The following is a 56,364-nucleotide window of genomic DNA, read 5'->3' on the forward strand; positions in this document are numbered from 1 at the left end:
GGGTCGTACGTCCAGCTCGCCGAGTGCGGCTCGCCCACCACCCGGTAGACCAGCAGCACCTCCCACGTGCCGTCGTCACGGCGCCAGGAGTCCCACTGCACCGAGTCCTTGTCGGCCCCGCGCAGCGTGAGCCGCTCCTGCACGGCCTCGCCGAGCTGCGGCCCGGTGTTCTCCCCGGGGCGGCGCACGGGGGTCTTGCGGGCCCGCTCGGCCATGAAGGCGCGCTCGGCCAGGACGGGACCCTCGAAGCGGCGGACCCGGTCGACCGGGATGCCGGCGAGCTGCGCGACCTCCTCAGCGGAGGCACCGGCCCGTATGCGGGCCTGGATGTCACGGGGGCGGAGGTGGCTCTCCACCTCGATCTCGATCTGGTTCAGGCGCGCGCGGTCATTGCGCACGGCAGCCCGCAGCCGCTCATCGATCGGAAGCGTGTACTCCGTGCTGTCCGCAGCCTTGAGCACCAGTCGTGTTCCGTCATTCGAGACGGCCACGACACGCAGTTCGGGCATGGGGACCTCCCGGGTGGTGCCTGCCGACGTCACGTGCGTCGCTGCTTCCGCTAGTCGAGTGTGGCCTGCCCGGGTGCAGCCTGCCACAACCTTGCCGAGTTAAACCGGCGTGTCGGGCATGCGCCCTTGATCGACGTTATGGCACGGTTACCTGTTGGGCACGCACAGTGACCGAGTGGTTACTGTGCGCAGCAGGAGCCCGTGCGATACCGCGGCATCACCGGTCTTGAGTGCCGCTTCTCCGTCAGCCGGCCCCCTCTCCCGGGTCCGGACATCCGAAAGGAAGGACGGCCCCAGGGCTCGCCACAGTACTCCATTCGGGCCACCTGGGTGGACCGCCGCGCCGCCGAAGTTGTCCCGGGCGGCGGGAGTTGGCCTGCCCGGAATCGGGTCCGGATGGCGGTCCACCTGCGTACGCGGCCGTTTCGGGGTGTCCTGCTTCACAGAATCCGCAGAAACGGAACTTCTCGTTTCGCTCAGGTGTCGGTAACTGCTGGAAGAGGAGAAGCGCAAGGGGCAGGACGCACAAGGGGTGACGATGGGTCGGAAGACGGTGGGGGAAGGCGTGCCGGGCGGCCGTGAGGACGAGGCGCAGGGCCCGGAGCACAAGAAGCTCGACCTGAGCGTGGCCCAGGTCGCGGGCAGTTCGCTCGCCACGGTCGCGGCCGCCCTGCTCGCCTCCCGGCTCGGTGTCTACGGGACCATCCTGGGCGCCGGCGTGGTCAGCGTGGTGGCCACCGCCGGCGGGCCGGTCATCCAGCACGCCTTCCGCCGCACCGGCGACCGGCTGCGCGAGGGCGCCCGCCCCAGGGGCCGTCAGGTCCCCGCGTCCGCCGGGCGGGAGGGGCCCGCGGGCCCGCCGCCGGGCGAGTTCGGCGAGGCCACGGTGCACGGCACCCGCATGCGGGGCCGGAAACGCACGGCGGTGGCCTCCGGAGCGGCCTTCGTGCTCGCCGTCGGCGGCCTCGGGACGTACGAGGCCTTCGCGGGCACCTCGGTCAGCAGCGGCGGCGGCACCCTCCTGTCGGGCGGCTTCCGCACGGCCCCCGACCACCGTTCCTCCGGGCAGGAGGACGGGCAGGACTCCGGGGACCGGAGCCGGCGGGGCGAACAGGGCGGGAAGAACGGCAAGGACGGCAAGGACGGGACAGGGGAGGGGGCGAAGAACGGGACGGACGGGCGCGGCACCGGCCCGGGCGGCACCCCGAGCCCCTCCGCCCCGCACGGCGGGCGCGGCCCGGACCCGACGCCCGCGCCCACCCCCTCCGGCTCGGCCCGCCCGGACCCGTCCCCGACGCCCTCCCGGCAGACCCCCGGCCCGGACCCCACCCCGGGCCCCGGCGGCGGCGCGCCGGGCGGGAGCGGTGCCTCCGGCCGGGAGTGAGCGGGCGTCAGTCCCCGAGCACCCGCCGCAGGTAGTCGTTGCCGAACACCCGGTCCGGGTCCAGCCGGTCGCGCAGCGCCGTGAACTCCCCGAAGCGCGGGTAGGCCGCGGCCAGGTACTCGGCGTCCCGGGTGTGCACCTTGCCCCAGTGGGGGCGTCCGCCGTGGGCGGTGAAGATGCGCTCGGCCGCCGTGAAGTAGGCCTGGTAGGGGGTGCCCCGGTACATGTGCACCGCGATGTAGGCGGTGTCCCGGCCCGAGGCCGTCGACAGGGGGATGTCGTCCGCCGGGGCCGTCCGCACCTCCACCGGGAAGCTGATCCGCAGGTCGGAACGGTCGACCATGGCCTTGAGCTCCCGCAGGGCCTCGACGGCCCGCTCGCGCGGGAGGGCGTACTCCATCTCCACGAACCGCACCCGGCGCGGACTGGTGAACACCTTGTACGGGATGTCCGTGTAGGTGCGCGCCGACAGGGCGCGGCTGGCGATCCGGGCGATGGAGGGGATGGCCGCCGGGACCGCGCGGCCCAGCGAGTTGACGGCCTGGAAGAGGCCGTTGGACAGCAACTCGTCCTCGATCCATGCGCCGACCGCGCCGGGCGGGGCGGCCGGGCCCTGGCTGCGGTTGTTGCGCTTGGTGTTGCAGTTGCCGGTGTGCGGGAACCAGTAGAACTCGAAGTGCTCGTTCTCCGCGACGTGCCGGTCGAACTCGGCGGTCACCCGGTCGAAGCGCATGGGCTCCTCACGGGCGGTCAGGAGGAACAGCGGCTCCACCGCGAAGGTGAGCGAGGTGACGACGCCCAGCGCCCCGATCCCGAGCCGGGCGGCCGCGAAGACCTCCGGGTTCTCCTTCTCGGAGCAGGCGAGCAGCCGTCCGTCCGCGGTGACCAGCTCCAGCGCGCGGATCTGCGCGGCGATGGAGGCCGAGTCGCGGCCGGTGCCGTGGGTGCCCGTGCTGGTGGCGCCGGAAACCGTCTGCTCCATGATGTCGCCCATGTTGGTGAGCGACAGGCCCTGGGCGGCCAAGGCGCGGTTGAGGTCCTTCAGGGCCGTGCCGGCCGCCACGGTGACCGTGCCGGCGGTCCGGTCCACCGACAGGATCCCGGTGAGCGCCTGCGGGCGGACGAGCACCCCGTCGGTGGCGGCGGCCGCGGTGAAGGAGTGGCCGGTGCCGACCGCCTTCACCCGCAGGCCCTGCGCGGCCGCCCGGCGGACCTCCTCCCGGAGCTCGTCGACCGAGCCCGGCGTCACCACCCGTGCGGGCGTGGCGCGGACGTTGCCCGCCCAGTTACGCCACGCGGTCCGCCCGCTCGCCGCTGCTTTCCCCGATGTCGCCGTCACGCGAGGGCTCCTCCCCTTGCGCCGGCCTCGTCAGCCGGCGGTAACCCGCGAACGCCACCGCCGCCGCGGCGGCCCCCGACGAGATCGAGACGACGTACCCGCGCTGGGCCCCGGCCGCGTCGATGACCAGACCGGTCACGGAGGAACCGATCGCGACACCGACCGCCAGGCCGGTGCTGATCCACGTCATGCCCTCGGTGAGCTTCGCGCGTGGTACGTGCGCTTCGATCAGGGCCATCGTGGTGATCATCGTGGGAGCGATGGCGAGGCCCGAGACGAAGAGCGCCACGGCCAGAAACGGAAGGTTCCCGGCCAGTAGGAGGGGGATCATACTCACGGCCATCGCACAGATGCCCAGTACCCAACGGCGTTCCATCCGGCCCTTGAGATGGAGCAGGCCGAAGACGATGCCCGCCAGACAGGATCCGGCCGCCCAGATGGCCAGGATGAAGCTGGCGGCGGACTTGTGGCCCTGCTCCTCGGCGAAGGCGAGGGTGGAGACGTCGATGGAGCCGAAGATGGCGCCGGTCGCCACGAAGGTGGCCGTCAGCACCTGGAGGCCGGGGGAGCGCAGGGCGGAGGAGCGGTCGCCGTCCAGGCTGCGCGGATGGGGCGGCGGCTCGGTCGCGCGCTGCGCGGTGAGCAGCCAGACGCCGACCAGCAGGCAGCCGGCGGCGATCACCGGACCGGCCTCCGGGAACCAGGTGGTGGACAGGCCGATGGCCAGGATCGGGCCGAAGATGAAGCAGACCTCGTCGATCACGGACTCGAAGGAGTACGCCGTGTGCAGATCGCGGGGCGCGTCCCGGTAGAGCTCGGTCCAGCGGGCGCGGACCATCGAGCCGACGCTCGGCACGCAGCCCGCGACCGCCGCGAAGACGAACAGGGTCCAGTCGGGCAGCCCGTTGGCGGCGGCCACCACCAGGGCGGTGACGGAGGCGACGGAGACCAGGGTCGCGGGCCGCAGCACCCGCCGCTGCCCGTACTGGTCCACCAGCCGCGAGACCTGGGGGCCCATCACCGCGGCCGCCAGGGCCAGGGTCCCGGTGAGGGCGCTCGCCATCGCGTAGCGGCCGGTGATCTCCGAGATCATCGTGAGGATGCCGACGCCGACCATCGAGATGGGCAGGCGGCCTATGAGCCCGGCGGCGCTGAAGGCCTTGGTGCCGGGAGCCGCGAATATCGCGCGGTAGGGACTGGGCAAGGTCTCTCCGTAAGGGACGTCTTCGGCCCACACAGGTTACGGCCGCCGAGGGGGCACCCGCACGGGGAATATGGCGACACCGACATTTCAGGCGGTGGAACTTAGGGTCACCTTACCTGGGATGTGTCCCGTCATGCGGACCGGCCGGTTCTCCGGCGCGCACCCCGGGTGGCAGGATTCGAGGCATGTCAGACCAGCTCCGTGCCCCCGACGCGCCCGCGGCCGAAGGCCTCGCGGCCCCCTACGACGCCCTCCTGCTGCTGTCCTTCGGCGGCCCCGAGGGACCCGACGACGTCGTGCCGTTCCTGGAGAACGTCACCCGCGGCCGAGGGATCCCGCGCGAGCGCCTCAAGGAGGTCGGGCAGCACTACTTCGGCTTCGGCGGGGTCAGCCCGATCAACGGACAGAACCGCGAGCTGCTGGCCGCCCTGCGCAAGGACCTCGCCGACGCCGGGCTGGACCTGCCCGTCTACTGGGGCAACCGGAACTGGGCCCCGTACCTGACCGACGTGATGCGCGAGATGGTCCGCGACGGGCGCCGCCGCATCGCCGTCCTCGCCACCAGCGCGTACGCCTCGTACTCGGGCTGCCGCCAGTACCGCGAGAACCTCGCCGACGCGCTGGCCACCCTGGCCGGGGAGGGCCTGGAGCTCCCCCGGGTGGACAAGCTGCGGCACTACTTCAACCACCCCGGCTTCGTGCGGCCCATGACGGACGGGGTGCTGGCCTCGCTCGCCGCCCTCCCCGAGGACGTACGGGACGGCGCCCACCTCGCCTTCACCACGCACTCCATCCCGACCGCCGCGGCCGACGCCTCCGGCCCGGTCGAGGGCCACACGACGGGCGGCGAGGGCGGGGCCTACGTCCGCCAGCACCTCGACGTGGCCCGGGTGATCGCCGACGCCGTCGCGGCCGAGACCGGCACCGCCCGCCCGTGGAAGCTCGTCTACCAGTCGCGCAGCGGCGCCCCGCACGTCCCGTGGCTGGAGCCGGACATCTGCGACCACCTGGAGGCCCTGCACGAGGAGGGCGCGCCGGCCGTCGTCATGGTCCCCATCGGCTTCGTCTCCGACCACATGGAGGTCCTCTACGACCTCGACACCGAGGCCACGGCCAAGGCCGCCGCACTGGGCCTGCCCGTCGTGCGCTCCGCGACCGTCGGCGCCGACCCGCGCTTCGCCGCCGCCGTCCGGGAGTTGGTCCTGGAACGCGCCGCCCGCGAGCGCGGCGAGCGGCCCGCCGAGTGCTGGGTCGGCACCCTCGGCCAGAGCCACGACCTGTGCGCGGTGGGCTGCTGCCCGTCGCGCGCGCCCCGCCCGGCGGCCGCCGGCGCGGACAGCCCGTACGCGTAGGGGGAAAGCGTGATCTCCGAAGAGCTGAAGGCCGGACTGCTGGCGGTGGGCCTGGAGGCCGCCCGCCGGGCCGGGGAGCTGCTGCGCGACGGCCGTCCGGCCGACCTGGCGGTGGCCGCCACCAAGTCCAGCCCGATCGACGTCGTCACCGAGATGGACCTCGCGGCGGAGAAGCTGATCACCGGCATCCTCGCGGAGCGCCGGCCCGAGGACGGGATGCTCGGCGAGGAGGGCGCGGACGTGCCCGGCAGCAGCGGGATCCGATGGGTCGTCGACCCGCTCGACGGCACCGTGAACTACCTCTACGGGCTCCCCGGCTGGGGCGTGTCCATCGCCGCCGAGTACCGGGGCGAGACCGTGGTCGGCGTGGTGGAGGCACCGATGCGCGGGGAGACGTACCACGCGGTGCTCGGCGGCGGGGCCTGGTCGGGCACCGCCCGGCTGGCCTGCCGCGCCGCGGCCCCGCTGGACCAGGCGCTGGTCGCCACCGGGTTCGGGTACCTCCAGGCGCGGCGGGAGCACCAGGCCGAGGTGGCCCGGCGGATCATCCCCCGCGTCCGGGACATCCGGCGCGCCGGCTCGGCGGCGCTCGACCTGTGCGACGTCGCGGCCGGCCGCCTCGACGGCTACTACGAGCGCGGGCTCAACCCCTGGGACTACGCGGCGGGCGAGCTGATCGCCCGCGAGGCGGGCGCCCTGACCGGGGGCCGGCCCTCCGAGCCGGCCTCGGGCGAGCTGACGGTCGCGGCCACCCCGGCGGTGTTCGCCTCGCTCCAGCCGCTCCTGGAGGAAGCCGGGGCCTGGCACGACTGAGGGCCGGGCCCGGACGCGAACGGACCCCCCGCCGCGGGTGCGGCAGGGGGTCCGTCGCCGTTCGGGGCGCCGTACCGGAGCGGGGGCTCCGGCGGCGCCGTCGCTCGGGCCGAGGCGGCCGGTGGCAGACCGGGGCGGTGCCCCGGTCAGGCCGCCGTGACCGCCACGCCGTGCTCCGCGGCGAGCCGCTGGAGGTCTTCCAACGCGGCCTGTTCCACGTCCGCGAGGTAGTCGTCGCCCGTCTCGCGGGCCTTGCTCAGGTCCGACTGCGTGGCGCTGATGCGCTGCAGGAGACCCGCGGTGAATGCGTCCATGCTGGGTGCGCCCCCTCTTCGTGGGTCGCGGCGTGCCTGCGCGGGGCAGTCCGCCGTCAGGAGTGGATGGGGTGTGCAGTCGTCCTCCCCGGCACGCTGGGCCCAGAAACCTCGCAAGGCGAGGGAATCCTCACTTCCGAGCCCTCAGGGGCCCCGAGAAGGGGCTCAGGGGCGCCTTACAGCCGGTTTACGGCCGAAACCGGCAGGATGGAGGCGCAATACAGGTGTGCCCTCAGGAGTGCCCTCAGGGCTCGAAGGAAGGAAACGACGTGCGCGTACTCGTCGTCGAGGACGAGCAGCTGCTCGCCGATGCGGTGGCCACCGGCCTGCGCCGGGAGGCCATGGCCGTGGACGTCGTGTACGACGGCGCCGCGGCCCTGGAGCGCGTCGGGGTGAACGACTACGACGTGGTCGTGCTCGACCGGGACCTTCCGCTGGTGCACGGCGACGACGTCTGCCGGAAGATCATCGAACTCGGCATGGCCACCCGCGTCCTCATGCTCACCGCCTCCGGCGACGTCAGCGACCGCGTGGAGGGCCTGGAGCTGGGGGCCGACGACTACCTGCCCAAGCCCTTCGCCTTCAGCGAGCTGACCGCCCGCGTCCGCGCCCTGGGGCGGCGGACGACCGTGGCGCTGCCGCCGGTGCTGGAGCGGGCCGGGATCAAACTCGACCCCAACCGGCGCGAGGTCTTCCGCGAGGGCCGGGAGGTCCAGCTGGCGCCCAAGGAGTTCGCGGTGCTGGAGGTGCTCATGCGCAGCGAGGGGACCGTGGTCTCCGCCGAGCAGCTGCTGGAGAAGGCCTGGGACGAGAACACCGACCCGTTCACCAACGTGGTCCGCGTGACCGTGATGACGCTGCGCCGCAAGCTGGGCGAGCCGCCCGTCATCGTGACCGTGCCCGGTTCCGGCTACCGGATCTGATCCGATGGCCGCGACCCCCTCGCCGCCACCGGCGCCACCGAAACCCACCTGGGACCCCGGCCAGCCCGAGGGTCCCTTCCCTTGGCTGCGGCCGACCATCCGCATACGGCTCACGCTGCTCTACGGCGGCATGTTCCTGATCGCCGGGATCCTGCTGCTGTCGATCATCTACCTGCTGGCCGCGCAGGCCCTGCGGGAGGGCAACGCGCTCCCGTTCAAGATCGTGGGCGGCCAGAAGGTCGAGGTCTCCAGCAGCACCTGCCCGGGCGTCGGCATCGACCAGTCGATCGAGCAGTTCAACGCCGCGATCGGGCAGTGCATCCTCGACCAGCGCAAGCACGCCCTGGACGACCTGCTGAGCCGCTCGCTGATGGCCCTCCTGGGCCTCAGCGTGATCGCCTTCGCCTTCGGCTACGCGATGGCCGGCCGGGTGCTCTCGCCGCTGGGCAAGATCACCCGGACCGCCCGCCGGGTGGTCGGCTCCGACCTGACCCGGCGGATCGAGCTGGACGGGCCGGACGACGAGCTGAAGGAGCTCGCCGACACCTTCGACGAGATGCTCGACCGCCTGGAACGGGCCTTCACCGCCCAGCAGCGCTTCGTGGCCAACGCCTCGCACGAGCTGCGGACCCCGCTGGCCATCAACCGGACCCTGCTGGAGGTGCACCTGTCGGATCCCGGCGCGCCGGTGGAGCTCCAGCAGCTGGGCAAGACCCTGCTGGCCACCAACGAGCGCAGCGAGCAGCTGGTCGAGGGCCTGCTGCTGCTGGCCCGCAGCGAGAACCAGATCGTGGAGCGCAAGCCCGTGGACCTGGCGGAGGTCGCCTCGCGCGCCATCGACCAGGCGCGCGGGGAGGCGCTGGCCAAGGGCGTGGAGATCCGCGGCGAGCGCGCGCTGGCCGTGGTCCAGGGCAACGGCGTGCTCCTGGAGCGGATCGCCCTGAACCTGGTGCAGAACGCCGTCCGGTACAACGTGCCGGAGGACGGCTGGGTCGAGGTCACGACCGAGGTCCAGCACGGCCAGGCGGTGCTGCTCGTCTCGAACACGGGTCCCGTGGTTCCCGCGTACGAGGTGGACAACCTCTTCGAGCCCTTCAGACGGCTGCGTACGGAGCGAACGGGCAGTGACAAGGGTGTGGGCCTCGGCCTGTCCATCGCGCGCTCTGTGGCGCGCGCACACGGCGGCCGCATCCTGGCGACCCCGCGCGAGGGCGGAGGCCTGGTGATGCGTGTCACGCTGCCCCTTTGATCCACCCCTGGGCTGTTCGCTGTCAGCGGAACGGCCCGGCGGGACGGAGGCCCTCGGCTGTGTGATCGATCACATTGTCGAGTGTCCGGGCGTGCGCGTTCCGTGACCCCAGGAGGGCCGGAAAGCCCGGGAAGTCCGGGTTTCCGGCCCCTCGAATGGCGGGAAATACACGGGGTGGCGGTCGTGCAAGACGACCCCCGGACCGTGTACGGTCCCGGTCGTCATCCCAGCTGCGGGCCCCTGTGGGCGCGGGGCTGGGTGTCGATTGAGTAACAGACCTTGATGTGAGGCAAAATCTCCGCCTCAGGTCGGGCACAAGTCCGGCCTCTCGCGCGTTACGTGCGCTGAGACACCGCTAAATCCCAGAGGGGGAGAGCGAAAAAATGGCAACGGACTACGACACCCCACGCAAGACCGACGACGACGTCGACAACGACAGCATCGAAGAGCTGAAGGCGCGACGCAGTGACAAGGTCACTTCCAGCGTCGACATCGAGGACTTCGACGGCGCCGAGAGCCTGGAGCTCCCGGGTGCGGACCTCTCCAACGAGGAGCTGGCCGTCCGGGTGCTGCCCAAGCAGGCCGACGAGTTCACCTGCATGAGCTGCTTCCTGGTGCACCACCGCAGCCAGCTGGCCCGCGAGAAGGACGGCCAGCCCATCTGCCGTGACTGCGACTAGGTCTCGGCCGTGACCGGCTCGACGCCTTTCCGGAAGCTCCGCCTTCGGAAGACCGGCGATCCGGCGGCAGGAGCGCAGGCGGAAGCCGCGGGCCCGGAAACGGGCCCCGGGGCCGTCGGCGACCCGGCCTCCGGGGCGGCCGTCGTGCCGTCCGACACCGCCGCGGCGGTGCCGTCTGGTACGGCGGCGGACGAGGAGTCCCGGGGCAGACCCGGGGCGCGTCGGATGCAAGCCGTCAAGAACGGTGTGCGCAGGGGCGGCGAGAGCGCGCGGAACGTCGCCCTGTACATCGCCGACCGCATCATCGAGAACGCCCCGCGCGTTCCGGTCAGGGACCTCGCGACACTGCGCGCGCAGTTCCCCGGCCTCGGCCCCGAGCAGCTGGCCGACAAACTGATCGCCGGCGCCGCGAACGCCACGTCGTCCGTGGGCGCGGGCGTCGGCGCGGCCGCCATGATGCCGGTCCCGCCCGCCCTGGCGGCGGAGCTGGCCGCCGAGATCACCGGCGTGGCCGCCATCGAACTCAAACTCCTCGCCGAACTGCACGAGGTCTACGGGCAGCGACCGCCCGGCACCCTGAAGGACCGCAGCCTCGCCTACCTCACGGCCTGGACCGAGGAGCGCGGGATCGACCTGACCAAGCCGACCACGCTCAACGCGGCGCTCGGCGGCCAGATGAAGCGCGAACTGCGCCAGCAGATCATGAAGCGGATGTTCCGCAACCTGCCCAGCCTGATGCCGTTCATGGTCGGCGCCGCCGTCGGCGCGGTCATGAACCGCCGGGACACCAGGAAACTCGCCGAGAAGGTCCGTACGGACCTGCGCCGCCGGGCCGTGCCCTGGGCGGCCCTCCCCGCCGCCGGACCCGCACAGCGCCCCGCCCAGCCCCTTCCCGGGGCCACTCCGGCCGCACTGGAGCCCCCGGACCCCGACGGCTTCGGCCGCTGACCGCCCCTGGCCCTCAGGCCTGCGGGGCGGAGGCCTCCTGCGCGGCGCGGACCGCCGCCGCCAGGGCCCGCGGCTCGCGCGTGGAGACGTACACGTACGGCGTCGGGTCGGCCGGATCCGTGACCTCGATCCGGACCGCCGTCGGGATGTAGCTGCGCATCAGCATGAAGGCCCGCATGTCGGCCTTGTACGTGCGCCAGGCCCGGGCCTCCTCGCCCTCCAGCACCTCGGGCTCGCCCAGCGCCGACACCGGGATCCGGGACTCGCCCGCCGCCAGCACCCCGTTCACCACGCGCACCCGCGCGGAACCGATCGAGCTCACCAGCATCCCCGCCAGCGCGCCGCCGCCGACGAACCCCGCCAGCAGCGGCAGGGTGCCCAGCGGAAGCGTGATCAGCGCGCCGGCCACACCGGTCAGCGCGGCGATGCCCCACCAGGAGCGGGGGGCGGACAGGCGTTCGTCGTGGTGCGCGGGGGAGAGCTGCATGCCCTCAAGCCTCCCACGAGGCGACCGGTGGGTAGCCGCGCGGGTAAGGTCTGCGGCTGTGAGTGGACGAAACACAGCGTTGACGCCCCCGGCCGATGCCGTCGCTCCGGTCCGGCATCCCGATGCGCCGGCACCCGGAGAGCTCCTCGGCGCGCACTACGAACACTGTTTCGGGTGCGGCGGGGGCCAGCCCCACGGGCTCCACCTGGAGGCCCGCGCGGGCGAGGGCGTGCGCGTCACCGCCGAGTTCACCGTCCGTCCCGCCCACCAGGGCGCGCCCGGCCTCGCCCACGGCGGGGTGCTGGCCACCGCGCTCGACGAGACCCTGGGCTCCCTGAACTGGCTGCTGCGCGTCATCGCGGTGACCGGCCGGCTGGAGACCGACTTCGTGCGGCCCGTCCCCGTGGACACCGTGCTGCACCTGGAGGCCGAGGTCACGGCCGTCGCGGGCCGGAAGATCTACTCCACGGCGGTGGGCCGGATCGGCGGCCCCGAAGGCCCCGTCGCCGTCCGCGCCGACGCGCTCTTCATCGAGGTGAAGGTCGACCACTTCATCGACAACGGCCGTCCCGAGGAGATCCGGGCGGCGATGTCCGACCCGGACCAGGTCAGGCGCGCACGCGCCTTCGAGGTGAACCCCTGATGCCCCACGACAACCACACGCCCGTCGACGTGCTGATCCGCCGCGTCGACCCCGAGGTGCCGCTCCCCTCCTACGGCCATCCCGGCGACGCCGGCTGCGACCTGGTGACCACCGTGGCCGCCGAGCTGGAGCCCGGGGAGCGGGCCGTCCTGCCCACCGGCGTCTCCATCGCGCTGCCCGACGGGTACGCCGCCTTCGTGCACCCGCGCTCGGGCCTGGCCGCCCGCTGCGGGCTCGCGCTCGTGAATGCCCCGGGGACGGTGGATGCCGGGTACCGTGGGGAGATCAAGGTGATCGTGGTCAATCTCGACCCGCGCGAGAGCGTCCGGTTCGAGCGCTTCGACCGCATTGCCCAGCTGGTTGTCCAGCGGGTCGAGAAGGTGCGCTTCCACGAGGTGGCGGAACTTCCCGGCTCGGCCCGGGCCGACGGGGGGTTCGGCTCCACCGGCGGTCATGCGGCCGTGGCCGGATCCGGCGCTGGTCAGCAGGGTGGGAATGGCTACGCTTCGGTCGTTACCGACCGGGAAGGACAGTGACGTGTTCGGACGTCGCAAGAAGAACGACTCCGCTGACGACGGCGGCGCGGCCGAGCAGGTCGACGGCGTGCGCGCCGACGAGGCGGCCGAAGCCGGGGAGCCCCGGCGGGTGAACCTGCCGCCGGCCCCGCGGCCCGACGGCCCCTGGGACGTCTCCGAGGTGCCCGGCAACCCCGCCGACGGGCGGGTCGACCTGGGCGGCATCCTCGTACCCGGTGTCGAGGGCATGGAACTGCGCGTCGAGGTCGCCGGTGACGCGATCGTCGCCGCCACCGTGGTCCTGCGGGACAGCGCCGTCCAGCTCCAGGCCTTCGCCGCCCCCAAGAAGGAGGGCATCTGGGGCGAGGTCCGCGAGGAGATCGCCTCGGGCATCACCCAGCAGGGCGGTCTCATCGACGAGGTCGACGGCCCGCTGGGCTGGGAGCTGCGCGCGCAGGTCCCCGTACCGCTGCCCGACGGCCAGACCGGCGCCCAGCTGGTGCGCTTCGTCGGCGTCGACGGCCCGCGCTGGTTCCTGCGCGGCGTCATCTCCGGCCAGGGCGCGGTGCGCCCCGAGTCGGCCGGCGTGCTGGAGCAGATCTTCCGGGACACCGTCGTCGTCCGCGGCGAGGGGCCGATGGCCCCGCGCGACCCCATCGTCCTGAAGCTGCCGAACGACGCCCAGATGGTGCCGGACGGCGTGCAGACGGCCGAGGACCAGGAGAGCTCCCGTTTCTCCGGCGGCATGGGCCAGCTGGAGCAGGGCCCGATGATCACCGAGATCCGCTGACCCGGCGGACCCCGGCGACACCCGTTCCCCACCGCGGGCCGTACTCCTCCGGGAATACGGCCCGCCGTCGTACCCGCCTGGGCGTCAGGGATGCGTCAGGGATCTCGGGCCGGCCCCCGATCGGTGCGTGAACAGCGGGAACGTCCCCGAGAATGAGCGCATGGGACGCGGCAGGCTGAGGATCTATCTGGGCGCGGCACCCGGTGTGGGCAAGACGTACGCGATGCTCGCCGAGGGTCACCGGCGGGTGGAGCGGGGCGGCGACGTCGCCGTCGGCTTCGTCGAGCACCACGGGCGGCCGCGCACCGAGGTGATGCTGCACGGCCTCGAACAGGTATCCCGGCGCGAGCTGGTCCACCGGGGCGCCTCCTTCACCGAGATGGACGTGGACGCGGTCCTGGCCCGCCGCCCCGCCGTGGCCCTCGTCGACGAGCTCGCGCACACCAACGTCCCCGGCTCGCGCAACGCCAAGCGCTGGCAGGACGTCGAGGAACTGCTCGGCGCCGGGATCGACGTGGTCACCACCGTCAACATCCAGCACCTGGAGTCCCTCGGCGACGTGGTCGAGACGATCACCGGGGTGCGCCAGCGCGAGACCGTCCCCGACGAGGTGGTCCGCCGGGCCGACCAGGTCGAGCTGGTCGACATGTCCCCCCAGGCGCTGCGCCGGCGGATGGCCCACGGCAACATCTACCAGCCCGACAAGGTCGACGCGGCCCTGTCCAACTACTTCCGGCCCGGCAACCTCACCGCCCTGCGCGAGCTGGCGCTGCTGTGGGTGGCCGACCGGGCCGACGAGTACCTCCAGCAGTACCGGGGCGAGCACGGCATCCGCTCCACCTGGCAGGCCCGCGAGCGCATCGTCGTCGGCCTCACCGGCGGGCCCGAGGGGCGCACGCTGATCCGCCGGGCCTCCCGGATGGCCGCCAAGGGCTCCGGCAGCGAGATCCTCGCCGTCTACATCGCCCGCAGCGACGGACTGACCTCCGCCTCCCCCAAGGAGCTCGCGGTCCAGCGGACCCTGGTCGAAGACCTTGGCGGAACGTTTCACCATGTGATCGGCGACAACGTCCCCGAGGCGCTCCTCGCCTTCGCCCGCGGGGTCAACGCCACCCAGATCGTCCTCGGCTCCAGCCGCCGCAAGGCCTGGCAGTACGTGCTGGGCCCCGGGGTGGGCGCCACCGTCGCCCGCGACTCGGGGCCCGACCTCGACGTGCACATCGTCACGCACGAGGAGGTGGCCCGGGGGCGCGGGCTGCCCGTGGCCCGCTCCGCCGCCCGGCTGGGACGGCCCAGGATCGTGGCCGGCTGGCTGGTCGGCGTCGTCTTCCCGGTCCTGCTGTGCCTGCTGCTGACCCACATCAGCACGGACCCCGGCCTCGCCAACGACATGCTGCTCTTCCTGGGCCTGACGGTGGCGGCCGCCCTGCTGGGCGGGCTCTGGCCGGCCCTGGCCTCCGCGGCCTTCGGCTCCCTGCTGCTGAACTACTTCTTCGTCGAGCCCCTGCACCGGTTCACCGTCTCCGACCCCCGCAACATCATGGCCATCTCGGTCTTCTTCGGGGTCGCCGTCTCGGTCGCCTCGGTGGTGGACCTCGCCGCCCGGCGCACGCACCAGGCCGCCCGGCTGCGAGCCGAGTCCGAGATCCTGTCCACGCTGGCCGGGAGCGTCCTGCGCGGCGAGACCGCCCTGGACGCGCTGCTGGAGCGGGTGCGCGAGACCTTCGGGATGCGCTCGGTGGCCCTGCTGGAACGGGCCGGGGAGCGGGAGCCGTGGTCCCCGGCCGGCAGTGCGGGGCCCGGCCCGGTGGCGGCCCGGCCGGAGGAGGCGGACGTCGACATGCCGATCGGCGACCACATGGCCCTGGCCCTGTCCGGGCGGGTGCTGCCCGCCGAGGACCGCCGGGTGCTCGGCGCCTTCGCCGCCCAGGCCGCCGTCGTGCTCGACCGCCAGCGGCTGGTCGGGGAGGCCGAGGAGGCCCGCAGGCTGGCGGAGGGCAACCGGATCCGCACCGCCCTGCTGGCCGCCGTCAGCCATGACCTGCGGACGCCCCTTGCCTCCATCAAGGCCTCCGTCAGCTCGCTGCGTTCCGCCGACGTGGAATGGTCCGAGGAGGACCGGGCCGAGCTGCTGGAGGGCATCGAGGACGGCGCCGACCGGCTCGACCACCTGGTGGGCAACCTGCTCGACATGTCCCGGCTCCAGACCGGCACCGTGACCCCGCTGATCCGGGAGATCGACCTCGACGAGGTGGTCCCCATGGCGCTGGGCGGCGTACCGGAGGACAGCGTGCTGCTGGACGTGCCGGAGACGCTGCCGATGGTGCGGGTGGACCCCGGGCTGCTGGAGCGGACGGTGGCCAACGTGGTGGAGAACGCCGTCAAGTACAGCCCCCGGGGCCAGCGGGTGCTGGTCGCGGCCAGCACCCTCGGCGACCGGGTCGAGGTCCGGGTCGTCGACCGCGGTCCCGGGGTCCCCGACGAGGCCAAGGACCGCATCTTCGCCCCGTTCCAGCGCCACGGCGACGCCCCGCGCGGGGCCGGCGTGGGCCTCGGCCTGGCGGTGGCGCGGGGCTTCGCCGAGGCCATGGACGGCACCCTCGCCGCCGAGGACACCCCCGGGGGCGGACTGACCATGGTGCTCACCCTCCGCGCGGCGGCCGGCCCGCCGCAGCCGCCGGAACCGGATCCCGCCCGGACGGCGTCGACCGCGTGAACACCCCCCGAACGACAGAAAGCAGGACCCCCATGACCCGGGTGCTCGTGGTGGACGACGAGCCGCAGATCGTCCGAGCCCTCGTGATCAACCTCAAGGCGCGCAAGTACGAGGTCGACGCCGCGGCCGACGGGGCGGGCGCCCTGGAACTCGCGGCCGCCCGCCACCCCGACGTGGTCGTCCTCGACCTCGGCCTGCCCGACATGGACGGGGTGGAGGTGATCAGGGGGCTGCGCGGCTGGACCCGCGTCCCGATCCTCGTCCTCTCCGCCCGGCACAGCTCCGACGAGAAGGTCGAGGCCCTCGACGCGGGCGCCGACGACTACGTCACCAAGCCCTTCGGCATGGACGAGCTGCTTGCCCGGCTGCGCGCCGCCGTCCGCCGGGCCGAGCCGACCGCGGGGGCGGGCGAGGACGAGGTGGTCGTGGAGACCGAGGGGTTCACGGTGGACCTCGCGGCCAAGAAGGCGGTCCGCGAGGGACGCGACGTACGGCTCACCCCCACCGAATGGCACCTGCTGGAGGTGCTCGTGCGCAACGGCGGGAAGCTGGTCAGCCAGAAACAGCTCCTCCAGGAGGTCTGGGGGCCCTCCTACGGCACCGAGACCAACTACCTGAGGGTCTACATGGCCCAGCTGCGCCGCAAGCTGGAGGCGGACCCCTCGCACCCGCGGCACTTCATCACGGAACCCGGCATGGGCTACCGCTTCGAGAAGTAGCGGGCGGGGAGCGGTGGGGCTTCGAGCGGGGGCGGGGGCGCCGGTACGCTTCCTGTATGAGTGCTGAACCGCGTCCCGAGAAGCCCGCGAAACCGGCCAGGCCGGCGGGCCGGTTCCGCCGGATGATAGAGCGGCTGTCCACCTCCCAGGAGGAGCTGCATTCGGCGGAACTGCAGGAGGACGCAGAAGCCGCGGGGTGCACGCGGATCTGCGACTGCCACGACCGCCAGATAGTCAAGGTGACCGGAACCCTGCGCACCGTCACCCTGCGGCCGCGAGCGGGCGTACCCGCCCTGGAGGCGGAGCTCTTCGACGGCTCGGCCGCGCTGGACGTGGTGTGGCTCGGGCGTCGCTCGATCGTGGGAATCGAGCCCGGGCGGCGCATGATCGCCTCCGGGCGGATCGCGATGAGCCATGGGCGCCGGGTCCTCTTCAACCCGAAGTACGAACTCCGCCCCGTCGGACAGGAGCACTGACCGGTGACGTCACTCGACCGACCGACCCCGCCGGAGTCCGCCTCCCCGGACTCCTCCGCCACCCCGGCCCCCTCCGTCCCCTCCGCGGACCAGAGGGAGGTCACGCAGGCGGCGCTGTTCGACGCCTTCGGCGGCATCCGGGGCACCGTGGAGACGATGCTCCCCGGCCTGCTGTTCGTGATGATCTACACGATCAACAAGGACGTGACGATGTCCGCCATCGCGGCGGGCGTGGTCGCGGTGCTGCTGGTCGTCGTGCGGCTGCTGCGCAAGGACACCGTCAAGCACGCCTTCAGCGGGGTCTTCGGCGTCGGCGTGGGCGTGGCCTTCGCCCTGTTCACGGGCAGCGCCAAGGGGTTCTACCTGCCCGGCATGATCTACGGCGTCGGCCTGGGCGTGGCGTTCACGCTCTCGGCGCTGGTCGGCTTCCCGCTGCTGGGCGTGATCCTGGGGCCGGTGTTCAAGGAGAACCTGTCCTGGCGCACCCGCAACCCCGGGCGCAAGAAGGCGTACACCAAGGCCAGCCTGGCCTGGGGCCTGGTCTTCCTGGCGAAGTACGCGATCCTCTTCCCGCTGTACTGGTGGGGTGACGAGACCCAGCTGGGCTGGGTGCTGATCGCGCTGAAGCTCCCGCCGATGGTGCTGGCCGTGTACTTCACCTGGGTCTTCCTGGCGAAGGCGCCGCCGCCGATCGACGTGATCGCCGAGTACGAGGCCGAGGAGGCCGCCCGCGAGAAGCGGGGCTGAGCCGCGGAACGCGGGAGGGGCGGGGTGACTCCGGTCACCCCGCCCCTCCCGCGTTTCTCAGTGCTTGGCCTGGAGGAGGTCCTCCAGCTGCCCCTCGCGGGCCTGGGCGGCCACGAAGAGGAGCTCGTCACCCGGCTCCAGGGTCTCCTCGCCGTGCGGGGTGAGCACCCGGTTGCCGCGGATGATCGTCACCAGCGAGGTGTCCTCGGGCCAGTTGATCTCGCTGATCTGCGTCCCGGCGACCGAGGAGTCGGCCGGCAGGGTCAGCTCGACGAGGTTGGCGTCGCCGTGGCTGAAGCGCAGCAGGCGCACCAGGTCGCCGACGCTGACGGCCTCCTCGACCAGGGCCGACATCAGGCGCGGCGTGGAGACCGCGACGTCGACGCCCCAGGACTCGTTGAAGAGCCACTCGTTCTTCGGGTTGTTCACCCGCGCCACGACCCGGGGGACCCCGTACTCGGTCTTGGCGAGCAGCGAGACGACCAGGTTGACCTTGTCGTCACCGGTGGCGGCGATGACCACGTTGCAGCGCTGGAGCGCCGCCTCGTCGAGCGAGGTGATCTCGCAGGCGTCGGCCAGCAGCCACTCCGCCTGCGGCACCCGCTCCACCGAGATGGCGGTCGGCGCCTTGTCCACGAGGAGCACCTCGTGGCCGTTCTCCAGCAGCTCGCCCGCGATGGAGCGGCCCACGGCCCCGGCTCCGGCGATCGCGACCCTCATGCGTGTGCCTCCTCGGGACCCTCGGCGAAGGCCGCCTCGACCTTGTCGATCTCGTCCGTGCGCATCATCACGTGGACGAGGTCGCCCTCCTGGAGCACGGTCTGCGAAGTCGGCAGCGTCGCCTCGCCCAGGCGGGTGAGGAACGCGACACGCACGCCCGTCTCCTCCTGGAGCTTGCTGACCTTGTGGCCGATCCAGGCGGGGGAGGTGTGCACCTCCGCGAGCTGGACGCCGCCGCTCGGGTCGCGCCACAGGGGCTCGGCGCCCGACGGCAGGAGGCGGCGCAGCATCTGGTCGGCGGTCCACCGTACGGTCGCGACGGTGGGGATGCCGAGGCGCTGGTAGACCTCGGCGCGCTTGGGGTCGTAGATGCGGGCCGCGACGTTCTCGACGCCGAACATCTCACGGGCCACGCGGGCGGCGATGATGTTGGAATTGTCACCACTGCTGACCGCGGCGAAGGCTCCCGCCTCCTCGATCCCGGCCTCGCGCAGGGTGTCCTGGTCGAAGCCGACCCCGGTGACGCGGCGGCCGCCGAACGAAGCCCCGAGCCGGCGGAATGCGGTGGGGTCCTGGTCGACCACGGCGACCGTATGCCCCTGCTGCTCCAAGGTCTGCGCGAGGGCGGAGCCCACCCTTCCGCAGCCCATAATGACGATGTGCACGGCCGTCCTTCCGGCTGACAGCGGCTCGCTGGTTTCCAGCCTCATTGCATGCTCTGGCTAAACAGGGTCTCAGACCATGGCCCAAGCTACACACGGGCGGTCACCGGTGTGACCATTTGGGGTCCGCGGGGTGCCTCATTGGCGGCGCATTGGTGAGGATCACGGACCGGGGGTTCGTCAGTCCGATATCGAACGCTTACGATCCTCTGCGTGTCCAAACTGACCGACGTGCCCAAACGGATCCTGATCGGCCGGGCGCTGCGCAGCGACCGGCTCGGGGAAACGCTCCTCCCCAAGCGGATCGCCCTTCCCGTCTTCGCCTCCGACCCGCTCTCGTCCGTGGCCTATGCCCCCGGCGAGGTACTGCTGGTCCTGTCGATCGCGGGTGTGTCGGCGTACCACTTCAGCCCCTGGATCGCGGTCGCGGTCGTCGTGCTGATGTTCACCGTCGTGGCTTCCTACCGGCAGAACGTCCACGCCTACCCCAGCGGCGGCGGCGACTACGAGGTCGCCAACACCAACCTCGGCCCCAAGGCCGGGCTGACGGTGGCGAGCGCCCTGCTCGTCGACTACGTCCTCACCGTCGCCGTGTCCATTTCCTCCGGCGTCGAGAATCTCGGCTCCGCCGTCGATTTCGTCATCGAGCACAAGGTGCTCTCGGCGATCATCATGATTCTGCTCCTCACGCTGATGAACCTGCGCGGAGTGAAGGAATCCGGGAAACTCTTCGCGATCCCGACGTACGTGTTCGTCGGCGCGGTCTTCGTCATGATCGCCTGGGGCGCGTGGCGCGGCCTGGTGATGGGCGACACGATGACGGCGCCCACCGCCCACCTGGAGATCAAGGCCGAACACCAGGGGCTGGCCGGCTTCGCGCTGGTCTTCCTCCTGCTGCGCGCCTTCTCCTCCGGCTGTGCCGCCCTGACCGGCGTCGAGGCCATCAGCAACGGCGTCCCGGCCTTCCGCAAGCCCAAGAGCAAGAACGCCGCCACCACCCTCGCCCTGATGGGCGGCCTGGCCGTCACCATGTTCTGCGGGATCATCGGCCTGGCCATGGCCACCAAGGTCCGCATGGCCGAGGCCCCCGCCACCAACCTGCTCGACCACGGTGTCCCCGTCGGCGACGGCTTCGTCCAGCACCCGGTGATCTCCCAGGTGGCCGAGGCCGTCTTCGGCAACGGCAGCATCCTGTTCATCGTCCTGGCGACCGCGACGGCCCTGGTCCTCTTCCTGGCCGCCAACACCGCCTACAACGGCTTCCCGCTGCTCGGCTCGATCCTCGCCCAGGACCGCTACCTGCCGCGCCAGCTGCACACTCGCGGCGACCGGCTCGCCTTCTCCAACGGCATCGTGCTCCTCGCGGGCGCCGCCATGCTGCTGGTGTGGATCTACGACGCCGACTCCACCAAGCTGATCCAGCTCTACATCGTCGGCGTGTTCGTCTCCTTCACGCTCAGCCAGATCGGCATGGTCCGGCACTGGAACCGCCACCTGTCGACCGAGCGCGACCAGGCCGCCCGCCGCCGGATGCACCGCTCCCGGGCCATCAACACCTTCGGTGCGATCTTCACCGGCCTGGTCCTGGTCGTCGTCCTGGCGACCAAGTTCACGCACGGCGCCTGGGTCGCCCTGCTGGGCATGCTGATCTTCTACGGCACGATGACCGCCATCCGGAAGCACTACGACCGGGTCGCCTCCGAGATCGCCGCGGACGAGGGCCCCAGCGACGACAGCGTGCGCCCCTCCCGGGTCCACTCCATCGTCCTGGTCTCCAAGGTCCACAAGCCCACCCTGCGCGCCCTCGCCTTCGCCAAGCTGACCCGCTCGGACACCCTGGAGGCGCTCAGCATCAGCGTCGACCCGGCCGAGACCAAGGCGCTCAAGGCGGAGTGGGAGCGGCGCGGGATCAACGTCCCGCTGAAGATCCTCGACTCGCCGTACCGCGAGATCACCCGCCCGGTGGTCGAGTACGTCAAGGGGCTGCGCAGCGAGAACCCGCGCGACGCCGTCAGCGTCTACATCCCCGAGTACGTCGTCGGCCGCTGGTACGAGCACCTGCTGCACAACCAGAGCGCGCTGCGGCTCAAGGGCCGGCTGCTCTTCACCCCCGGCGTCATGGTCACCTCGGTGCCCTACCAGCTGGAGTCCTCCGAGCTCGCCCGCCGGCGGGCCCGCAAGCGCCAGGAGTGGAACGCCCCCGGCGCGGTGCGCCGCGGCCCCGTCGACACCCCGCGGCCGCGTCCGAAGGACCCGGCGGGGAAGTAGGCACCGGGTGGCGAACGGCCGGGCGGGACCCACGTAGACTGGTGGGTCGGCCGCCCGGCCGTTCCCTCATCTCCACCCCTGATCTCCCTGGAGCCTCCCCACCATGACCGAGCAGAACGAGAAGCAGTCACTGGTCGGGGAGGAGTACGAGGTCGAGATCGGCCCCGTCGCGCACGGCGGCCACTGCATCGCCCGCACGGCCGACGGCCGCGTCCTGTTCGTCCGCCACGCCCTGCCGGGCGAGAAGGTCGTCGCGCGGGTGACGGAGGGCGAGGCGGACTCCCGCTTCCTGCGCGCCGACGCGGTCACGGTCCTCACCGCCTCCAAGGACCGGGTCGAGGCCCCCTGCGCCTTCGCGGGCCCCGGCAAGTGCGGCGGCTGCGACTGGCAGCACGCCAAGCCGGGCGCCCAGCGCCGGCTCAAGGGCGAGGTCGTCGCCGAGCAGCTCAAGCGGCTCGCCGGCCTCACCCCCGAGGAGGCCGGCTGGGACGGCACCGTGGCCCCCGCCGAGGGCGACAAGCTCCCGGCCGGCGAGGTCCCGCAGTGGCGCACCCGCGTCCAGTACGCCATCGACGAGGACGGCCGCGTCGGCCTGCGCAAGCACCGCTCGCACGACATCGAGCCCGTCGACCACTGCATGATCGCGGCGGCCGGGGTCACGGAACTCGGCATCGAGAAGCGCACCTGGCCGGCGATGGCCTCGGTCGAGGCGATCGCCGCCTCCGGCTCGAACGACCGCCAGGTCGTCCTCACCCCCCGCCCGGGCGGCCGCCTCCCGCTCGTCGAGCTCGACAAGCCCGTCTCCGTCCTGCGGGTCGAGGAGAAGGACGGCGGGGTGCACCGCGTCCACGGCCGCCCCTTCGTCCGCGAGCGCGCCGACGGCCGCACCTACCGCGTCGGCATGGGCGGCTTCTGGCAGGTCCACCCGCAGGCCGCCGACACCCTGATCAAGGCCGTCATGCAGGGCCTGATGCCGCGCAAGGGCGAGATGGCCCTCGACCTCTACTGCGGCGTCGGCATCTTCGCGGGCGCCCTCGCGGAGCGCCTCGGCGAGACCGGTGCGGTGCTCGGCATCGAGTCGGGCAAGCGCGCGGTGGAGGACGCCCGCCACAACCTGGCGGACTTCCCCCGGGTCCGCATCGAACAGGGCAAGGTCGACACCGCCCTCCCGCGCACCGGCATCACGGAGTGCGACCTCGTCGTCCTGGACCCCCCGCGCGCGGGCGCGGGCAAGCAGACGGTCCGCCACATCGCGAGCCTGTCGGCCCGCCGCATCGCCTACGTGGCCTGCGACCCGGCGGCCCTGGCCCGCGACCTGTCCTACTTCGCCGAAGCCGGCTACAAGCCCCGCACCCTCCGCGTCTTCGACCTCTTCCCGATGACCCACCACGTGGAGTGCGTGGCAATCCTGGAGCCCACCGAAAAGGGCCGCTGACCTGGCGTTTCTCCGAGTGTGCGTTATGGGCGTTACGTGTGTTAGGTGCGATATCTCGACGCACATTCGACGCACATTCGACGCACGTTTGACGCCCGAACGGCGCGAAATTTCTGATGAGTCGGCATGCAAGCTTGGCGACCGTCGTGTGGCGCTCAGCTGTGGTCGTCGGCACCTAGTAGAGGCGGCAGCGGCAGGCTGCCGAGCCAGTGGCAGGCCCCTCCCCAGCCGCCGCTTCTGAGTAGTGACTTCCTGGCTCGACCTGGGGCATGACTGCCACCCGGGTGCGTACGGCGCTCACGTAGTCCGGCAGTCGGACGGCGTCTCACCTTCCCGCTTCCTGCCCCTCGAAGACCTGACGCGGTAAGCCTCGGAGTACTGGACACTTGCTTTCTCCATGAGGGCTTCCCGGCGGATGCGCTACTGGCGGGCCCCTTCGATCTCGTTGAGACGTCTGTGTTCGGTGGCTTCGCTGCGCGGGGTGACCTCCTGCGCGATCTCGGCGAGTTCGCCTTCGACGGGATGGTCGGGGTGTCGGTCCATTCACTTGCCCGATGCTGTCGGCCGCCGCCGGGGACGAAACGGAGGCGTCCGGACGGGTGTGTAGCGAATCGGGAGATCCTGACCCCAGGGGTGCTCTTTAGCCTCGGCGATTTCCTTGCCGGTGGCGACGTGCTTGGTCCGGTCCTGCTCCTGGAGGACGAGGAACCCCACTGCCCGGCCCTGTGCGGTGATGGTGAAGTGGGGAGACGAACTGCGGCGGGGATGAGACGGGGGCGGAGCCGGCCGCCTGTCCTGCTGAACCGGAATGTCTTGCGGTCTCAGCAGCGGTGATCAGCGTCTGGATGAGTTGGAGGGCACGTCCTTGGACGGACTTGGCCAAGTCCAGTGGATGGGTTTCGTTCTGCACGGCCCGGGCCACGGTGTGCGGCCGTGAGCGCGACGGTACGGGGACGGCAAGGCGCCGGGCGGGGATGTCGACGAGCTTGATCTCGTACCCGCCACGGCACCAACCCCCCGTACAGTTCCTTCGTCTCGGGGATCCTTCCCGGACCTGCGTGCAGCGGCGACGCGGGCAGGCCACTTCTCCACGTCTGGAACGCCTCCGCTTCTCGACGATCCGGCCGTCCGCCTCTGCGAGCTCTTGCAGCAGCAGCCGCTCCGTGAACGTCGCACGATGCTGTGAAGGAGAGCTGGCTCTCGTCCGAAGGCCGGAGTCTCCTGTGCTCCGATGCGTTGACCGGCCGTTCCAAGGGTTCGCCCTCGACTCATGACCTACCTGACGGGGCGGATGGCGTGAGTGACCGTGGTGCAGGGCGGGTGCTGCGTGGAGGTTCACCACCAGGAGTATCCGTGACGCCTTTGCGGGCGACCTGCCTGACGGAAGGATGTGTGAAGAGGTCCCTGCACGGCGTGAAGGTCGAGCCTTCGCGGACGCGGATCAGGCGCTGGTGTCCACAGACGGAATGCTGACCACGGACACGTCGATGCCTTGGGCGCGCAGCGCACGGGCCGCCTGCAGCAGGGACACCTGGGCGAAGGTGAACAGGTTCTTCGTCGTCAGGGCCTTGCCGCTCTTGAGCGAGATGGCGTAGACGACCTTCCTCGGAGTGAAGTCCTCGCCGACGGGGTGCCCCGGACGCCGTTCCCGCGCGCGCCGGACGAACTCGGCGCGCGCCTCCGCGTCGTAGCGCAGAGCGTCGGCGGAGATCCTGCCCTGGGCGAAGAGGTGGCTGAGCGGTGCCGAGGAGGCTGCTCGCTTGACGTGGACCAGGGTCCCGTCTTCGGCGAGCAGGTCCGCGGCCTCGAAACCGTGCGGATGCTGGGCGGTCCGGATCAGCTGACGATCCAGGCAGACGTAACCGCGCTTCGCCGCCTCCAGGTTGTAGTCCTCCTCCGTCGCGAGATCGGCCGACCAGTCCGGCAGCGGACAGCCGGCCGGCGCGGTGAGCAGGGTGTCGACCTCGCTTCGGATGCCCTCCAGGTACTGGTCCCCGATCTCGAACCAACGCCCCTCGTGGTGGAAGTAGCGGCTGGAGCCGAGCGGGATCTCCGCCGCGATCCACTTGTGGGCCTTCACCTGGGCGCTCACCGGATCGGTGCCCTCCTCGTCCCGATGCATCTGTATGTAGCCCGCTGTCAGGGCTTCCAGGCGCCTGCCGGGCGGGATCCCGTCGAGCAGCTCCAGAATGTCGTCGATCTCCGGAAGTGAAGGCATGAGGCGGCGGACGGGTCCGACCTTCACCTGGTGGGAGAGTGCGGCGTCCTCCTGGTCGAGGCAGGCCGTGGGGACGGCGAGGGCCAGTGATCCGGTATCCGCCGATGCGCCCAGCAGATCGTCGAGGCGTGCCTCCAGGACGCTGCGCCGCGGGTCTGCGTTCTTGAGGGGCCGGACACGGGCGATGGCCTCGAATTCCGGCGCGGGAGAGCGGCGGGCGAGGATCGCCCGGATCTGCGTGAGGTCGTGGAGCAGGTCCTCGGGCTGCGCACCGAGATGGATCTTCAGGGCGTCCGTACCCGCCACCTGAGCCGTTCGCCGGCTGTGCTTCCCGATCGTGAGCTCCGTCGAGCTCAGGGTGCCGACCAGCCGGCTCACCACCTCTCCGTACTCCTCGATGGGGAACGCGCGGATGTGCTGGCCCTGGGCGGCCGAGCTCCGGTCCGTGCGGCCTCTGGCGTCCATCAGGCTGTGCGTGACCTGGCGGATGGCGTCGGGCTGCGCGGCGCGCAGGACGAAATCGAAGCCGAAGCCGGGGGAGATCCGGCTCTGGTCGAGCAGCAGGTGCCCCATGCCGAAAGTGAGAGCGAAGACGTCGTCGGCGACGGGGAGGAGCAGGACGCACGCCGAGGTGCGGTTCTCCACGGGCGGCTTCCGCCCGGTGAGGGTGTGCACGGCGGAGGTCCAGTCGGGCGGCCGGTGGTGGCCGATCACACCGTGGCAGAGGAGCGCGGGGGCGTCCCCGACCGGTACGTCCTCGACGGCGAAGGGGTAGTCGCGCTCGTACCTGGCGTTGAGCGCGGCACGCAGATCCGCGGGGGAGGTGCCGGTGTCCCGGAGCAGGTAAAGGGTGCTGCGGCGGGTCTTGGAGGCGGTGGCAGGGCTTTGGCGGAGGGTCGGGCCGAGCGGCATGAGGACTCCCGGGGAGTTGAAGGCGGCCGTGGTGCTGACAACACTCAGTAGATGAGCTCATGAAAGCAGTGTCAAACATAAATTCCCGCTCCGGTTGTGGTGTAGAGTGTGAACCGCTCGCCCAGAGGAGAGGTGCCGTCCGGTCATGCCCGAGACAACAGCCCATGTGACAGCCGCGGAGATCTCCCGCATCGCCGGAGTCACCAGGGCAACCGTCAGCAACTGGCGCCGACGGCACGCCGACTTCCCCGCTCCCTCCGGTGGCACGGAGACCAGTCCGCTCTACGACCTCGGAGCGGTCCAGGGATGGCTCGGCTCCCGCGGTCACACGCAGGTCGCCGACCCCCGGGAGGCACTGCGCACCGAGGTCCGCTTCCAGGCGTCCGACCCGGACAGGACGACCGGCCGCATTGGCTTCGTCCTCACGCTCGCCCGCCGCTCCCCGGAAGAGACGGCGGAGCTCGCCGACCTCACGGACGCCGAGCTCGTCGCTCGCGCCGCCGAAGAGGTGGCCGAGCTCCTGGCCTCGCTCCCCGGCCCGACGCCCGCCAGTCCCTTGTTCTCCGCGTCCGACGGCCCCACCCTGCGCGCGCTCCTTCGCTGCGTACGTGAGGAAGGCGGTCCGGCCGCTCTTGCGGTGCTCGCGGAAAGGGAACTGGAGGACAGCGCCGCGACCGGCGTCTACGGAACTCCCGAACCCTTGGCGCAGCTGGTCGCGGAACTGCTCCCTGCCGGGGTCGCGCGGGTGCTGGACCCAGCCTGCGGCAGCGGCGCGCTCCTGGCGGCCGTCGCCGGGCGCGGCGCCACCACCCTCCTCGGCCAGGACTCCGTACCCGTTCAGGCCCAGCGCGCTACGGTCGGGCTGAGCCTCGCCGCGCCACTGGCCGAGGTCACCGTACGCATCGGGGACAGCCTGCGCGCGGACGCCTTCGCCGACCTGACGGCGGATGCCGTGGTGTGCAACCCGCCGTACGGAGATCGCGACTGGGGCCACGACGAGCTCGCCTACGACCCGCGTTGGGCGTACGGCGTACCGGGCCGGTCCGAATCCGAGCTCGCCTGGGTGCAGCACTGCCTCGCCCACCTCGGCCCCGGCGGCTGGGCCGTGCTGATCCTGCCGCCCGCCACCGCCTCCCGCCCCTCCGGGCGCCGGGTGCGGGCGGAGCTGGTGCGCGGCGGCGCCGTGCGGGCCGTGCTGGCCCTCCCGGCCGGGGCTGCACCGCCGCTGCACGTGGGCCTGCAGCTGTGGGTGCTGCAACGGCCCGAGCCGGGCGGCCCGGAGCGCAAGTCGGTGCTGTTCGTCGATACGGCCGGGTCGTCCTCGCCGGGCACCGGGGAACAGGCGGCGGGCTCGCCGCGTACGGGTGCCTCTCGTGCCCCGATCGACTGGGCCGGCCTGACGGCCCGTACGCTCGCCCACTGGGAGGCCTTCACCGCCGACCCGGACGGATTCACTGCCGAGCCCGGCGCCGCGCAGGCGGTCCCCGTCGTCGACCTCCTCGACGATCTCGTCGACCTCACCCCCGCCCGCCAGGTCCGCGCCGCCCGGGCGGACGTCGACCCCGCCGAGCTGTCCGCCCGTACGGACACCGGCCGCCGGGAACTGACCGAAGCCGCCCGCTCCCTCCTCCACGCGGCGGACCTCACCGGCTGGAGCGAATCCGGCACATCGGCCCGGCAGTGGCGTACGGCCACGGCCTCGGACCTCGCCCGAGGCGGCGCCCTGACCCTGCTCCGTACGGTGCCGGACCCGAAGGGCGGCACGGAGGTGGACGGTGCCCCCACCGCCCCGGCGCCACCGGTCCTCACGGGCGCGGACATCGCGCGCGGCACGGGGCCGACCGGAGAGCCAGCGGAACTCCGCTCCGAGGCCGCACCGGTGATCGCCGTCGGCGATGTCCTCGTACGGGGGATCGCGGGCGGCACCGGCCCGATGGCCCGGGTCGCCGAGGAGGCGGACGCGGGCGCGCTCCTCGGCCCCCACGTCCACCTGCTCCGGCCGGACCCGGCCCGCCTCGATTCCTGGTTCCTGGCCGGATTCATCGATGCGGCGGACAACATCGCGGGGGCCTCGACGGGAAGCACGGTCCTGCACGTCGTACCGGGCCGGCTGCGCGTCCCCCTCCTGCCGTTGGAGGACCAACGCCGCTACGGCGATGCCTTCCGGCACGTCCACGACCTGCGCGCGCGGGCCCGTCGGGCGGCACGGCTCGCGGAGGAGACGGCCGCTCTGCTGACCGGCGGCCTCACGGGCGGCGCGCTGATCCCGTCCGAGGCCCTGGCCCCGCCTCCTGCCGATATCGGTCCGGCCTGAACCGCACCTGAACTTCGCGCGCATCGACCAAACTTGTCCGCACCCGCTCCCATTGGGCGGGACGGTCCGGAAGGAAACCGGGGAACCCCCTTGAACAGCAGTAAGCACACGGAACTGGCGAACCACGTCTGGTCCGTCGCCGACCTCCTGCGCGGCGACTACAAGCAGTCCGACTACGGCAAGGTCATCCTGCCGTTCACGGTGCTGCGCCGCCTGGAGTGCGTCCTGGAGCCGACCCGGGAGAAGGTCACGGAGACCGTGGCCCGCTTCGCGGATCAGGACATCGACGCAGCCCACTTCCTGCGCAAAGCTTCGGGGCACTCCTTCTACAACAGGAGCGACCTGACCCTGAAGAAGATCGCTGCGGACCCGCTGAACGCGGCGAAGAACCTTCAGATCTACGTGGCTGCCTTCTCGGAGAACGCCCGCGAGGTCCTCGACAAGTACGAGTTCTCCCAGCAGATCAAGCGGCTGGACGGCGCTGACCTCCTCTACAAGGTCATCGGCAAGTTCACCGACCTGGACCTGCACCCGGATGTCGTGCCCAACCACAACATGGGCTACATCTTCGAGGAACTGATCCGCCGCTTCGCGGAGCAGTCCAACGAGACGGCCGGTGAGCACTTCACCCCGCGTGAGGTCATCAAGTTGATGGTCAACCTGCTGATCGCACCGGACGGGGACGCGCTCACCGTTCCGGGAGCGGTCCGCACGGTGATGGACCCGGCGTGCGGCACGGGCGGCATGCTGTCGGCGGCCGAGGAGTACATCCGGTCCCTGAACCCGGACGCCACGGTGGAGGTCTACGGCCAGGAGCTCAACCCGGAGTCCTGGGCCATCTGCCGGTCCGACCTGATGATCAAGGGTCAGGACCCGGAGCACATCGCCTTCGGCAACTCCTTCAGCGATCCTGGCCACGGCCGCGAGAAGTTCGACTACCTCCTGGCCAACCCGCCGTTCGGCGTGGAGTGGAAGAAGGTCAAGGACGAGGTCGAGTACGAGCACAAGAACCTGGGCGAGGCCGGCCGCTTCGCCGCGGGCCTGCCGCGCATCAACGACGGCTCGCTGCTCTTCCTCCAGCACATGATCTCGATGATGAAGCCGGTGGACGTCAAGGGGGGCGGCGGCTCCCGTATTGCCATCGTCTTCAACGGCTCCCCGCTGTTCACGGGCGCGGCTGGCTCGGGCGAGTCGGAGATCCGCCGCTGGATCCTGGAGAACGACTGGCTGGAGGCGGTCGTCGCCTTGCCGGACCAGCTCTTCTACAACACCGGGATCTCCACGTACTTCTGGATCCTCACCAACCGGAAGGCCCCGGACCACAAGGGCAAGGTCGTGTTGTTGGACGCCCGCGACCAGTGGCAGAAGATGCGCAAGTCGCTGGGCGACAAGCGCAAGGAGCTGGGCAAGCAGCACATCGCGGACGTGACCAAGCTGTCCGCGGAGGCCGTCCACATCGCGGCCGACACCGCCCACCCCCTCCACACCAAGGTCAAGGTCTTCGACAACGAGGCCTTCGGCTACCAGCGCATCACGGTCGAGCGCCCGCTGAAACTCCGCTTCGAGGTCACGGAGGAGACGGCGACGGCCTTGGCCGCCGCCAAGCCGATCCAGAAACTGGCGGACGCCGACTCCTTCATGGCTGCGGTCCGCACCCTGATGGGCTCGTCGTGGTCCAAGAAGTCCGACGCGCTCGTCGCCCTGAAGGACGCGGTCGTCGGCGCCGGCCTCCTCTGGCCGACGGGCGCCCCCTTCGCCAAGGCGGTCCGCGACACGATCGGCGTCCGCGACCCCGAGGGCGAGGTCCAGAAGATCAAGGGCGAGCCGGAACCGGACGCGGACCTTCGGGATTACGAGAACGTCCCGCTGGGTGAGGACGTCGAGCAGTACCTGAAGCGCGAGGTCCACCCACACGTCCCGGACGCGTGGATCGACCACACGAAGACGAAGATCGGCTACGAGATCCCGTTCACGCGGCACTTCTACGTGTACGAGCCGCCGAGGCCGCTGGCGGAGATCGACGCGGAGCTGAGGTCCCTGGAGGCGGAGATTCAGGCACTCCTGGGTGAGGTGACGGGATGACCGACTGGGAGAGCATCCGCCTCAAGAATCTCTGTGTCGATGCCGGCCAGTACGGAATGAACATCTCCAGCGAGAGCTACGCCCCGTCGGGAACACGGCTCCTGCGGACGACGGACATCAGTAGTGGCACGCTGACGCCACCCGACCAGGGTGTTTACGTGGCGGAACGCCCTGACGGCCGCTTTGTGCTTCAGGCGGGTGACCTCCTTCTATCCCGCAGTGGCACGCCTCCTGGCCAGTCCTACCTAGTGCGGGAGAGTGACCGAGGCTCCACGTTTGCCGGGTACCTCGTCCGGTTCCGCCCCGCACCCGGGGTTGACGCCCGATTCCTCTCCTACACCGCCCGTAGCGCACCGTTTCAGCACACGATCGTCTCCGAATCAGTGGCGTCAACAATCCAAAACTTCAATGCGGAGCGGTATGCGAATATCGAGCTCCGGGTCCCCGCTCATGCCGAGCAGTGCCGCATCGCTGACTTCCTCGACGCCGAGACTGCCCGCATCGATACCCTCAGCTCGCTTCAGCGAAACGTTTTGCGAACGCTCGACGAACGTGAAGCCGCTCAGCTCGACTTGGCCATCGGTGAGCTTTTCGATCGAAACGGTGCTGTGCCGCTTCGCCGCTTTCTAATGGGTGTTGACCAAGGAGTCAGTCCTCAGTGTGAGGCGGTGCCGGCAGCTGATGGAGAATGGGGAGTCCTCAAAGTCAGCTGCCTGAGGCCTGGCCGCTTTATTTCCGAGGAAAATAAGAGGCTCCCGGTCGAGGTGGTACCTGACCTGGAGAATGAAGTGCGTGAAGGGGACCTGCTTATCGTTCGGGCAAACACTCCCCAACTTGTAGGATCCGCCGCTGTTGTTCCAAGGATTCGGGAGAAGTTGCTCCTTTCGGACAAAATCTTCCGTGTGCGTCTGGATCAGCGGCTCATGGCGGAATTCGTGGAAGCCGTTGCGCGAGGGGGTCGAATTCGGGCGCTCTGTTCGGCCGGATCGAACGGGGCTTCTCAGTCCATGGCGAACATTCGGTTCGAAGAAGTTAAGGCATGGCCAATCCCTGATGTAGGCCTCGATGCGCAAGCTGATTTCGTGGCTCGGATTGCGCGTGATCGTGCTGCTCTGGACGAGCTGCGCCCACGTATCGCGCGACAGTTGGCTCTCTTTGCCGAGCGCCGCCGGGCCCTAATCACCGCCGCAGTAACCGGCCAGTTCGACGTATCCACCGCCAGCGGACGCAACGTAACGGAGGGAATCACCGTATGAGCCCCGTCCACGACGAGTCCGCCTTCGGCTCCGCCATAGTCGCGGTCCTGACCGAGCGGGGCTGGCGCGCGGCCAGCCCCGCCGGGTATCAGCCCGACCTCGGGCTGGACACCCAGGAGCTGTTCGAGTTCATCGGCAAGACCCAGGCCGAGGAGTGGCACGAGCTCCGGACCGTCTACGGCGACGCCAACGAGGCTCAGCGCGGGTTCGCACGCCGCCTTGACCAGGCCATCGCCAACGACGGGTTGCTCCACGTCCTCCGCAACGGCGTCAAGGACCGCGGCGTACTCCTCCGGGTGGCCTACTTCAAGCCAAACCTGGTCCCCGACGACTCCGGCCTCGACGGTTACCGCGCCAACCGCCTCACCGTCGTCCGCGAGCTCCCCTACGCCACGAAGCAGCTCGATTGGCACAACCGGCTCGACCTCACCCTGTTCCTGAACGGCATCCCCGTCGCCACCGCCGAGCTCAAGAACCCCCTCACCGGCCAGGGCGTCGAGCACGCCAAGGAGCAGTACCGCACCGACCGCGACCCCACCGAGCTGATCTTCACCCGCCGGGTCATCGCCAACTTCGCCGTAGACCCGGACCTCGTCTTCGTCGCGACCGCGCTCAAGGGCAAGAACACCCGCTTCCTCCCCTTCAACACCGGCTCCGAAGGCCCCGGCCGCCCCGGCGGCGCCGGCAACCCCGCCCCCACTGCCTTCGGCCAGTACGCGACCTCCTACCTCTGGGAGCAGGTCTGGGCGCGGGAGAACTGGCTGGACCTCCTCCAGCGCTTCGTCCACCAGGCCAAGCCGAAGTCCAAGACCCCGGGCGGTGGCGCCGCCACCCGCACCACGATCTTCCCCCGCTACCACCAGTGGGACGTCGTCAAGAAGCTGACCGCCCACGCCGCCACCCACGGCGCCGGGCAGGACTACCTGATCATGGCCTCGGCCGGTTCCGGCAAGTCCAACACCATCGGATGGCTCGCCCACCGCCTCTCCGACCTGCACGCCGACACCGACCCCCGCACCCTCAACACCGAGGCCCTGACGGCCGGTCTGATCAAGCCGGGCGAACCCGTCTTCGACAAGGTCATCGTCATCACCGACCGCCGGAACCTGGACGCCCAGCTCCGCGAGACGGTCGGCAGCTTTTCCCAGACGGACGGCCTGGTCGTCAAGATCGACGAGAAGCACGGTGCCAAGAGCGAACAGCTCGCCCGCGCCCTCTCCCGCGACACTGGCAAGATCGTCACGGTCACCCTGCACTCGTTCCCCGCGCTGCTCGACTACATCCAGCGCAACCCGACCGAGATCAAGGGCACCACCTTCGCGATCATCGTGGACGAGGCCCACTCCTCGCAGTCGGGGGACGCGGCCACCTCCGTACGCGCCGCCCTGCGCGACCTAGGCCTGGACTCCGACTCCGAGGACGCCGGTGCGACCACCCTCACCGTCACGGAACAGCTCAAGAAGAAGGCCGAGGACCGGTCGAAGGCCGCCAACCTCTCCTACTTCGCCTTCACCGCCACCCCCAAGGCCAAGACCCTCGAACTCTTCGGTACCCCAGGAGAAGTCGACGGCAAGGCGGCCTACCGCCCCTTCCACACGTACTCCATGCGCCAGGCCATCGAGGAAGGGTTCATCCTCGACCCCCTGCGCAACTACGTCACGTACGGCACGTACTGGAAGCTGGTGAACCAGAACCGCGACGAGCTGGAGGTCGACCCGGCCAAGGCGAACTCCCTCCTCGCCCGGTACGCGCTCACCCACGACTCGACCGTCTCCCAGCACGCTCAGGTGATCGTCGAGCACTTCGTCGCCCACACCCGGGGCCGGCTCGGAGGCCGCGCCAAGTCCATGGTGGTGACCGCCTCCCGGCACTCGGCCGTCCAGATGGCGCGCGCCATCAAGAGCTACATCGAGGACCGCGACTACCACACCAGGTACCCGGATCTCGGTGTCCTCGTCGCCTTCTCCGGCTCCCTCACCATCGACGGGGAGGAGACCACCGAGCCGAAGGAGAACGGCGGCATCGCCGAGAGCGCACTGCCCAAGGCGTTCGGCTACACCCGCGCCGACGACAAGGCGGTGAAGGCCGGAGCGAAGGGCCAGCAGGAGTACAAGATCCTGGTGGTCGCCGAGAAGTACCAGACCGGCTTCGACCAGCCCCTGTTGACGACGATGTACGTCAACAAGAAGCTGACCGGCATCTCGGCCGTCCAGACCCTCTCCCGGCTGAACCGCACCGCCGAACGCAAGACGCAGGCCGACCTCGCCGTCCTGGACTTCGCCAACGACGCCGAGGACATCAAGGAAGCCTTCCGCCCGTACTTCGAGGAGACGGAAACCCTCCCCTCGGACCCCAACCTGCTCTACACCGCCCAGAGCCGGGTCATGTCGGCGCCGATCATCTCCGAGCCGGAAATGGACCAATTCGCCTCCGCCTACTTCGAGGCGAAGGAGAAGGCCGCAGGCTCCCAGGCCAAGTGGGAGAAGCTGCACGCCGAGCTGTACCGGCTCCTCTCTCCTGCCGTCACCCGCTACGAGGCCCTGCGCGACAACGACGAGGACGAGGACGACGTCAAGACGGCCGAGGACTTCCGCGCCGACCTCAACGACTACGTACGCAAGTACGGCTTCCTCGCCCAGATCGTGCCCTACCACGACCCCGACCTGGAACGGCTGCACCTCTACGGCCGCTACCTCCTCACCCGGCTCCGGGGCCGTACCGACGGCGGCGTGGACATCGGCGAGGTGGACCTCAGCCACCTGCGGGTGCAGAAGACCGGCGAGCATGACGTCTCCCTCAGCCCCGAGGGGGCCGCGACGCTGCCGGGCTTCGGCGACGGCGAAGGCGGTGCCAAGGAGGCGGAGAAGTCGCTCCTGTCGGAACTGATCGAGAAGTTCAACGCCAAGTTCGGCACGGACTTCACCGAACAGGACGTCATCCGTCCCTTCGAGGAGGCCAAGGCCGACGCGAAGGTACGGGCCGCTGCCGTCGTCAACGACGAGGACAACTTCGGGAAGGTGTTCGACAAGATCTTCGCCGACAAGATGGCCGACCACATCGACACCATCGCCGGTCTTGGCCGCCAGTACTTCGGCGCCGACCGGAACTTCAAGTCCAGCCTCGACCGCAGCGCCCGCCGCGCCGCGTGGCGGATGATCCGCCGCGAGGAGGGCGTGGACGACGCGGCATAGGGAGTCGGCGCCGGCCCGCGTACACCGTGGCGGTGTACGCGGGCCACGCTTGGCTGTGCCCGGGGGCCGACCGTCAGCTCCAGGAACCCGGCTCAGGCGTCGGGGGTCACGGTCAGCACGGGGCCGGTGAGCCGCTTGGAGCCCCGGACGTGCACGGTGCCGGATGCGGTGGCCACCTCGACGCACTCGCCGCCCTCTGCCCCGCTGTAGCTGCTCTTCCGCCAGAGAAGCCCAGCCCGGCCCGGGTCCGCAACAACTTCAGTTGCCGCCCGAACGCCGTCACACACCTCGACCCGGTTCGTCCTCCGGGCGCTGCCCCACCGGCTCCCCCTCGGCCTCGTCATCGTCCCGCACCGCAGTCACCCTCCAACGCAAGTACATCGCGCCGACTCCCGCGCACACCGAACGCGACGGTACGTCACCCATGGTCACGCTACGCCACCACGATTCACCGTGGACCATGGCGACCAACCCCGTCGGTGCCACCCCCACCACGCAACCCCCGCACGCGCGCCGCCTGTGGGCGAGCGGCTGCACGCTTGGGGCTTCTCCTACGGCACCGAGGCCCAGGACACCCTCACCGTGCTCGTGGCCGAGCTCGCCACGAACGCCGTCCGTCACGGCCGTGTCCCCAGCCGGGACTTCCGCGTGCGGCTCACCGCCATGCACCCCGCGACCGTACGGATCGAGTTGACCGACACCCGCGGCGAACGCCTCCCCGAGCCCGCTACCTGCCCGCCGGGCCCGGACCGGACCGACGGGGGAGGGGGCGAAACCTCGACGTCATGGACGCTTCTCGGCCATAGCCGACGAACCCGGCCAACCTCACTGGACGGAAGATCGCCACACGCCGCAGACTGGTTCTGGCATGTCGGGCCGGCCGACACCACCTGTGTACGCACGCCGGCGCGCGGACGCGACGGGGGCGGAGCAAGGTGTCGCAGCAGGTGATCGCCGGGAGGTACGAACTCCTTGAGGAAATCAGCCACGGTGGCATGGGCGATGTCTGGCGCGGCTATGACGCCGTGCTGGACAGGCCCGTCGCCGTGAAGCTGATCCGGCAGCAGTCCGTCACCTCACCACAGCTCGCCGAGGAGTTCGCCAAACGGTTCCGGCGTGAGGCCCGGATCACCGCCCGGATCCAGCACCCCGGCGTCCCCCAGGTGTACGACGCGGTCCTCGACGACACGTACGAGCGGCTGTTCCTCGTCATGGAGCTGGTCGAAGGCGTCCAGCTGTCCGGCTACATGGACCCGGCCCGGCCGCTGCCCGTGAGCTGGGCCGCGGCCGTCGCCGCCCAGGTGGCCACGGTCCTGTCGCACGCCCACGAGGTGCCGGCCATCCACCGGGACCTCAAGCCGGGCAACATCCTCGTCGCCCGCGACGGCACGGTGAAGGTCCTCGACTTCGGCATCGCGGCCATCCTGCGCAACGACGCGACCAAGCTGACCGCGACCGGCACGCCCATCGGGACCTCGCAGTACATGGCGCCCGAGCAGGTCCGTGGTGGCCGGATCACCCCGCAGACCGACCTGTACGCCCTCGGGTGCGTGCTGCACGAGCTGCTCAGCGGGCGGTTGCTGTTCCAGGCGGACAGTGAGTTCCTGCTCATGTATCAGCACGTCAGCGCAGCCCCCACCCCGCTTCGGCAGCTGCGTCCCGAGGTGCCGACCGCGCTGGAGGAGCTTGTTCTCCACCTGCTGCGCAAGGCCCCCGAAGCGCGGCCCGCCGACATCCAGGAGGTGTACGAGCGGCTGCGGCCCTTCCTGCCCGGGGCCGGCCAGGCACCGGCGCCTGGCGAAGCCGGACCGGCCGGTGCGCCTGACCCGACCGGGCTGTTCCGCCATCCGTACGCCCCCCGTGCCCGGGCCCAGAGCGCGCGGGGCGCGGCGGGAGCCCCCGCTCCGGGAATCCCTGCCGCCGAACCCCTCGCCGTCCCGGCCGTAATGCGGGCCGAGATCAAGGAGGCGTACGCGCACTCCGACGCCCTCCTGGAGGAGGAGCGGTTCGCCCAGGCCGCCGAGGTACTCGGCGAGGTCATCGAACCGGCCGCCCGCCTGCTCGGCGCGGAGAGCCGGTCGGTGCTGGAGCTGCGCACCCAGCGGGCCGCCATCCAGCTCCTCGGCGGTGACTACCGGGCCGCGCTGCCCGAATTCGCCGCGCTGGCCGACGCGTACGGCCGCATCAACGGCCCCAGCAGCGAACAGGCCCGTGCCTGCCGGGCCCAGGCCGCCCGCTGCCGTGCCGAACTCGGTCAGGTGACGGAGGCGCTCGCCGCGCTGCAAGCGGTACTGGGCGTCGTACGGTCCGTCGACAGCGACGCCAGCGAGGAAGCCCTCGAACTGCGCCGCGACATCGGCATGCTGCTCCTTGCACAGGGCCGGGCGGCCGAGGCCCACGCCGTCCTCGAACCGCTCCACGCCGACCTCGTCCTGGTCTACGGGTCCCAGGACGAAATGACCACGGAGATCGCCGAGGCGCTGGCGCTGATCCGCCTCGACCTCGACGGGACCGGAAGGTCTTGAACCGACCTCAGGGCTTCATCGGCCGTATCGGGCTTTGGCAGGGGTCCAGAACGAAGGGAAGACCATGAGCGGGAAGAGGGCCGCGGACAGCGGCGAGAGCGTCGCGCTCCAGGTGCGTCAGGTGGAGAAGGCACTCCGGAGCGTCTACGTGGACCCGGGTCTTCTGCACGTCAGCGATCTGGACGGCAAGCCATCTCAGGAACGGGACCCGCGACTGCTGTCGCGCGCGCTGACGGCGCAGGCCGTGCGGATGGTGACCGGCTTCAGTCCGCAGGAGGCCGCGGACACCGTCATAGACGGCATCGCGGACCAGGGAATCGACGCGATCGCGGTGGTGGACGGCCCCGATCCGCACATCTACCTCGTCCAGGCGAAGTGGAGCCAGTACGGGAAGGCCAAGAGCGAGCGGGAGGCCGTCCTCGAACTGCTGGCGGGCCTGCGGCTCATCGACGACGAGGACTTCTCGCCGTTCAACCCGCGGGGGCGCCAGCTGGCCGAGCAGGCGAAGGCGGTCATGTCGAAGGGACCCGTACCCGTCACCCAGGTCGTGGTGCTCATGCGCACGGATGAGGTCATCGAAGGCTTCCGACATGCTTTGGTCAACGGTGAGAAGGAGTTCAACCGGTTCGGTGAACTTCTCGACCACCGGATCATCCTGGCCCCGGATGTGTGGGCCTCGGTGCGCGATGACCTCGCTCCCAAGCCCGTCGAGCTCACCACGGTCCTCTTCCCCTGGTTCGCGGTCAACACCCCCTACGACTCGTACCAGGGCGTCGTTTCGGCGGAGCTGATCGCCGAATGGGCCGAACACGGTTCCCACCTCTTCAACCTCAACATCCGCAACCCTCTGGGACGGACCTCGATCAACAACGAGTTGATCGAGACGCTCACGGAGGAGCCGGCGCACTTTCTGTACTTCAACAACGGCATCACCGTCCTGTGCGAGTCGGTGGACAAGACGTACCAGTCGATGCGGACGCCTCACGCCTCCCCGCTCACACTCACGCTGCACAACGCAAGCGTCGTCAACGGCGCCCAGACGGTCCGATCCGTCGCGGACGCGGTCGCCGCGGACGAAGACGCGGCCTCCGCGCAGGTTCCCGTACGGATCATCGTGACGGGCAAGGCCGTCGACTTCGCCAAGAGGACCACCCAGGCCACCAACCGGCAGAACCGGGTGGAAGCACGCGACTTCATCACGCTCGACCCTGTCCAGGCCGCCATCCTGGAGGAGATGCGCGCCGAACTCGGACTCGACTACAGCGTCCGGCGCGGTGAGCTGGAACCCCCGGAGGCCACCGGCTGCTCGGTGGTCGAGGCCGCGTGCGCCCTGGCGTGCGCGCACCCTGACAGCCAGTACGCGGCCCGCATGGCCACCACCCTCGATGTCCTGTGGGAACGTGGCTCCCAGGGCATCTACGACGTGCTCTTCCGGCCCCAGCCGGGCGCTTACCTCCTATGGAACAGCGTGAGGGTCCTGCGCGCCGTACGCAGTGCCCTCCACGCCCTGCGGCCGCGCTACGAGGGACGGGGCGCGGCCCTCATCGACAACGGCGTGTACCTCCTCGCCCACCTGGTCTTCCAGCGGTTGGACACCGAATCGATCGACGAACCCGACCCCCAGCTGGAATGGGCGGCGGATGCCCTCGTCCGCGTGCCCGGCCTCATTAAGGAACTGCTTCCCGCCGTCGCCGCCGTCATCGATGAGCTGTACGGCGAGCGCTCACAGATCCGCGGCGTGTGTGCGGACGTCGCCCGCTGCCGCGAAGTCGCCGGCCGGGTGCTCGACGCTGCCGCAGACCCGCGAAGCCCGGCCGCGCGGGACAAGTACCGGCGCATCCCCGCACAGCGCAAGCCCCGACGCCCCAACGCCGTTCATGTGCTCATCGACCAAGGGGTGCTTGAGGAAGGTGACCCGCTGACCCTCACCACCGCCTACCCGATGGAAGCAGAAGCGCTCCGGGACTGGCTCGCCCAGGACGAGAAGCGCTCTCGTGCCACCTGGGTGAAGCACCGGACCAAGCCCGTCCTCTGGGCGGCCGACGGCAAGCGGTACTCGCCCTCCGGGCTGATCACCCACATGTGGAAGCTCGCCGAATGGGCGGAACAACCAGTGGCGAACCAGGGCACCGCCCGATGGGTGGCTCCCACCGGCGAGACCCTTGCCGACCTTGCCTGGCGTGTCCTCAACGGGCTCGAAGAGCCGGGACCGGGTCCCGAAGACGACTGACCATGCGGGCGAAGGGGGGCGCTCACGCGGCCCTCTCGCATCCTGTGAGGAGATCCACCGACCCATGCCCCACCTCGCCTTCGACATCGCCTTCTGCGCCCAGCTCCCCAAACTCCAGGGGACCGTCCGGCAAGGCGTGTTCGATGCCTGGGAGAAGTTCCAACGGCTCACCCTGGACCAGCTGTTCAAGGACCCCGGTCTGAAGCTGGAGTCCCTCGAAGGGGCTCGCGACCGGCACATCCGGACGATCCGGATCGACCGGGGCACCCGTGGCGTCGTGCTCGCACCCGACAGCGGGGACACGTACGTCCTGCTGCGGGTCCTGCCGCACGACAAGGCCAACGCCTGGGCGGTCAAGCAGAAGGCGAGCATCAACACGGTCACCCGGGCCGTCGAGATCCGGGACATCGCCGTCCTGGAGGAACTCGCCCCGGTCTACGAGCGGGTGGCGCCCGAACCCGCGCGGCGCCTCTTCGCCGCGTTCTCGGACGGGGACCTGGCCGCGCTGGGCATCGACGAGACCACCCTGCGCCAGGCACGGGTCCTGACCACCCTCGAACAGCTGGAGGCATTCGCGCCCTTCTTCCCACAGGACCAACGCGAGGTCCTGGAGTACCTCGCGGCCGGGTTCACGGTGGAGGACGTGTGGCGGGACGTGGTGGCCGTCAACCTGGCCGCCGCCGACAGTTCGGAGCCCGTGAACCCGGCCGACTACGAGACCGCCATCCGCCACACCCGTACCCGCATCGCGCTGGTCACCGGGTCCGAGGAGCTCCGCGAGATCCTCGACAAGCCCTTCGCCGCGTGGCGGGTCTTCCTGCACCCCTCCCAGCACAAGGTGGCCTACCGGCCCTCCTACTCAGGTCCGGCCCAGGTCACCGGGGGCCCCGGCACGGGCAAGACGGTCGTCGCCCTGCATCGCGTACGCCACCTGCTCGGCCACCTGCGCGACGGCGACCGCATCCTGCTCACCACCTACACCAACGCACTGGTGGCCGCCCTGCGCGCGGGTCTTGCCGAGCTCGTCGACGACGTGACGCTCCGGGACCGGGTGGACATCATGACCGTCGACGCGTTCGCCGGGCGGGTGCTGTCCACGTCGCGTCGCCCCTTGCGCGCCGACGAGGAGCCGGCCCGCTGGCAGCAGGCCGCCAGGGCCGCGGGCTTCACTGGGAGCCTGCAGTTCCTCGCCCAGGAGTACAGGCACGTCGTTCTTGCCCAGAACCTGCGCGCGTACGAGCAGTACGAAACCGCCGAGCGCAAAGGGCGTGGCGGCGCGCTGCCGGTGGCGGCCCGGCCGCCGGTCTGGGGTGCCATCGAGGAGTTCGCCGCCCGGTTGGCCGCCGATGGGCTGCGGACCTACCTCGGTACCTGCGCGGAAGCCGCGGACCTGCTGGAGCGGACCGGGCCGCGCTACCGGCACCTCGTCGTCGACGAGGCCCAGGACCTGCACCCCGCCCAGTGGCGCCTCCTGCGCGCCGCCGTCCCGGTGCGCCCGGACGACCTGTTCATCGCGGGCGACCCGCACCAGCGGATCTACGACAGCAAAGTCTCCCTGAAGGCGGTCGGGATCAAAGTCGCGGGGCGGTCGGCGAAGATGCGCAAGAACTACCGCTCCACGCACGAGATCCTGAGCTGGTCCACCGCGCTCCTCGTCGGACGCCCCTTCGCGGAGCTTGAGGACGACGCCCGGCACGAAACCCTGCTCGGCTACCGTTCGGCCCTCCACGGGAGCGGCCCCGAGACCCATGCGGCCAGCTCCCCCGAGGCGGAGCTGGCCGCGCTCGTCACGCGCGTGCGTGGTTGGCTGGAGGATGGCATCGCCCCCGGTGACATCGGCGTGAGCGCCCGCTTCAACCGGACCTGCGACCAGGTGACGGAACGTCTGTCGGCGGCCGGCATCCGCGCTCAGCGGCTGCGGGCGGACCGGCCGGAGGTGGCAGACGCGGTGAACGTCGGCACCATGCACTCCTTCAAAGGCCTGGAGTACCGGTGCGTCGCGGTGGTCGGTGTCCATGACGGCGCCGTGCCGTTTCGCAAGGCGGTGACGCCCGTGGACGTCGACCGGCTCCAGCACGAAGCCGATCTGCTGGCGGAACGATGCCTGCTCTTCGTCGCCTGCACCCGGGCCCGCGACGACCTGTACGTGTCCTGGGCGGGGGACCCCAGTCCCTTCCTCCTCACCGCCGGGATGTGAACGGCAACGCACCGGCTCGCCCGCAACAGCAGTTTGCGGTGTCACGACAACCATGACGAGGAGATGAGATGGGCGAGCTCGCCGACCGCGTGGCCCGGTTGGAACATGAGGTCACGGACGCTCAAGAGGCGTTGCGAGTCGTCGAGAAGATCGACGAGGAGATCGAAAGCGCCATGGATGAGATCGAGAGCGTGTGCGAGGCGCTCCTCAATCTCTCGGGGGAACTCGACGGAGAGATCGCCGATCACAATTACGCCGCTGTCGAAGGATACGCCTACGAGCTGTGGGGTCTGGTGGACAGCGAACAGACTCGGCGTGCTGTCGACACGGTCGCGCTGTTGACTGCGGTACGAGACGGACGTGCTCTCCCTGCCACGTCCGTGGACGCGCTCATCATCGCTCTGAAGGACGTCAATGCATCGCATCCCACACTCACACAAGAAGAACTCGACCAAGAGTTCCAGGCCGCGATGGATCGGGCCGAGGGGATCTGGAGGGAGATCTACGACGACGGCTCATGGGAGAGCGAGGACGAGCGCGAAAACCACCTTGCCGACCATATGCACGAGGCGAGGCAGGAAGCGATCTCCGAGCGTGCGGTACGGGCGGGCCGCTTGCTGATGGAGCTCTGCGATCACCTCGCGGAGACCGTGTGGCCGGAGGTCACGGATGGCCTCCGCAGGACGGACCTCGAAAGGGTGGCGCGGGCCCTGAAGGAGGCGTCCTTGGCGGGGGAGACGGCCCCGGCGGTATACAAGCTCTACGAGGCCAATCTGTCGGTGCAGTACGAGTCGGATCCATACTCGCTCGGAGTCGTGGGCGAGCAGCTGATGGCCTTCGAGTCATGGTTGGGCGTTCAGGAGAAGGGCTGATACCACCGCCATGAGTTCGCAGGTCGGTCTCTTCGGCGGAATGTAGTACGTGGGGCTGTGGCCAGCCGAAGCCGAGGCGGTCAGTCTGCCAGACTGCGAAATCTGGCGGTCCTCCTCCAAGGCTTCGGCCCGGACTGGTCTGGGCCCGCGAACGCCCGCGCCAGTCCGCTGGGCCTGCACACCAGAGGACCGTTCGGCGCTGGGTGAGTTTTTCCAGGCGCAGATCGCCCGCCAGCAGAGCGACGCCTCCTTGGGCGACTGGACGGAACACCTAGCCGCCGCACGCGACTTCCGGGCCTGGCGCGAGTTCGGAGTCGAACGCCACCAGCGGCGCCGGTGGGTCGCCGCCACAGGCCCTGCCTTGGGCGGTGAGCGGGTCCTCGCGGTGTCCGTGTTCCTGCTCGCCGCCGCCTCGTCGCACGCGAGCGCGAGTGCCTTCCGTGGTGCGTGGAATCTTGCTGTCGTAGGAGTGGAAGCCCACTTCAAGGGGATCTCGGGAGCGAAGAGGGCCAAGCCCTACCTTGAGGGCACGATGCGGATCTGTGGAGCCTTCGCGAACACGGACTCGCAAGCCTGGACAAGGAAACTGACGATCGCTTGGCCGGAGGACGGCCGGACCTTCTCCTTCGACCTCGGCGGGTCGATGCGAGGCGCTCCGTACCATGGTGATCAGTTCTGCGCAGAGGCCAAGCACTATCAGGTCCGGCGGACCAGGGCACTCACTTCGCTTTCGTCGCCGTGCCTGCGTCGACCTCGGTTGCCTTGCCCCTCACGTCGAGGTGGCCAGTGACGCTCGTTTGGACGCACGGCCCCACCCGCCAGGTTGCCGAGTCCACTCGGACCTGCAGGTTTCTCGGCTTCTAGGTCTGTGTACCTCTTTCCGATGACCCACCACGTGGAGTGCGTCGCGATCCTGGAGCCGATCGAAAAGGCCCGCTGACCTGCCCTTTTATGGGTTCGCGCGAGGGCCGCAGGGGCGCTGGGAGTTTCGTGGCGCCGTGGCATCCATGGCGTCGCCGAACGAGCGGGCGGCCTCCGCAGGGTCAGCCTCGACCCGGCGACATCAGCGGGATCGCCGAAGGGCTCATCGCCCCGAGCCGGACGCGTCGGCAGCGTAGACCTGGCGGATGAAACGCCGTTGCCACGGTACTTCGACCGCACGGGAATGGTAGTTCTGCCGCACCCACTTGACCGCCTCCTTCGGATTCATGCCCTCGAAGACGCAGATCGCGGAGAGCCCCGTGCCGGTCCGACCGACGCCGCCCCCGCAGCAGATCTCCACGCGTTCGCCCGCGGCGCGGTCGTAGGCGATGCGGAGTTTGCGCATCGCGTCCACAGGGTCGGCGGGGAGCCAGAAATCCCGCCAGGGAATCCACAGGGACTCCCACGGCGGCTTGGGCGGCTCGTGGTCCGTCAAGTGCACGGCGAACGTCGGGGTCTGCCCCTCCGGTAGGTCGTATCGGAGCCCGCGTCCGCGAATCATCCGCCCCGAGGGCAGCGTGACCACCTTGGGGTTGTCGGTGCTCCACAGGTCAGTCATGAGGCATCCCTTTCGATCGGTTCCGGAAGATCGAGTTGTCGGCCATGGCGATCGTCCCCAGCGGGATCTGGGGAAGCACTTGTTGAGCATGCAGAACCAGCGCGAAGGCCAAACCTTCAGCCTGCCCAAGGGTGCCCGCCGTCGCGCCCAGCACGGCCGCCTCGAAGGTACCCAGCTGGCCCGGCAGGGTCGGCAGGACATTGGAGACTTCTATCGACAGCAGTACGAGGACGAGGACGGCCACCGGCAGCCGTAGATCCAGAGCCTTCGCGATGGTCACCGCGGCCAGGAAGTCCAGGGCCCTGGTGACGAGCGCGGCCGTCCCCACTTCCGCGAAGACGCGCGGGCGGCGGACCGGGCCGAGTGCCGTGCGTACGTCGAACACGATCTTGCGCAGCCGGCCCTCCCGGGCAGGGGCGGACGGGGTGCGCGCGACCCCCACGATCAGCACGGCCAGCACCGTCAGCGCGGCCGCGTACACCCAGGGGACGGCCACCGCCCAGCCCGGCACGTGGCTCCCCGGCCACCAGACGAACACCAGGAAGGGCACGAGGCCCAGGCTGGAGAAGAACTTGCGGACCATCATGAGCGTGACGGTCACCGACCGGGCCACTCCCTCCCGCAGCAGGTAGCCGACCCGGAGGAACTCGCCCACCCCCTCCGGGCTGACGGCCGCCGCCGCCTGGACGGCGAACTCGATCCGTACCAGGAGGGGGAACCGGATCCGGACCTCGGTGAACATCGCGTTCCAGCCGACGGCCCGGGTCACCTGCGAGGCGGTGTTCGCCAGGACGGCCACGGCCAGCCAACGCCAGTCGGCGGCCTGCAGCGCCGACCACAGACGGGCCGTGTCCAGACCCCGCAGGGTGATCACGAGGCTGATGCCCACCGCTACGAACAGCAGCGCCTGGATCACCCGGGCGCGCGTGCCGGTGCTCTTCGGCAGGGGCTCGGTCCGGGTCACGGTTCGCTCCGCAACCTCACGGTGCCTGCGTCGCCGTCCACGGCCAGCATGTCCCCGGTCCCGATCCGCGAGGTCGCGGTCCGCACGCCCATCACCGCCGGGATGCCGTACTCGCGCGCCACCACCGAGCCGTGGGACAGCGCGCCCCCGACATCGGCCACCACCGCGCCGGCCCGGGCCAGCAGCGGCGCCCACGCCGGCGTCACCTGGCGTACGACGAGGACCTCCCCCTTCTCCAGCGTGCCCGCGTCCGCGAACTCGTGGATCACCCGGGCCCGGCCCGTGTAGCTCCCCGGGCTCACCGCCGATCCGCTCAGCGCGTCCGCCCTGTTCTCCCCCCGCTCGGTCCCGAACAGTGCCAAGGAGGTGATGTCGGACCCGAAGAGCGTGATCCGGGCGTCGGCGGGGACCACGTCGGGCGGATCGAGCCGCCGCTGCCGCCGGCGCCGCAGTCGGCGCTCACGCACCCGGTCGCGCCACCGCGGGTCGCCCACACCGGCGTTCACCCAGCCGCTCAGCTCCTCACCGGTCAGGTAGAACACGTCGTCGTCGGCGTCGAGCAGGCCGGCGAGGACCAGTCGGCGGCCGAGTTCGAGATATCCGGCCCGCATGAACGGCCAGCCGAGCGTGAAGGAGTGAAGGGCCTCGTCCCGTACCCCGCTCCAGTGGTTCGCCCACCGGTGGACCCCGCGCCTCAGCCGGCCGACCGGACCGCGACCGAGCCGGAGCCCCGGGGCTCCGCCAGGGCCCGATGCCGGCGCCAGGGCGCTCGGGTCGGCGCCGTCGCGGCGGCCTGCGACCACCGAGCGGAGCATGGAAGGGTCGTCGACCGCGGTGGGTTCGGCCGGGTCGAGGCTGTACACCAGGTGCCCGAAGCGCCGCAGGTACTCCTGCAGCAGTTCTTCCTCGTCCTCCGGGGTGGCCGCGGCGACCCGGTCCAGGGCGCGGTCGGCCTGGTGGGCGAGCCGGTTGTCGCCGACGAGCAGTGATCCGGTCGTGAGCCCGGCGGTGTGTCGGCCGCCGCGTGCCAAAACCACCCCCAGCAGCCATTCGCTGGTGTTCCAGTGCCAGGCGAGGCCGCCGATCACCGCCCAGTAGCGGGCGCTGAGGTCTTCGACCGTCCGGACCCGTCGCAGCACCTCGGCCGGTGTCAGGTCCTCCAGAGGTGTGTCCCGTGCCCGGTCCAGGCCGGCCCGGAGCGCGGGCAGTACCTCGTGCCGCCAGAGCCGTTCCACCGGCGAGAGGTGGAAGGACAGCCACCGCGCGATGAGCCGCAGGGTGTGCAGCGGATACCGGGAGAGGGGGAAGTCGAAGCGCAGATAGGCGAACCCGTTCACGGTCCCGTGCATCGGCTCCGGGATCAGCGGGCTGCGCGCACGCGTTCTGCGCGGACCGCCCCAGTTGGCCGCCCACCGGTCGATGAGCGCCGGGAACAGGGTGGTGGCGAAGAGAGGGGAGAGCGGATCGGACAGCCACGAGTCGCAGATGCTCATCCGGGCCCACCGCGCACCGGGGACCTCGCTCGCCCAGTCGCCGAACTGCCTCGGCTGCGGGACGGCGGCCGTGATCGGGCGAGCCTGCAGCAGGTGCAGCCCGGCGCCGTCCAGCGCCCATTCGATGTCCTGCGGTGCGCCCAGCGCCCGCTCCACCGCCAGAGCCGTGCGGACCAGCGAGCGCAGAGGGCCCCCGCTCCCGTCCTTCTCGCCCATCCGCTGCGCGAACGCGGTGCTGAACACGGGCGCGTGCGGCTCCCTCCGGGAGAACGCCACCCGGTGCGGGTCCACCGTCCCATCCACGAGCCGCGCGCCCAGCCCCTCGACCGCCTCCACGTGGACCAGGTGGTCGCCGTCGGCGACCGGGGCCTCCGCGGTGAAGAGGACCCCGGCCCAGTCGGGAACCACCATCGCCTGGACCACGACGGCCATCGCCGGGACCTGCTCGGCCAGGCCGATCCGGCCCCGGTAGACCCCGGCGGCGGCGGAGTGCCGGGAGCGTTGGCATCGGCCGACGGCCCTCAGTAGTTCTTCGAAGGTGCGGACGCCGAGCACGCTCTCGTACTGGCCGGCGGCACTGCCCGCCGCACCGTCCTCGCTGGTGGCCGACGAACGTACGGCGACTCCGTGCAGGGCGGGCAGGGCCTCCCAGCAGTCCCGTAGCCGAGCGACCGCGTCATCGCGCAGCCCCGACCCGCCGGCGCTTTCCCCGTCCTCCTCCAGGCCCGCCGCAGGGGTGAAGACGTCCATCGGCAGACAGAACCCCGGGGGGACCGGAAAGCCCGCCGCCATGAGCCGGCCCAGCCCCTTGGCCTTGCCCCCGACCCGTTCGACGGGCAGGTCCGCGGCCTCGGTCAGGCTCACCACGCCCTCAGTCATGCTCTGCCACCTCCACCCACTGCTGATAGAAACGCCGGAAACGCCGCACGCCCTCGTCACCGGGCACGTAGATGCCGTGCCGGTCCCCCGGGAGCAGGGTGTCGAAGACCGGCAGGTCCTGACGGGCGGCCACCTGCACTTCCGCCCGGTGCACGAGCGCACGCAGCCACCCCAGGGCCCCCGCCCCGTCGGGGTCGACGGCGGCGTTGACGTGCTGGATGCTGTGGTGCTCCCCGACCGGGGTGACGGCCAGGATCATCCGGTACAGGCGTTGGCCGTCCGCGTAGTACTCGATCTCCTGGCAGCTCGGCCAGCCGCGCATCCGCAGGGTGAACTCGCGCGCGTTGAGCCCGAACGCGTTCGACACGGCGCCCAGTGCGCCCCGGTACGCCGGCCAGGTCAGGGTCGCGTCGCAGCGTTCCGACGGCCCGCCGTCCGGAGCTCCGTCACCCACTGCCCCCTCGCGCACGTCCGGGAACACGATCCGGGCCTCCCCGGCCACCGTCAGCCCGTGCAAGGCCACCAGGTGGTCCGGGTCGTAGGTGTTCTCCAGGATCCGCCGGGTGGTCGCCCGGGTCGGGTCCGCCAGCCGGAAGCTGCGTACACCGGGAAACCGCCGCGCTTCGAGGTCCGGCAGGTCCGGTGGCTCGAAACGGGGCGTCCCGCTGCCGTACCACGCCCACACATAGCCCGAGCGTTCGCGGGTGGGCAGCGTGAGGACGGCGGCCCGCGCCGGCGGGCGGCGCCCCGGCACGAAGACGCACGCACCGGATCCGTCGAACCGCCAGCGGTGGAAGGGGCATTCGAGCGTGCCGTCGACCACCTTGCCGCCGTGCAGGGCGGCGCCCGCGTGCGGGCAGACGGAGCTCTGGACGCGGGCCTGGCCGTCCTTGCCGCGCCAGCCCACGTAGGTGTTGCCGAAGAGAGTGATCCGGCGCGGCCGACGACGCAGCTCCGCGGAGGGCAGCGCGACGTACCAGCCCGAGGCGAGGTTCGTGACGGGCCGAGCCGACGCGGCCAGCCGCTCAGACGTCCTGTGCCTCATCCTGTCCCCTCCCGAACACTCCGCCGTCGTCCCGCGACGGCCTTGACCGCTCCCTCATGTGGCTCGCCCCCGTCCAACGGCGGTGGAACTGACGGAACCGCAACACACCCTCGTCGTCGGCCGTGTTGATCGATCCGTCGGTCTCGCCGGCGTCCCGGTAGATACGCAGATCAGCCCGCGTCCCCCACCAGTGCTGGAGCCGGTAGCCCCAGAAGACCGGGGACGAGCCGAGCAGACCGCCGGCCCGCGGCATGACGGTCCAGCCGTGCATCGTGGAGCGGCCCTGTGCCACCGGCGTTACGGCGAGCAACTCGTGCGCCACCGGGCGGTCGTTGAGCTCGAACGTCAGCACCTGGTACGAGGGCGTCGAGCGAAGGTGCAGACAGAGCCGCCCCAGCCCGCGCCGGCGCCGGTCGAGCGGAGCCGGCAGGCTGATCGATTCCGTGGTGATGCGCGCCGCGAGCGTGTGCCGGTCCACCTCGGAGTCCCAGGTGAGCCGCAGATCGTCGGAGATTCCGTGGACCACCGGGAAGTGGGGTACGTCGAATCCGTTCTCCAGCACGCGGCGTGCCGGCGCGGGGGTGTCGAAGGCGAACCGGTAGCGCCGGTGGGCCGGGGACCGACGGTCCAGGTGCGGGAAGTCCGGCGGCGGATATTCGGGGACCGCCGAGCCCACCCAGGTCCAGACGTAGCCGAGCCCTTCCCAGGAGGGGTGCACCCGGGCCGAGGCACCGCGCGGCACCCGCCGGGTCGCGGGGGCGGCCACGCAGGTCCCGTTGCCGTCGAACCGCCAGTGGTGGAACGTGCACCGCAGCGCTCCGTCGACCACCCGTCCCAGTTCCAGAGCGGCTCCCTGATGAGGACAGAAGCGGTCCATGACGACCGCCGCGCCGTCCCCCGCGCGCCAGAGCACCACCTCCTGCCCGGCCACCACGGCGGCCCGGGGCCGTCGTCCCACCCGGAGGGAACGCTCGGCCACGTACCAGCCGCGCGCCAGGTCACGCGGAGGTTCGAGATCGAGGGGCGGCCGTCCCCGTACCGGCGCGGGACTCATGTGACGGCCTTTCCCTCGTCCGCGGCGCGGTCGACCCATGACTGGTAGTAGCGGCGGAATCGGAGCAGCCCGTTGTCGTAGCGCACGTAGACGGTGGGCTGGGCGTTGCGGGTCGAGTCGTAGACGGGTACGTCCTGGAAGGTCCCCGCCCGGTTCTGGACCCAGAACAGGACGTAGTTGAAAAGGGTGCGGTGCCAGCGGCCGGTGCGGCGCACCCCGGCCCAGCCGACCTGCCGGGTGGCCCGGTCCCCCTCGGGAACGATGCCCATGATCACTTTGTAGACCTCGGTGCCGTCGACGTACGCCGTGAAGCGCTGGCCGCCCGGCCACCCGTCGACCAGCAATTGCATGTGGCGCCCCATCGCGAACGTGGAGACGACACCGGTGATCCAGCCCAGAGGCGAGCGGCGCAGCGGTGGCCGCCACGGCCGGCCGGAGAACCACACGCCGAACCAGGCGTCGTCCCGTGTCAGCGGCGGGCCGTTGTCCGCCGCCTCGGACTGCTCGGCCAGCACGCGGAACTCGACTTCGTCCAGCGCCAGTCCGTGCAGAGCGCTGAAGTGCTGGTGGTCGACGGCGTTCTCCAGCAGTTGGCGGACCGTACCGGTGGTCGCGTCGTCATAGGTGAAGCCGAGGTACCGGCGGGGCCTTTCGGTCAGGGCCGGGAACTCCGGCAGCTCGAAGAGGGGTTCGGCGGTGCCGTACCAGACCCAGACGAACCCGTACGCCTCGCGGGTGGGGTAGGAGCGGATCCGCGCCGTCGTCGGGGGACGCGAAAGACCGGGGATCGCGGAGCAGACTCCGTTGCCGTCGAACCGCCAGTGGTGGAAAGGGCAGCGCAGTTCGCCCTTGACGACGTCCCCCAGGCCCAGGTTGGCGCCCTGGTGCGGGCAGTGCGCGGCCACGCACCGGGCCACCCCCTTCCGGTCGCGCCACAGCACGACCTCGCGCCCGAACAGCCGCATCCGGTGCGGCCCCTTGCCCAGGCGGGAGCTTTTGATCGCGGCGTACCAGGAAGCGGCGATGTTCGCCCCGGCGGGGTTCGGGGGAGCAGCCGGGGGCGAGACGGTCCGGAGCTCGTCCCGGGAGCCGTCCGCGCCGATCACGCCGCCACCCGGCCGCGGACCACCTCGGCGGCCCAGCGGAGCATCGACGCGCGCTCACCGAATCCGTCGAGCTCCGCCACCGCCCGCGTGAGCAGTCCGCGGACCCGTTCGCGCGCCTCTTCCACCCCCACCAGCCGGGGGTACGTCCACTTGCCCGCGGCCCGGTCCTGGCCGACCTCCTTGCCGAACTCGTCGAAATTGGACGTCTCGTCAAGAATGTCGTCGACGATCTGATAGGCGAGCCCGAGATTCCGCGCATACGTGGTGAGCCGGGCAATGTCGTCCTGCGTCGCACCTCCCAGAATCGCCCCCGTGACCACGGACGCCTCGATGAGTGCGCCGGTCTTCTTGAGGTGCATCTCCTCGACGGTCGACGGGTCGACATCGTCGCGTCCCTGGCAGTAGAGGTCGATCGCCTGACCACCGGACAGCCCCGACGGGCCGACCACCTCGATCAGTTTGGCCATGACGGCCAGCAGAATCTCCGGACGCAGTGAGCCGGAGTTCCGGAGTATGAACTCCAGCGCATAGGCGAGCAGAGCGTCACCCGCCAGCAGGGCCATACCCTCACCGAACACCCGGTGATTGGAAGGGCTGCCGCGGCGGAAATCGTCATCGTCCATGGACGGCAGGTCGTCATGGATGAGCGAAGCCGTGTGCAGCATTTCGAGGCCGCAGGCGGTGGGAAGTGCGATCGAGACGTCGGTGTCGAATATCCCGCAGGTCAACAGGCACAGAGTCGGCCGGATGCGCTTTCCGTCGGCCAGCAGCGAATAGGCCATGGCCTCACGCAGCCGAGGCGGCTCCACCGAGTCGACAGAGGAGCGCAGCTTCTCGTTGACCTGGCGACGGAATTCCTCCATCGCAACCGGAAGGTCAGTTTCCATTTTTGCGTTGTCAATCGCGAAGGACACGAGCGCTCACTCTCCCCGTGGATACGCCGAACCGGCCGCCGGGTGAACGGGCGACGGCGCAGATCAGCGGCGATGAGAAACAGAGATTGACGGTCGGATGGATCGCGGTGCGACAGCCGGCCGGCTCAGATCGCCAGGACGCGCGCGTCCGGGCCTGCGGCCGTCTCGGGCAGAGGTCTGCCGGCCACGCTCATGCGCTTCAGCCAGCGGTCCGTACCGTCGAACCGCGGCTCGAAGGCGCGGCGGCCGTGCACGGCACGGTAGTTGTCCACGATCAGCACGTCACCCTCGCCGACCACCACGTCCCGCTGGACGCGGGTGAGCTCGTCAACGATCGCGGCCAGCGCCTCGGCGGCCTCGTCGTCACCGGCCACCGCGGTCGTGTACGGGGCGTCGATCCGCAGGAAGGGGGCCTCGGCATCGCCGAAGAGGAGGGCGACCGGCTCCGGGTTCTCGTACATCTCGCGCGCACGGCGGAGCATCTCGCTGTCGGGGGCGAACCTGGCCAGCTGACGCAGGTGTTCCAGGTCAGGCCGGATGTGGAAGCGCCGCTCGCCGAGTACGGACCGGTGTTCGCCGGTCAGCCGCAGGTCGTCGACCGTGCCCAGCGTGGTCGGCACCCGATCGGGGTTCCTGACGCCGAGGAGCGCCAGATGGCGGCACCTGTCCTCGTGAAAGCCGTCCTCGGTGTGCCAGTCCAGGGCGACCGAGCCATGGCCGCTCTGCTGCTCCCTGTCGCTCTCGACCGGGAGGAGGTTCTGCACCATCCTGCCGCGTTGGAGGGTCGGCCACGCGAAGACTTCGCCCAGACCCGAGGCCAGCAGGGCCAGCTGCGCCTCCTCCAGCTCCTGGCGGCGGTCGTCGACGGCTTCCTGCCAGGAGGCCGGCGTGGGCCCGCACCGGTCGGGGTCGACGCGCACCCCTGAAATGCGCAGTGCGCCCAGCGAGGGCGAGTCTTTGAATTCATTCAATACCGAGCGAATCGACTCCGGTATTCGATGGACATGTTCTTCCAGGCCCTCATAGAAAAAGGACTTCGCAGGAGAACCTTGAGCGGCCAGTGCAGTCCGAGCTGCCGTGCATAAGCCATCGGCCTCTTCGGCCGACAGCGAGTACCCTAAAATTGACGAAAAGTGCCCTGAGTCGTCGTCCATGTAATCCCCCGTGATGTGGTCGGACGTGACCGGAACCGCGAAAAGCAACACATGTGGGCGGAATTCGTGGCGTGTGAAACGCAGCCTCTGTATCAAGTCTTGCGAGTACGTCTGGCGGTGTGGGTGAGGGTGATGGTACACCATGTTCATCACCCGGTCAGGTGGGTGCCGTCTGAACAACCCATTCCGTTAAGCCAGTTGGACGTCCACGGATCGGCCGGGGCTGCACGGGGAACAGCTGTAGGAGGCTGGATTGAGCAGGATGCGCAACCTGAGGGCGGCGGCGTCCCGACGGGCCAAGCGGTTGTTGGCTTCGGCCGTTACCCAAGTGGCCCCACCGATTCGACGGGGCATCGAGACCGCCGTCAGCGAGGGCTTGCACGGCTCCGTCCTCGGTTCGCCCCTGAAGCAGCAACTCAAAGCCGCGCCGACCCGGTTGATGGCGCGATACCTCGCCTTCACGGTGAAACGCGCCCGCCTCGCGGAACTTGCCCCGAGCCCCGTCGGGGGGGATCTGTCCGGATATCTGGCAGGGCTTCGGGACGCAGGCATCGAGAAGGCGCTGGCCCGGCTTTGTGCGCGTATCCCCGACGGCGCGCGCGCCCGTCGGGACGTCACGGAACTCGCCGAAGTGGAATTCGAGGTCCGCAATGGCGTGGTGAAACCGGAACGACTCCGGAGGCTCCTGGAGTTGGCTCCCAGCGAACTGCGCCTGGTCCGCGACCTCGGTCGGCCGTGGGGCCGCGACGGTGACGAGGAACTCCGCGAGACGCTGCGACCCGCCGAGACCCTGGCCTACCTCGCGTGGGACCTGGAGCAGTACGCCGGCGCCACCCGTCCGATCAAACGCACCAACCTCTACGCTGCGTTCGTCGACGCCTACGGCGACGCCGCCCCGGAGCGGCTCCGCGAGGAAGTCGCCCACTTCGAGGCACAGTTCGAGGCGGGATTACGTTCGATCGGCGCGGCGGACCGGGAGCGGCTCAAGCGTGCCTTCACACTCCACTGCGCCCCGCTCCGAGACGCCTTCCCGGAGCCGGCGGCCGACCGGCACGAGGAGGAGGGCGCGGTGGAAGGGGTATCGAGCGCCGTCGTCCTCTTCGGCATGCTCTGCGCGGTCGGATGGCTGGTGGCCTACGTGGCGATCGTCTACCGGGGATTCGCCGACCAGACGTACGGTGTGCCGCTCGCGGCCTTCTTCGCCAACCTGACCTGGGAGTTCGCCTACGGCTTCCTCCTTGACCCGTTGGGCGACTACTTCCACACCGCGAGCATCTTCGGCTTCCTGGTCGACGCGGTGATCGCCTGGCAGGTATGGAAGTACGGTGCGGCCCAGTTCCCGAACAGCGCGCTCGGCCGCTACTTCCGGCCGCTCTTCGGACTGTGCGTGGCCGCCGCACTGTCGGTCAACTACCACGCGTTTATCGACCTGGCGGACCCCGATGGGGAGTACACCGGGTTCGGCATCAACCTCATGATGTCCATCCTGTACCTCAAGATGCTGGAGGACCGCGGCTCGCCCGCGGGCCAGTCGATGTACATTGCCGTCGGTAAATGGCTGGGCACGCTGTGCGCCTGGATCGCCACGGCCCTCACCGTCACCACGTCACCGAAGCAGACCTGGCCCACGAGCTGGTCCGACTTCACGCGGAAGTCCCTGGGCAGCCGTTCGTATCCGCTGACGCCACTGATCAACGTCATGTACGGCTGGACGTTCCTGCTCGACGTCGCCTACTGCGTCCTGCTCCACCGCTCCATCAAGGCCGCCGGCATGTCGCCTTGGCGCCGGCTCTGAGAACCTCCGCTGCCCACGTGACCGGCGCCGGGACCGGCTCCCGGCATCTGCTCGGATCGGCAGTCGCGACGATGGCGCTCGTCACGCTGACCGCGCTGGTGGGATCCGGGAGCGACGCCGTCAGCACGGTCGACGGCAACGCCCGTGCATGCGCGCACCGCGCCTTCGGGACGTGGGCCGGCTCCTGGCTCGGCGCCGACGGACCGGCCGACACGGTGGGGTCTGCCCTGTTGGGGGCGGGCATGCTCACGGTCCTCGGCGTACTGCTGCGCCGTCGCCGCCCCGGCGCCGCACTGTGGGTGCTCGCCGGCCTGACCGTCCAGTTCGCCGCGGAGACGGCGCTCGAAGCGTGGGTGGGACGGCCGCTGCCGCCGCCGGTCGACGGCACTCTCCCCGCTCCCGGGTACAGCTTCCCGTCCGGGCACATGGCTTCCGCGACGCTGATCCTGACGGTGCTCCTGGTCGTGCTGCGCACCGGCACGCCAGTGTGGTGGCTGTGCGTGGGCCTGGGCCCGACCCTCGTGGCGGCGGTCGGGCTCTCCCGCGTGCTGGCAGACGCCCACCACGCCACCGACGTCGTGGGCGGCGCCCTGCTGGGGCTCGTGGTCGGCTTCGCGGTCGCCTGGCGCATCGACGTCCGCTCCCTGGACACCTCCCGAAAGGAGACATGGTGAACGGTTTGGCACGCCTGGCGTCTACCCCATTGGGGAAGGCGGTGGGCATCACCCGGGACTACGTGCTGCGGATGTACTACATCGTGGACGAGGTGCCGCGCCGGCAGCGGTTGTGTCTCACGCCGGTACTGCTCGGCGTCGAGTACCTGGTCTACCGCGTCGACTCCTTGGCCGAACGCAACACGTCGGTGGATCTCGACGCCGAGCGCAACAGCGACTACGAGGCGTTCCATACGTACAAGAAGGCTTTCGAGAAGGTGCTGCGAACCCTGGGGGCATGGAACGAGGACGTGGCTTTCCTGGTCGACGAGGCTGAGCGGTTCATCCGCTTGGAGAACGCCACCACGTCGCGCGGCACCGTCACCCGTCAGGACGCCCTGGCCCTGGTCGAACTGCGTCCCACCGACGTACGCCTGCTGCGTGCCATGACCTTCGCCCTGCGCGGACGGTTGATGGACGCCGCGACCCGAGACCTGCTCTGGCCGGTGGAAGTGCTCGCCGACATCGCGAACGACCTCGGGCATTACGAACAGGACGTCGCCTCTGGAACCTTGAACGTCTACGCCGCGTTCGTGGAGCTCTTCGGCGACGGGGCCGCGGCGGAGCTGCGCCGCGAGGTCGACCGGTACGAGTCCATGTTCCTGGACCGCCTCTCCGCACTGCCACCCGCGCGGCGTGCACGGGTCGCGCAGGTCTGCCGACGCCGCTATACGGCCGCCGTGCGGCCGTACCCCCGGATCATCACCCGGCCGCCGGCCCCCGCGGCCCCTTCCCGGTCCGCCGGCACAAGCCCGCGCAAGAAGGCCGCCATCGGCGCAGCCCTTGTCGTCGGGGCGCTCGCCGCAGCGGCGTACGGGCGTGGACAGTCCCGACAGGACGACGTGCGGACGTCACAGTCCCCCGCGTAGTCGGGGCCGGGTGGGGCTTCGCGCCGCGGCCCCCGGAGGGCTAGACGAGTAAGTCCGAAGTCTTCGGGCGCATGAAGCGAGGGTCTCGTTGGTTCGTTTGTGACGACAAACCTGGAGACCCTCGCGACTGCACTGTACGTGAGGATCG

46 protein-coding genes (1 of these 46 only partly in view) are annotated in these 56,364 nt (G+C 70.6%); 28 read left to right on the forward strand and 18 right to left on the reverse strand.

Annotated elements, in window-relative coordinates:
- Window positions 1-509, reverse strand: partial view of a septation protein SepH gene (sepH, locus tag ACZ5NJ_RS19820; protein WP_468766330.1) — the 5' end (the start) only. 514 nt of this gene lie to the left of the window's left edge; the window shows 509 of its 1,023 coding nt (coding positions 1-509); it begins with the start codon at window positions 507-509; its stop codon lies beyond the left edge, outside the window.
- 538 nt (window positions 510-1,047) lie between these two features.
- On the opposite strand from sepH, the gene ACZ5NJ_RS19825 reads away from it, so the two are divergent.
- Window positions 1,048-1,893, forward strand: coding sequence for a hypothetical protein (locus ACZ5NJ_RS19825; RefSeq protein ID WP_468766331.1), 846 nt, complete (start codon window positions 1,048-1,050; stop codon window positions 1,891-1,893).
- A gap of 7 nt (window positions 1,894-1,900) precedes the next feature.
- On the opposite strand, the gene ACZ5NJ_RS19830 is transcribed toward ACZ5NJ_RS19825, so the two are convergent.
- Together ACZ5NJ_RS19830 and ACZ5NJ_RS19835 are read right to left on the reverse strand one after the other, a co-directional pair.
- Window positions 1,901-3,232 (reverse strand): D-arabinono-1,4-lactone oxidase, encoded by a 1,332-nt coding sequence (locus tag ACZ5NJ_RS19830; RefSeq protein WP_468766332.1) that lies wholly within the window; start codon window positions 3,230-3,232, stop codon window positions 1,901-1,903.
- Window positions 3,180-4,436, reverse strand: a complete 1,257-nt coding sequence (locus ACZ5NJ_RS19835; protein WP_468766333.1) for an MFS transporter — start codon at window positions 4,434-4,436, stop codon at window positions 3,180-3,182. Before ACZ5NJ_RS19835 ends, ACZ5NJ_RS19830 begins: the two co-directional genes overlap by 53 nt.
- Window positions 4,437-4,621: 185 nt before the next feature.
- On the opposite strand from ACZ5NJ_RS19835, the gene ACZ5NJ_RS19840 reads away from it, so the two are divergent.
- Window positions 4,622-5,788 (forward strand): ferrochelatase, encoded by a 1,167-nt coding sequence (locus ACZ5NJ_RS19840; RefSeq protein ID WP_468766334.1) that lies wholly within the window; start codon window positions 4,622-4,624, stop codon window positions 5,786-5,788.
- 9 nt (window positions 5,789-5,797) lie between these two features.
- Window positions 5,798-6,601 carry an inositol monophosphatase family protein gene (locus ACZ5NJ_RS19845; protein ID WP_468766335.1) on the forward strand — a complete coding sequence of 268 codons (804 nt, stop codon included), beginning with the start codon at window positions 5,798-5,800 and terminating at the stop codon, window positions 6,599-6,601.
- 146 nt (window positions 6,602-6,747) lie between these two features.
- Here the strand turns inward: ACZ5NJ_RS19845 and ACZ5NJ_RS19850 are convergent, their stop codons facing one another.
- Entirely contained in the window at window positions 6,748-6,915 is a 168-nt protein-coding gene (locus ACZ5NJ_RS19850; RefSeq protein ID WP_362063422.1) for a hypothetical protein, read from the reverse strand.
- A 269-nt stretch (window positions 6,916-7,184) separates the two neighbouring features.
- On the opposite strand from ACZ5NJ_RS19850, the gene ACZ5NJ_RS19855 reads away from it, so the two are divergent.
- The 4 genes from ACZ5NJ_RS19855 to ACZ5NJ_RS19870 all read left to right on the forward strand — a co-directional run bounded on the left by ACZ5NJ_RS19855 (window position 7,185) and on the right by ACZ5NJ_RS19870 (window position 10,715).
- Window positions 7,185-7,838, forward strand: a complete 654-nt coding sequence (locus ACZ5NJ_RS19855; RefSeq protein WP_042809534.1) for a response regulator transcription factor — start codon at window positions 7,185-7,187, stop codon at window positions 7,836-7,838.
- 4 nt (window positions 7,839-7,842) lie between these two features.
- Window positions 7,843-9,087, forward strand: coding sequence for a sensor histidine kinase (locus ACZ5NJ_RS19860; RefSeq protein WP_468766336.1), 1,245 nt, complete (start codon window positions 7,843-7,845; stop codon window positions 9,085-9,087).
- A gap of 383 nt (window positions 9,088-9,470) precedes the next feature.
- The gene (locus ACZ5NJ_RS19865; RefSeq protein ID WP_042809536.1) at window positions 9,471-9,767 is read left to right on the forward strand and encodes a DUF4193 domain-containing protein; all 297 of its coding nucleotides are present in this window, start codon (window positions 9,471-9,473) and stop codon (window positions 9,765-9,767) included.
- A gap of 9 nt (window positions 9,768-9,776) precedes the next feature.
- Window positions 9,777-10,715, forward strand: a complete 939-nt coding sequence (locus ACZ5NJ_RS19870; protein WP_468766337.1) for a hypothetical protein — start codon at window positions 9,777-9,779, stop codon at window positions 10,713-10,715.
- Window positions 10,716-10,728: 13 nt separating this feature from the next.
- On the opposite strand, the gene ACZ5NJ_RS19875 is transcribed toward ACZ5NJ_RS19870, so the two are convergent.
- A complete protein-coding gene (locus ACZ5NJ_RS19875; RefSeq protein ID WP_468766338.1) occupies window positions 10,729-11,202 on the reverse strand; it encodes a DUF3093 domain-containing protein in 474 nt (157 codons plus the stop codon).
- 58 nt (window positions 11,203-11,260) lie between these two features.
- Between ACZ5NJ_RS19875 and ACZ5NJ_RS19880 the strand changes: the two genes are divergently transcribed.
- The 7 genes from ACZ5NJ_RS19880 (at window position 11,261) to ACZ5NJ_RS19910 (ending at window position 17,808) form a co-directional block, all read left to right on the forward strand.
- Window positions 11,261-11,845, forward strand: coding sequence for a PaaI family thioesterase (locus tag ACZ5NJ_RS19880; protein ID WP_395511883.1), 585 nt, complete (start codon window positions 11,261-11,263; stop codon window positions 11,843-11,845).
- Window positions 11,845-12,381: a dUTP diphosphatase gene (gene dut, locus ACZ5NJ_RS19885; protein ID WP_468766339.1), complete on the forward strand. Its 537-nt coding sequence runs from the start codon at window positions 11,845-11,847 to the stop codon at window positions 12,379-12,381. Before ACZ5NJ_RS19880 ends, dut begins: the two co-directional genes overlap by 1 nt.
- A gap of 1 nt (window position 12,382) precedes the next feature.
- On the forward strand, window positions 12,383-13,150 hold the full coding sequence (locus tag ACZ5NJ_RS19890) for a DUF3710 domain-containing protein (RefSeq protein WP_358891944.1): 768 nt from the start codon (window positions 12,383-12,385) through the stop codon (window positions 13,148-13,150).
- A gap of 160 nt (window positions 13,151-13,310) precedes the next feature.
- Window positions 13,311-15,866, forward strand: coding sequence for a DUF4118 domain-containing protein (locus ACZ5NJ_RS19895; protein WP_468766340.1), 2,556 nt, complete (start codon window positions 13,311-13,313; stop codon window positions 15,864-15,866).
- Between the two features lie 32 nt (window positions 15,867-15,898).
- Window positions 15,899-16,585 carry a response regulator gene (locus ACZ5NJ_RS19900; RefSeq protein WP_468766341.1) on the forward strand — a complete coding sequence of 229 codons (687 nt, stop codon included), beginning with the start codon at window positions 15,899-15,901 and terminating at the stop codon, window positions 16,583-16,585.
- Window positions 16,586-16,641: 56 nt separating this feature from the next.
- The gene (locus ACZ5NJ_RS19905) at window positions 16,642-17,061 is read left to right on the forward strand and encodes an OB-fold nucleic acid binding domain-containing protein (RefSeq protein ID WP_365147361.1); all 420 of its coding nucleotides are present in this window, start codon (window positions 16,642-16,644) and stop codon (window positions 17,059-17,061) included.
- Window positions 17,062-17,064: 3 nt separating this feature from the next.
- Window positions 17,065-17,808, forward strand: coding sequence for a DUF3159 domain-containing protein (locus ACZ5NJ_RS19910; protein WP_468766342.1), 744 nt, complete (start codon window positions 17,065-17,067; stop codon window positions 17,806-17,808).
- A 57-nt stretch (window positions 17,809-17,865) separates the two neighbouring features.
- Here ACZ5NJ_RS19910 and ACZ5NJ_RS19915 read toward each other — a convergent pair whose 3' ends face one another.
- Both ACZ5NJ_RS19915 and ACZ5NJ_RS19920 read right to left on the reverse strand, forming a co-directional pair.
- Window positions 17,866-18,528 (reverse strand): potassium channel family protein, encoded by a 663-nt coding sequence (locus tag ACZ5NJ_RS19915; protein ID WP_045948692.1) that lies wholly within the window; start codon window positions 18,526-18,528, stop codon window positions 17,866-17,868.
- Window positions 18,525-19,193, reverse strand: a complete 669-nt coding sequence (locus ACZ5NJ_RS19920) for a potassium channel family protein (protein ID WP_468766343.1) — start codon at window positions 19,191-19,193, stop codon at window positions 18,525-18,527. The genes ACZ5NJ_RS19915 and ACZ5NJ_RS19920 overlap by 4 nt, the downstream gene beginning before the upstream one ends.
- A 210-nt stretch (window positions 19,194-19,403) precedes the next feature.
- Between ACZ5NJ_RS19920 and ACZ5NJ_RS19925 the strand changes: the two genes are divergently transcribed.
- On the forward strand, window positions 19,404-21,458 hold the full coding sequence (locus tag ACZ5NJ_RS19925) for an APC family permease (protein WP_468766344.1): 2,055 nt from the start codon (window positions 19,404-19,406) through the stop codon (window positions 21,456-21,458).
- 103 nt (window positions 21,459-21,561) lie between these two features.
- Window positions 21,562-22,893 (forward strand): class I SAM-dependent RNA methyltransferase, encoded by a 1,332-nt coding sequence (locus tag ACZ5NJ_RS19930; RefSeq protein ID WP_468766345.1) that lies wholly within the window; start codon window positions 21,562-21,564, stop codon window positions 22,891-22,893.
- A gap of 420 nt (window positions 22,894-23,313) precedes the next feature.
- On the opposite strand, the gene ACZ5NJ_RS19935 is transcribed toward ACZ5NJ_RS19930, so the two are convergent.
- Together ACZ5NJ_RS19935 and ACZ5NJ_RS19940 are read right to left on the reverse strand one after the other, a co-directional pair.
- Window positions 23,314-23,436 carry a hypothetical protein gene (locus ACZ5NJ_RS19935; protein ID WP_468766346.1) on the reverse strand — a complete coding sequence of 41 codons (123 nt, stop codon included), beginning with the start codon at window positions 23,434-23,436 and terminating at the stop codon, window positions 23,314-23,316.
- 898 nt (window positions 23,437-24,334) lie between these two features.
- Window positions 24,335-26,023, reverse strand: a complete 1,689-nt coding sequence (locus tag ACZ5NJ_RS19940; RefSeq protein WP_468766347.1) for a DUF6119 family protein — start codon at window positions 26,021-26,023, stop codon at window positions 24,335-24,337.
- Between the two features lie 145 nt (window positions 26,024-26,168).
- Between ACZ5NJ_RS19940 and ACZ5NJ_RS19945 the strand changes: the two genes are divergently transcribed.
- The 4 genes from ACZ5NJ_RS19945 to ACZ5NJ_RS19960 all read left to right on the forward strand — a co-directional run bounded on the left by ACZ5NJ_RS19945 (window position 26,169) and on the right by ACZ5NJ_RS19960 (window position 34,866).
- On the forward strand, window positions 26,169-28,337 hold the full coding sequence (locus tag ACZ5NJ_RS19945; RefSeq protein ID WP_468766348.1) for an N-6 DNA methylase: 2,169 nt from the start codon (window positions 26,169-26,171) through the stop codon (window positions 28,335-28,337).
- Window positions 28,338-28,427: 90 nt separating this feature from the next.
- Entirely contained in the window at window positions 28,428-30,419 is a 1,992-nt protein-coding gene (locus ACZ5NJ_RS19950; protein WP_468766349.1) for a type I restriction-modification system subunit M, read from the forward strand.
- Window positions 30,416-31,675 carry a restriction endonuclease subunit S gene (locus ACZ5NJ_RS19955; protein ID WP_468766350.1) on the forward strand — a complete coding sequence of 420 codons (1,260 nt, stop codon included), beginning with the start codon at window positions 30,416-30,418 and terminating at the stop codon, window positions 31,673-31,675. Before ACZ5NJ_RS19950 ends, ACZ5NJ_RS19955 begins: the two co-directional genes overlap by 4 nt.
- The gene (locus ACZ5NJ_RS19960; protein ID WP_468766351.1) at window positions 31,672-34,866 is read left to right on the forward strand and encodes a type I restriction endonuclease subunit R; all 3,195 of its coding nucleotides are present in this window, start codon (window positions 31,672-31,674) and stop codon (window positions 34,864-34,866) included. The genes ACZ5NJ_RS19955 and ACZ5NJ_RS19960 overlap by 4 nt, the downstream gene beginning before the upstream one ends.
- 92 nt (window positions 34,867-34,958) lie before the next feature.
- On the opposite strand, the gene ACZ5NJ_RS19965 is transcribed toward ACZ5NJ_RS19960, so the two are convergent.
- A complete protein-coding gene (locus ACZ5NJ_RS19965; RefSeq protein ID WP_468766352.1) occupies window positions 34,959-35,153 on the reverse strand; it encodes a DUF397 domain-containing protein in 195 nt (64 codons plus the stop codon).
- Window positions 35,154-35,319: 166 nt separating this feature from the next.
- Between ACZ5NJ_RS19965 and ACZ5NJ_RS19970 the strand changes: the two genes are divergently transcribed.
- The 5 genes from ACZ5NJ_RS19970 (at window position 35,320) to ACZ5NJ_RS19990 (ending at window position 42,690) form a co-directional block, all read left to right on the forward strand.
- On the forward strand, window positions 35,320-35,817 hold the full coding sequence (locus ACZ5NJ_RS19970) for an ATP-binding protein (RefSeq protein WP_468766353.1): 498 nt from the start codon (window positions 35,320-35,322) through the stop codon (window positions 35,815-35,817).
- Window positions 35,802-37,391, forward strand: coding sequence for a serine/threonine-protein kinase (locus ACZ5NJ_RS19975; protein ID WP_468766354.1), 1,590 nt, complete (start codon window positions 35,802-35,804; stop codon window positions 37,389-37,391). Before ACZ5NJ_RS19970 ends, ACZ5NJ_RS19975 begins: the two co-directional genes overlap by 16 nt.
- A 64-nt stretch (window positions 37,392-37,455) precedes the next feature.
- Entirely contained in the window at window positions 37,456-39,621 is a 2,166-nt protein-coding gene (locus tag ACZ5NJ_RS19980) for an AIPR family protein (RefSeq protein ID WP_468766355.1), read from the forward strand.
- A gap of 64 nt (window positions 39,622-39,685) precedes the next feature.
- On the forward strand, window positions 39,686-41,818 hold the full coding sequence (locus ACZ5NJ_RS19985; protein ID WP_468766357.1) for a UvrD-helicase domain-containing protein: 2,133 nt from the start codon (window positions 39,686-39,688) through the stop codon (window positions 41,816-41,818).
- 68 nt (window positions 41,819-41,886) lie between these two features.
- The gene (locus ACZ5NJ_RS19990) at window positions 41,887-42,690 is read left to right on the forward strand and encodes a hypothetical protein (protein WP_468766358.1); all 804 of its coding nucleotides are present in this window, start codon (window positions 41,887-41,889) and stop codon (window positions 42,688-42,690) included.
- Window positions 42,691-43,774: 1,084 nt separating this feature from the next.
- Here ACZ5NJ_RS19990 and ACZ5NJ_RS19995 read toward each other — a convergent pair.
- The 8 genes from ACZ5NJ_RS19995 to ACZ5NJ_RS20030 form a co-directional block, all read right to left on the reverse strand.
- Window positions 43,775-44,230, reverse strand: a complete 456-nt coding sequence (locus ACZ5NJ_RS19995; protein ID WP_468766359.1) for a protein-tyrosine phosphatase family protein — start codon at window positions 44,228-44,230, stop codon at window positions 43,775-43,777.
- A complete protein-coding gene (locus tag ACZ5NJ_RS20000) occupies window positions 44,223-45,194 on the reverse strand; it encodes a lysylphosphatidylglycerol synthase transmembrane domain-containing protein (protein ID WP_468766360.1) in 972 nt (323 codons plus the stop codon). The genes ACZ5NJ_RS19995 and ACZ5NJ_RS20000 overlap by 8 nt, the downstream gene beginning before the upstream one ends.
- Window positions 45,191-47,566: a PEP/pyruvate-binding domain-containing protein gene (locus ACZ5NJ_RS20005; protein ID WP_468766362.1), complete on the reverse strand. Its 2,376-nt coding sequence runs from the start codon at window positions 47,564-47,566 to the stop codon at window positions 45,191-45,193. Before ACZ5NJ_RS20005 ends, ACZ5NJ_RS20000 begins: the two co-directional genes overlap by 4 nt.
- Complete coding sequence (locus ACZ5NJ_RS20010) at window positions 47,559-48,611, reverse strand: Rieske 2Fe-2S domain-containing protein (protein WP_468766363.1); 1,053 nt, start codon at window positions 48,609-48,611, stop codon at window positions 47,559-47,561. The genes ACZ5NJ_RS20005 and ACZ5NJ_RS20010 overlap by 8 nt, the downstream gene beginning before the upstream one ends.
- Window positions 48,592-49,665: a Rieske 2Fe-2S domain-containing protein gene (locus tag ACZ5NJ_RS20015; RefSeq protein WP_468766364.1), complete on the reverse strand. Its 1,074-nt coding sequence runs from the start codon at window positions 49,663-49,665 to the stop codon at window positions 48,592-48,594. The genes ACZ5NJ_RS20010 and ACZ5NJ_RS20015 overlap by 20 nt, the downstream gene beginning before the upstream one ends.
- Window positions 49,662-50,771 carry a Rieske 2Fe-2S domain-containing protein gene (locus tag ACZ5NJ_RS20020; protein WP_468766365.1) on the reverse strand — a complete coding sequence of 370 codons (1,110 nt, stop codon included), beginning with the start codon at window positions 50,769-50,771 and terminating at the stop codon, window positions 49,662-49,664. Before ACZ5NJ_RS20020 ends, ACZ5NJ_RS20015 begins: the two co-directional genes overlap by 4 nt.
- On the reverse strand, window positions 50,768-51,685 hold the full coding sequence (locus ACZ5NJ_RS20025; protein ID WP_468766366.1) for a polyprenyl synthetase family protein: 918 nt from the start codon (window positions 51,683-51,685) through the stop codon (window positions 50,768-50,770). The genes ACZ5NJ_RS20020 and ACZ5NJ_RS20025 overlap by 4 nt, the downstream gene beginning before the upstream one ends.
- Window positions 51,686-51,810: 125 nt before the next feature.
- Entirely contained in the window at window positions 51,811-52,605 is a 795-nt protein-coding gene (locus tag ACZ5NJ_RS20030; RefSeq protein ID WP_468766367.1) for a TauD/TfdA family dioxygenase, read from the reverse strand.
- A 496-nt stretch (window positions 52,606-53,101) separates the two neighbouring features.
- On the opposite strand from ACZ5NJ_RS20030, the gene ACZ5NJ_RS20035 reads away from it, so the two are divergent.
- Genes ACZ5NJ_RS20035 through ACZ5NJ_RS20045 form a run of 3 tightly spaced genes read left to right on the forward strand, consistent with a single transcriptional unit; the run spans window position 53,102 to window position 56,216 of the window.
- Window positions 53,102-54,634 carry a transmembrane-type terpene cyclase gene (locus ACZ5NJ_RS20035; protein WP_468766379.1) on the forward strand — a complete coding sequence of 511 codons (1,533 nt, stop codon included), beginning with the start codon at window positions 53,102-53,104 and terminating at the stop codon, window positions 54,632-54,634.
- 17 nt (window positions 54,635-54,651) lie between these two features.
- The gene (locus ACZ5NJ_RS20040; RefSeq protein ID WP_468766368.1) at window positions 54,652-55,308 is read left to right on the forward strand and encodes a phosphatase PAP2 family protein; all 657 of its coding nucleotides are present in this window, start codon (window positions 54,652-54,654) and stop codon (window positions 55,306-55,308) included.
- Window positions 55,302-56,216: a hypothetical protein gene (locus tag ACZ5NJ_RS20045; protein WP_468766369.1), complete on the forward strand. Its 915-nt coding sequence runs from the start codon at window positions 55,302-55,304 to the stop codon at window positions 56,214-56,216. The genes ACZ5NJ_RS20040 and ACZ5NJ_RS20045 overlap by 7 nt, the downstream gene beginning before the upstream one ends.
- Window positions 56,217-56,364 lie beyond the last annotated feature (148 nt).

The sequence above is a fragment of the Streptomyces sp. NPDC032091 genome, from assembly GCF_055580265.1.

Bases quoted from the DNA above. Each gene is read 5' to 3' on its own strand.
- ACZ5NJ_RS19945 (WP_468766348.1), top strand. From the start codon at position 26,169: ATGCCCGAGACAACAGCCCATGTGACAGCCGCGGAGATCTCCCGCATC.
- ACZ5NJ_RS19960 (WP_468766351.1), top strand. From the start codon at position 31,672: ATGAGCCCCGTCCACGACGAGTCCGCCTTCGGCTCCGCCATAGTCGCG.
- ACZ5NJ_RS19895 (WP_468766340.1), top strand. From the start codon at position 13,311: ATGGGACGCGGCAGGCTGAGGATCTATCTGGGCGCGGCACCCGGTGTG.
- ACZ5NJ_RS19980 (WP_468766355.1), top strand. From the start codon at position 37,456: ATGAGCGGGAAGAGGGCCGCGGACAGCGGCGAGAGCGTCGCGCTCCAG.
- ACZ5NJ_RS20005 (WP_468766362.1), bottom strand. From the start codon at position 47,566: ATGACTGAGGGCGTGGTGAGCCTGACCGAGGCCGCGGACCTGCCCGTC.
- ACZ5NJ_RS20035 (WP_468766379.1), top strand. From the start codon at position 53,102: ATGCGCAACCTGAGGGCGGCGGCGTCCCGACGGGCCAAGCGGTTGTTG.
- ACZ5NJ_RS19985 (WP_468766357.1), top strand. From the start codon at position 39,686: ATGCCCCACCTCGCCTTCGACATCGCCTTCTGCGCCCAGCTCCCCAAA.
- ACZ5NJ_RS19935 (WP_468766346.1), bottom strand. From the start codon at position 23,436: ATGGACCGACACCCCGACCATCCCGTCGAAGGCGAACTCGCCGAGATC.
- ACZ5NJ_RS20045 (WP_468766369.1), top strand. From the start codon at position 55,302: ATGGTGAACGGTTTGGCACGCCTGGCGTCTACCCCATTGGGGAAGGCG.
- ACZ5NJ_RS19940 (WP_468766347.1), bottom strand. From the start codon at position 26,023: ATGCCGCTCGGCCCGACCCTCCGCCAAAGCCCTGCCACCGCCTCCAAG.
- ACZ5NJ_RS19955 (WP_468766350.1), top strand. From the start codon at position 30,416: ATGACCGACTGGGAGAGCATCCGCCTCAAGAATCTCTGTGTCGATGCC.
- ACZ5NJ_RS20010 (WP_468766363.1), bottom strand. From the start codon at position 48,611: ATGAGGCACAGGACGTCTGAGCGGCTGGCCGCGTCGGCTCGGCCCGTC.
- ACZ5NJ_RS19875 (WP_468766338.1), bottom strand. From the start codon at position 11,202: ATGCAGCTCTCCCCCGCGCACCACGACGAACGCCTGTCCGCCCCCCGC.
- ACZ5NJ_RS19860 (WP_468766336.1), top strand. From the start codon at position 7,843: ATGGCCGCGACCCCCTCGCCGCCACCGGCGCCACCGAAACCCACCTGG.
- ACZ5NJ_RS19905 (WP_365147361.1), top strand. From the start codon at position 16,642: ATGAGTGCTGAACCGCGTCCCGAGAAGCCCGCGAAACCGGCCAGGCCG.
- dut (WP_468766339.1), top strand. From the start codon at position 11,845: ATGCCCCACGACAACCACACGCCCGTCGACGTGCTGATCCGCCGCGTC.
- ACZ5NJ_RS19850 (WP_362063422.1), bottom strand. From the start codon at position 6,915: ATGGACGCATTCACCGCGGGTCTCCTGCAGCGCATCAGCGCCACGCAG.
- ACZ5NJ_RS19865 (WP_042809536.1), top strand. From the start codon at position 9,471: ATGGCAACGGACTACGACACCCCACGCAAGACCGACGACGACGTCGAC.
- ACZ5NJ_RS19825 (WP_468766331.1), top strand. From the start codon at position 1,048: ATGGGTCGGAAGACGGTGGGGGAAGGCGTGCCGGGCGGCCGTGAGGAC.
- ACZ5NJ_RS19990 (WP_468766358.1), top strand. From the start codon at position 41,887: ATGGGCGAGCTCGCCGACCGCGTGGCCCGGTTGGAACATGAGGTCACG.
- ACZ5NJ_RS19840 (WP_468766334.1), top strand. From the start codon at position 4,622: ATGTCAGACCAGCTCCGTGCCCCCGACGCGCCCGCGGCCGAAGGCCTC.
- ACZ5NJ_RS19930 (WP_468766345.1), top strand. From the start codon at position 21,562: ATGACCGAGCAGAACGAGAAGCAGTCACTGGTCGGGGAGGAGTACGAG.
- ACZ5NJ_RS19995 (WP_468766359.1), bottom strand. From the start codon at position 44,230: ATGACTGACCTGTGGAGCACCGACAACCCCAAGGTGGTCACGCTGCCC.
- ACZ5NJ_RS19915 (WP_045948692.1), bottom strand. From the start codon at position 18,528: ATGAGGGTCGCGATCGCCGGAGCCGGGGCCGTGGGCCGCTCCATCGCG.
- ACZ5NJ_RS20015 (WP_468766364.1), bottom strand. From the start codon at position 49,665: ATGAGTCCCGCGCCGGTACGGGGACGGCCGCCCCTCGATCTCGAACCT.
- ACZ5NJ_RS19900 (WP_468766341.1), top strand. From the start codon at position 15,899: ATGACCCGGGTGCTCGTGGTGGACGACGAGCCGCAGATCGTCCGAGCC.